The sequence below is a fragment of the Nonomuraea cypriaca genome (assembly GCF_015645445.1).
In the GTDB taxonomy this organism is placed as follows: domain Bacteria; phylum Actinomycetota; class Actinomycetes; order Streptosporangiales; family Streptosporangiaceae; genus Nonomuraea; species Nonomuraea cypriaca.
The window spans coordinates 1-54,486 of sequence record NZ_JADOGI010000050.1 but is presented as its reverse complement, the minus strand read 5'-3'; the positions used below and the strand labels follow the sequence as shown (position 1 = coordinate 54,486).

The window sequence follows — 54,486 nt, the reverse complement described above, 5'->3', positions numbered from 1 at the left end:
ACCCACCCAACGGGGATCAGCATCGATACCGGGTACCACCAGGCCACGCTCACGCACCACCCGGGAAAGCCAGGAGCAGTGTTGTGGCTGCGCGACGCCAGGCCTGGCGACACGCAGTCACAGATGCGTGTCGCCAGGCCTGGCGACCCAGTGACGACGCGTCCCATGCTGGATACCGGGCACGCGGTCGCGTACCTGAACCTGCCGCTGCACTGGTCGGCCGACGCCACAGTGGAATCCCTGCACCCGCAGATCATCGACACGGTGCGCGCCGCAATGGCCACCGTGGACGGCCCAATGCTGGTCGGTGGGCACAGCTTCAGCGCCACTCTCGCCCTGTATGCCCTCGCCCATGTCCCTGAGCTGCGCGGAGCGATCGTGCACAGCGGCTGCTACAACCGCACCCTCACCCCTACCGGCTGGCAACACGAGAAACGCCACTTGTGGCAAGCCCCAGACATCTACCGAACTTTCAGCGCTCTGGAGTTCGCCCACAAGCTGGACCGGCCGGTGCTGTTGGCCCACGGCACCGACGACACCAACCCCGCCACCCCTCCCGAACAATCCGTCGAACTCTACAAAGCCATCGTCGCCAACGGCGGCACCGCCCGCCTACTTCTCCTCCCCGGCGCGGGCCACGCGTTCTACTACGCCGAACACACCGCGTTTCTCAGCACCGAGCACCGCAACTGGATCGAGCGGTGGACCCGGTGACGCCCAGGCTCACCGTCCGCGACATGTGCGGGGCGGCGGTACACGCCGTACGCATGTCCTGGGCGGCGGACCGGCGCGGTGTCCTCACCGTGGTGGGGCTTCAACTGACCACCGCCGTCGGCCTGGCCGGTGCGTTGCTGTTGTTGCGGGGCATGGTGGGCGACGTGATGCCCCTCGCCCGTGGGGGCGGCGCCGGAGTCGACCTGTCGAGGCTGGTGTCCGGGTTATCGGTGCTGGTCGCCCTCGGCGCGGTGGGTGGCATCCTGCAGTCGCTCAGTGGGATGCGACAGCAGATCCTCACCGATCGGGTCGATCGGCACGTCATCTCACTGGTGTTACGTACCGCCGCCCACACCGAGCTGCTGGAATTCGAAGACCCGGACTTCCACGACCAGTTACAGCGCGCCGTACACGCCTCGCGGCGCGAGCCGGCCAAGGTGGTCATGATGCTGGTCGCGATGCTGCAGGTGGCGCTGACCGTGCTGGCCATAGCGGGCGTGTTCATCACCATGGCCTGGTGGCTGCTCCCCCTGGCGGCCCTCAGCGCGTTGCCGCTGTTCAAGGCCGCCAAGGACCGGCGCAACGCCGTGTACGCGATGCACCACTCCCTGGCCGAGAACCACCGCCGCCGCCAGTACTTGGAGCAGCTGCTCACCCGCCGGGACGAGGCCAAGGAGATCCGGGCCCTGAACCTCGGCGCCACCCTCCACACCCGCTGGGACAGCGAATACGCCCAAGAGTTGACCGGCATGACCCGTCTGATCCGCACTTACGCCTGGCGTGAGATCAGCGCCAAACTCTTGTCCGGCGCCATGATCGTCGGTGTCATCGCCTCCGTCTGGGCGTTGGTGAACGCCGGCATGGTATCCCTGCCCGCCGCCTCCACAGGCCTGGCCGGACTCTGGTTGCTGTCGAGCCGCATGGGAACGGCCAGTCAGATGCTCAACAACATGGGCCAGTCCCTCTACTTCCTCAAAGACCTGCACAACTTCGTAGCAGCAGCCGTCGAGCCACTCCCCGGACCCGCCGCACCTGTACGCCCGTTCAGGACGCTGCGTGCGCGCGACCTCACCTTCACGTATCCAGGCGCCAACCGCCCCACGCTCCACGGTATCGACATCTCACTCCACCAAGGCGAAATCATCGCCCTCGTCGGAGCCAACGGCTCCGGGAAGACCACCCTTGCGAAGCTTCTCGCCGGCCTGTACGCGCCCACCGGCGGGACACTGGTCCGCGACAGCCACCCTGTCACCGACCTGCACCAACTGCGCCACTGCTGCGCCGTGGTGTTCCAGGACTTCGTCCGCTACAAGCTCACCGCCCACGACAACATCGCTTTCGGTCGCGTCGACGACCAACCCCACCACAGCCGCATCAGATACGCCGCCGAATCCGCCGGCGTCGCCACCCATTTGGAGAGCCTCCCCGACGGCTACCAGACCGTCCTCGGTCGCGAATTCACCGATGGCACCGACCTTTCCGGTGGTCAGTGGCAGAAACTCGCCATCGCCCGCGCCTTCTACCGCGATGCCCCCTTCGTCATCCTCGACGAGCCCACCGCCGCCCTGGACCCCCAAGCCGAAGCCGACCTCTTCGCCCGCATCCGTCAGCTCTTCGCCGGCCGCACCGTCCTACTCATCTCTCACCGCTTCTCCAGCGTCCGCAGCGCCGACCGCATCTACGTCCTCGATTCCGGCCGCGTCATCGAGCACGGAACACACACCCAACTCATGCGTACCCAGGGCCGCTATGCCGACCTCTTCCTCACCCAAGCCGCAGGCTATCTCAGCACCACGCCACCCGCGCCGTGACTGGTTCCTGCTCATCAAACAGCGCTCCTACCCACGCCCGGAACGCGCACAAGGGTGCGAAGGCACCGGTCCAGGCAAGCCAGAGGGGGCACGTCGAACGCACCCACGTCTGGCAGAACGCCTTCCACCGCCTCGCCCGCTGTTACGAACGCCGCGCCACCGTCATCGACGCCTTCTTCGACTTCGCCGACACGATCATCCCTTCGTTGCCTGATCCGACAGGCATGGACGACCCAACGTTGGGTTCAACGCCCAAACCGCCGACCATGAGTACACGCTTAACTGCGCGGCCTCAAAAGCGTGACGCGAAGCCTGCAGCGTCGTTAGGGGTCTGCGGCCGTAGGTCTGTCGCTTTAGCATCTTGAGGCGGTTGACGTTGCCCTCGACGGCGCCGGAACTGTGCGGGAACGTCAAGGCGTTGAGGACGGCGGCGTGGTCGTGGCGCAGGCCGCGGGTGAATGAGCGCAGATAGGGCAGGTCATCGGCATCGACTGTGGCCATCCAGTCGGCCAGGCGGTCGCCGTGGCGTCCGACCATCATCTCGGCGAAGCCGTGGACATGATCGGCCAGGGCGTCCAGGTGGTGGCAGTCCGCGCGGGCGTTCTTGAGTGTCACCTGGTCGTCGTCGGCCATGTTGTCGGGGTGCGTCATGATCCAGCTGGCCAGGGTGCGCACCTTGGGCGATTTAGGAGCCGCGGGTGGTGCGCATCCGGTTTCGCGGAACGGGGCCAGGTAGTCGCGGACCGACCCGTAGCTGCCGCGGTAGCCCTGGATGGTGATCTCCCGGTGGAGTTCCAGGACATTGGTGCAGCCCTCGTTCCAGCGTTCGTGCAGGTAAGGCTTGTAGGGGTCGAGTTTGCTGGGTCGTCCGGCCAAGCTGGTTGCCAGGACGTCCTCGATGGCTTGGGCGCGGTAGAACCGGCGGACAGTCTCCTTGGCCAGGCCAAGTTCCCGCATGATCGGTTTGATGCCCAGGCCCGCTGCCTTCAGCGTCTGGACCTGCGTGTACCGCTCGCGTGTGCGCACGACGATCGCGCTGGCTTCGGCGCGAGCCTCGGCTGCGGCGGCGGCTGCGCGCGTCAGATCCCGAGGCGGAGCCTCTGCTTCCACCGGGAGCTCGGGGCGGGGAGCATGCAAGCAGTGGTGGTGGGCGGCGACTGTCTTCTCCACGTATTTGCCCAGGTTGTTCCACAAGTGCCAGCGATCTGCGACCTGGATCGCCTCCGGTGCGCCCTGGCGCGCGCCGTCGGCGTAGGCGCCGGCCCGATCTCGGCAGATGACCTCGACTCCGGGATGGGCACGCAGCCAGGCGGCCAGGGTCTCGGCCTCGCGGTCGGGTAACAGGTCCACCGGTTCATGGGTGTCCATATTGATCAAGATGGTGCCGTAGACATGGCCTTTACGCAGGGCGAAGTCATCCACGCTGAGTACGGTCACCGCGCCGATCTCGGGATCGGGCATGGCTCGGATTCGCCGCAGAAGGGCGTTGCGACTGGTGCGCAGGCCGAGAATCGCGGCCAGGCGGGCACCGGCGCGGCCGGCCAGGGCCAGCGCCACCGCGTCCAGCAGCATGGTCAACAACGGGCTCCGGCGCGCGTAAGCGCTGGTCAGCCCTGGAATCTGTTCCGCGAATGTCTTGGCTGGGCACGAAACGTCGTCGCAGAAGAACCGGCGGCTAGCCACGCGGATCAGGACCCTGCGCCCGCCGAGCGCGGCGTCGTTCAGCACGCGCTCGTCGCGACTGTGGACACGCCGGGAGGCCTTACCGCACGTCGGGCAGAGGGCGAGGCCTGCGTGGGGGTGGACCCGCAGCGTCACCCGAGCGGCGGTCACCTCAACACGGTCCACCACGACTTCAGCGAGATGAGGAAGGAGCACGTCAAGTCCGGGTTGGTCACACCCGAGTAATGATCACAGCGAGCGCCGTCACGCGGAGGGCCATCACGATCACGAAATATGGGCCAGATCCAACTCAGACCGTCAGGTGGAGCCGTTGGAAACCGTCGTAGCCAGAAGGCGATGATGTTCCCAGAAGGCTGATGTCCGGTTTAAAATACGGCCAGCGATGTCAGGGGATTCTCGGGTGCGGTACAGGGTGCTGGGCCCCGTCGAGGTGGACGGTGCAGATCTCGGCCAGCCCAAACAGCGATTGGTCTGGGCCACACTGCTGTGTCGCGCCGGCCGGGTCGTTTCAGACGACCACCTGGTGGATGCATTGTGGGGCGGGGTGCCGCCACGGTCGGCGGTGACGAACCTGCGGGTGTACGTGACCTCACTACGGAAGATCGTCGGCGACGATGTGTTGCAGCGGAAGGACGGCGGCTACGTAGTCGCCCCGAAGCCTGGACAGTTGGACGCCGCCGCCTTCGAGGAACTCCTGACCCAGGCTCGTGCATCGCAGGACCCGAAAGAGAAAAAGGACCAGTACGAGCAAGCGATGGCCCTGTGGCGGGGCTCAGCCTTCGGCAGCGTGGCCGACCACCCGTCCATCACGCACGCCGCGCAAGCTCTGGAAGAGTTGCGGCTGGCCGCAGTAGAAGAGCTCGCCGAGGTACGGCTGGCGCTGGGCGAGCACGCCGCCCTCGCCGCCGAGTTGGGTGGGTGGGTGGCCTCGCACCCGCTGCGGGAAGGACTCCACGCCCGGCTGATGCTCGCGCTGTACCGATCCGATCGCCAAGCGGAGGCGCTGGAGGCCTACCAGAGGGCCCGGCAACTCCTGGCCGACGAACTCGGACTCGAACCTGGCCCCGCACTCCAGGATCTGCAGCAGGCCATCCTGCGGTCCGACCCCGCCCACCCTGGAGCCGCCCTCGAGTCGCCTGCGGACCGCCGCATGGCCGTCCCGGCCGAGCTCCCGGCCGATCTGGCCGGCTTCACCGGCCGCACCACCGAACTCCTGCAGCTACACGAACGGCTGCTCGACAAGCAGCGGCCGGTGGCGATCTCGGCGATCAGCGGGGCTGGAGGAGTCGGCAAGTCCGCCCTGGCGATCCACCTCGGCCATCAGCTCATCGACCAGTTCCCCGACGGTCAGCTTTATGTGAATCTGCAGGGTTCCACCCCGGAGGCCAAACCTCTCGATCCCATCGACGCGCTGGGGCGGTTGCTGCGCTCGCTCGGCGTTGCCCCCGAGGCGGTCCCGACCGACGTCGATGAGGCAGCAGCACTGTTGCGGACCCGTACTCACGGCCGGCGACTGCTCATCATCCTCGACAACGCCCGCGACACTCCCCAGATCCGCCCTCTGCTGCCGGGCAGCGAGACCTGCGCGGTGGTCATCACCAGCCGCCGCGCCCTATCGCTCGACGCTGTGCATCACCTCGCCCTCGATCTCCTCACCCCGGATGAGGCAAGGGCTCTGCTTAGCGCACTCACCGGGATGCGGCGTACCGGAGCTGAACCAGAGGCGACCAAGGACATAGTGCGTCTCTGCGGCTACCTGCCGCTGGCGATCAGCATCGCCGCCGCCCGTCTCAACTCCCGGATAACCTGGAACCTCGCCAAGCTAGCCGACCGGCTCATGGTGGAAGAACGGCGGCTTTCGGAGCTTGAACAGGGCGACAGGGCGGTCAGGGCGAGTCTGGAGGTCAGTTACAGTCATCTGGACTATCCGCATGCCCGCGCGTTCCGGCTCTGTGCGCTGCCTGGCGGTCCCGACCTAGACAGCGACGCGGCCGCCGCACTCCTCGACCTGGCAGAGCCGGACGCCGAAGACCTCCTCGACGACCTCGTCGACCTCGGGCTCCTCCAAAACCCCACTCCCGGCACCTACCGCTACCACGACCTCCTCCGGCTGTTAGCCCACGAGCAAGCCGCCAACCACGAGCCGGAGTACGTACGCAACCAGGCGCTCCACCGCCTCCTTGCCCACTACTCCTCGTCCACCAAGACGGCCATCGACGCATCCGCCCCCACCTGGGATTGGCCGCAAACGCTCCTGGCACCTGAGCGTCAGGGACGAGGCTTCTCCAGCCCCGAAGCCGCACGGGAATGGCTCCTCAACCACGTGCCCCATCTGGTCGCCGCTGCCGAATGCGGCGCACACCGGCCCGAGTCTCTTGGCCTCTCCGCTGACCAGGCCTATGGTCTGGGCTGGTTCATTTTCAGCGGGGTTTCGTGGACGCAGATCGCGGGGTGCCTCGCGACTGTCGTTGAGGCCGCTGCTCTGGCCGGGGATCAACGCAGTGAAGCCCTCGGTCTTACGGAGCTTGGCCGTATATCCAACTGCCGCTACCTTCCCGCGGACGCCGCCGCTCAGTTCGAACGCGCGACAAGACTTGCTCTTGCTGTCGGTGACCAGGTGCTCCTCTGGCAGACATGGGAAAACCGCGGGCTTGTCTACCGCAACCAACAGCGTCCGATGGATGCCATCCATGCACTGCAAGAGGCCGCGACGCTCACCCGGCGATTGGGACGCCTTTCCAATGAAGCGACCGTCCTGGCCAGCCTGGCGCGTGCCCACATCGATGCTGGACAAAGAGACGAGGCGTTCGCCGTACTCGATCAGGCGCTCCATCTGGCACGCGACAGTGGCGAGCCCGAGGCCCTCGCGGCAGTGAGATATGCACGTGGCGTCGCCTTCCGCGACGCAGGACGGTTTCAGGAAGCCGTCGGCGAACTCGCTGATGCGCGACAGGTGTTCCGCAAGCTGGCTCAACAGACCGTCGAGGGCTACGTCCTCTACCACCTGGCCGAGACATACCGCCGATGTGACCGGCACGCCGAAGCCATCCACGCGGCTCAGGAGTGCCTGAGGGTCAGCCGCGAGATCAGCGATGATCACAACGTCGGCCGAACGCTCGCCGTACTCGGGCAGGCCCAAGTCGCGCTGGGCGACCGCGAGATCGGTCGCGCCAACCTCCAGCAGGCCTGCCGCATCTTCGCCCGCCTCGAGGCCGCCGAGGCGGGCGACATCCGGAAGCTCCTCGAGGAACTCACCTAGCCTAAGGTGCTCGAATACTAGACTCACGTGGTGACCTGCAGCTTTTGGCAAGCGGGCGGATCTTGAGCGCTTGTAGGACTCTGCTGGTTAACTGGGATTGGTAGCTCCGGCTCATGATCTTATGGTGCCTGCTCTGATCATGAACGGTGTGGCAGCAGTCGTCGGTGTCTTCGTCCTGGCTGCCGGGGTGGATGGAGGCAGCGATGTCGATGCAGCCGATGCCGTGGCCGTGGCCGGAGCCGGCGCCCGAGGTCGCCGCGGCGATCCGGGCCATCACCGAGGCAAGCGGCAAGTGCCGTTACCCGTGCGGGTGTTGCGCGACGTTCGTTGTGTCCATGACGACGTCATCGATGCTGGGGTTGATGGACATGCGAAGGCCTCGCCCCCATGAGTGTGAGGCGAGGCCGTCAGGGACACGCTGTCGCGGTGGTGCTCACTCGGTAGAGATCACCTCGGTGACTGCGGAGCGTGCTGCGCTTTCATCGACGATGGCCTTGCCCGCGGCGAAGGTGGCCAGCAAGGACTGAATGGCCAGGTCCGTCGACGAGCACGACCCAGGGACGGACATGGCCGGGATCACGGGCTTCGGCATGATCGAAGACGTTGGCGATCAGCGCGGCGGGGCCGGTGATGATCGAGCCGCACAGCCACTTGCGGATCGCGGCCGGTCTGGCGCGCGGCGGGCGCTGCACGGCCCGGCCGCCGGGGACGGCGATCACATCGTGCGGCCGGCGGGGCGCGGGCTCGGCGTCGTAGACCACCCCGAGGGTGGCCATCCGTTTGCGGGCCGGTTTCTCACCCGCCGTCAGCCGGGTCCGGAAGGTGGCCCGGGCGCGGGCGGCGGCCTTGGCGGTCGCGGGCCGGTGAGGTCGACCCGGAGCGCGGTACTGGCCTCACGACCAGCCCGTTTCTCCGGGTCGCCTCCCGAACCCGGCGTGCACCGCTAAGCGCACCGGGCTCTCCACAAGTCCCGCAGGGTTGGTGTTCACCTCATGCTGTGCTCGGCCACGGTGTCGGGATGCGTGTTCCCCGGTAGTAGTAGCGCTTGGCGCTCACCCGTGCCGGGTCGAACAGCTCCCTTCCGCCCGCGGCGGGCCAGATGCCGTAGCGTCGGCGTAGTACCTTCCAAGGAACACGCCGGTGCTTGCGCTCCTGCCATCTGACGATCTCCTTCCAGAGGTAGGCCCTCAGATAGCTGAAAGTCGCGTTCGAGCATCCGTACTTGAAGTACGCGGTCCAGCCCCGCAGCATCCGGTTGAGCTGACGCAGCAGGTCTTCGAGCGGCAGGTTCGTGCTCCGCCGGCAGATCGCCTTCACCTTGGCCATGACGGTCACCAGGGACTTCTTGGCCGGATAGACGTAGACGTACTGTTTGCCGGTGCCTGCGCCACCGCACAGATCACGTGGGCCCACAACCGCTCGGGAGCCGCCCTTCGAAGACTCGGACGGCTCGGCGAAGCCGCGGAGTCGTCCGCCCGGTCGGCGCAGATGTTCAAAGCCGTCGGCGACATCGACGCCTACAGTCAAAGCCTCAGCGGCCTCGGCGACTGCCGCTACGACCAGGGCCGCCACGAGGAGGCGCTGGAGCATTACCTCGACCTGTGGGCCCTGCTGGTCGACGACGAGTCGGGGATGGCGCCGAGCGTCGTGGACGTCGGCCGGGCGCACACGCAGTTCCGCCTCGGCATGTGCCAGCGGTCGCTCGGCCGCCGAGCCGAAGCGATCACTGCGCTCACCGAGGCGGTGGTTCTCATGGAGCGGCTCCAGTCGTCCGACTACGTCCAGGCCCTCGCCCTGGAGAATCTCGCGGCCAAGAGGAAGGCCGGACCGAGGAGAGCCGCCGAGCCTACACGCGTGCGGCCGAGGTGTTCGAGGCGATCGGTGACGTCGAGGCGAGCAGCCGCTGCCACGACCTGGCGACCGCCGCACCCTGATACTCACAAGACCGGAATCAGACGATTATGCTCCCTGCTGCGCTGGCATCGGCGTCTGGTCGCGCGTCAATGGACCTACCCGAACCGGAGGATGGGACGGCCTGCGACCGATCCGGCGGTCGTGGTGTTGATCCAGAAGCTGGCACGGGGGAATCCTCGCTGGGGTTACGAGCGTATCCGTGGCGAACTGCGCCATATGGGCCATCGAGTGAGCAGCGCGACGATCCGCCGGATCCTGAAACGAGCGCGGCTTGGTCCCGGGCCGCGACGGGCCGACGACCGCTGGCGTGATTTCCTCCGCGCCCACACTACGAGCACGCTGGCTTGTGACTTCTTCACGGTGGACACCGTCACGCTGCGCCGGTTGTACGTCTTGTTCGTGGTGGAGGTCGGCACTCGGTTCGTGCACGTGCTCGGCGTGACCGCCCGCCCTGATAGTGCATGGGTTGCCCAGCAAGCCCGTAACCTTCTCGCCGATCTGAAGGACCGGGCCGGCGCGTTCCGGTTTCTGATTCGCGATCGGGACGCGAAGTTCACCAGCAGCTTTGATGAGGTCTTCGCAGGCGACGACATTCACGTGCTGAAGATCCCACCGCGATCGCCTCGCGCGAACGCGTTCGCCGAGCGATGGGTACGCACCGCACGCACGGAGTGCACCGACCGACTGCTGATCTTCAACGAACAGCACCTTCGCACCGTGCTGGACGAATATGCCGATCACTACAATCGACACAGACCACACCGCTCCCTCGGCCTTCGAGCTCCCACCGATGATGACTCCGACGTGATCCCGCTGCCGGTGGGCCGGATCGAGCGCCGCCACGTCCTCGGCGGGCTCATCAGCGAATACCAGCGAGCCGGCTGACCAACGAGGCTTTGGTCATGAACCGCAGGCCAGCACCTGAAACCGAGTTTTGACACCCTTCACGCTGGAACAGCCTCGACTCCACTTCCGAGATTACGAAGCGATGTGATCACGGCCTAGCGGCCGTCTGTGCGACGAAGTCTTCGTCGTCAGGACTGAGCAGGCGGGGACGGCCTCCCGCCCACTGAGGGTCCAGGCAGGCCAGCGCGATCTCGTTGAAGCGGTGGATCACATCGCGCACGGTGTCCTCATCGGCCTGCACCAGCCGGGCGATGACGGGGACCGTGTTGCCGCCGGCCGAGGCCAGCAGGATCATCGCCCGCCGGTAGCGGACCGTGCTGGTCGTGCCGCGCCGCACGATCCGCTGCAGCTTCTGCCCTTCCTGGTCCGTGACCCTGCGGACCTTGACCGGTTGCGTCACGCTGCCTCCCAAAGGTTGATCTAACGTGATCAACCCATCGAACCGGCAGGATCGTCCCGCACACCAACCCGGTGATCGTTTCCGGTCACGGCACTAGCAACATCTGGACGATTTCGTCTCAGTTGGTCAACCGTCGATGTCCCTTGAGGCGTCCCATCGGTCATCGTGTGCATTCCCCGCTCAGGCATACCAGCCTCTGCGATCTCACCGCCAGGCGCTCCCTGATTGCCGGGCAACACGACTCCGTAAAGTCTGGACCAATTAGTCCGGTTTGGCTGGACCGTACATGCCGTGCAGGCAAAGACTGGCCGGATGAAGGCGATTGTGGTGACGGATCAGGCTGCGGGAACGGCCGGGATGACGCTGGCCGAGCGTCCCGAGCCGGAGGCTGCGGGCAACGACGTCCTCATCGAGGTTCACGCGTCGGGATTCACCCCGGGTGAGCTGTCGTGGCCATCGAACTGGACGGATCGCCTCGGCCGTGACCGGACGCCGTCGATCCCCGGGCACGAGCTGGCCGGTGTGGTCACCGCCCTCAGCTATGGGACGACGGGGTTGTCGGTGGGCCAGCGGGTGTTCGGCCTCACGGACTGGACTCGCGACGGCACCCTCGCGGAGTACGTGGCCGTCGAGGCGCGTAACGTCGCGCCGCTGCCGGGCGACGTTGACTTCACGGCGGGCGCGAGCCTTGCGATGCCGGGCCTGACCGCGTGGCAGGGGCTGTTCGAGCACGGCCGCCTCCGGGCGGGGCAGAGCGTCCTCGTGCACGGTGCGGCCGGCGCAGTCGGTTCGATGGCAACCCAGCTCGCCCGCGAGGCCGGCGCCTACGTCATCGGCACCGGGCGCGCTGCCGGCCGTCAGACGGCGCTCGACTTCGGCGCGCAGGAGTTCGTCGACCTCGAGAACGACGCCCTGGAAGACGTCGGCGGAGTCGATCTGGTTTTCGATGTCTTCGGCGGCGACATCGGGAGGCGGTCCGCGGGTCTGGTTCGAGCCGGAGGAACGCTGGTGACGATCGCCGGCCCGCCGGAGGCGCGGCCCGCGGACGGCCTGGCGATCGACTTCGTCGTCGTGCCCGATCGCCCCCAACTGAGTGAGATCGTCCAGCGGGTGCGGGACGGACGGCTGCGGACGAACATCGGCAACGTCGCGACCCTCGACGACGCCCGCGTTCGCCCGTAAGGACTTGGCACACCTCAGCACGAGAATGACCCCGCAGAGCGAGAAGTACGTCGATGGCTCGGCCTTCACCTCCGTCGACGACATGCGGCGGGGCGAGTACGACTACCGCCACGGCCCGAGAGCGATCTGATGACCATCAACGAAGGGACACCACCATGATGGGTTCGGAGATGTTCTCCAGGGGCAAAGCTTTGTTGTCCAGGGGCCGAGCTTTGCTGCCCAGGGGCATACGTTTGGACTCCTTCAACTCTGCTCTCGTGGGCGTGGCCGTGACCAGCGGCTCCGATCACCGGCTGATCTATATGAACTACGCCTACCGGAAGATCGCCGGCGAGCCCCGGCTCGGGCTACCTATTCGGGAGGCGTTTCGCGACCTTCGCCCTGAAGAATATTTCGCGCAGCTCGACCGGGTCCTGGAAACGGGCGAGGCCGTAAGCCTTGAGAAACTCCCATTCGAACTCGGCGAGCGAGACCCGTCGGGACGCGAGCGTTTCGCCTCGGTCGGCATATCGAAACTCTCGCTCGGGGACGGCGAGGCAGGCCTGCTGATTATGACCATGGATGTCACCGACCAGGTCGAGACCGCCCGGGTGATCGAATCCGTCAGCGAGGAGCGGCGCAGGTTCCTGCACCGCTATCAGAGTCTGGTCCGGCTCGAGACACAGGCGGTATGGGTGAGTGACCCCCTGGGCAAGGCGAACGAGCCGAGCCATGGCTGGGAGCGGTACACCGGGCAGAGTTGGGAGGAGTGCCGCGGTCACGGCTGGCTGAACGCCGTACACCCCGACGACCGCGAGCCCGCTCTGGCGAAGTGGCTCAAGGCGCTGGAGCAGCTGAGTCTCTGGGACCACGTCTACCGTTTGAAGGCGTCAGACGGCACCTACCGGCATGTCCGCGCGCGCGGCGTGCCCATCGTTGAGGGCGGCCAGGTGGTCGAGTGGGTCGGCACCATCGCCGACGTCGAGCAGGAGTGGCAGCAGGAACGCCGCAGGAAGCTACTCGAGCGGGCCGCCGCCGTGACCGCCGACCTCGCCGACCTGGACGAGGTGCTGCGCGCCCTCGCTGAGGTGATCGTGCCGGCCGTGGCCGATGGGTGCGCCATCTATCTCCTGCCGGAGATGGAGGATGAATCGCTTGGATCGCCCTTCTTCGGCGAGCGGGTGGCGAGCACGGTGGGGGAGGACGGGGCAGGCGACTGCCGTTGTGTGCCGAGCGGTTCGAGCCGGACAGCGACTTCGCCGCGGTGATCAGGACCAGGAAGCCGATCCGCAGGGCGTTTCCTCCGGGTGCGCCGCCGCCTGGCGCCGCGCCGCCGAGGGCGGAGGAGTATTTCGTCGCGGAGGGGGTCAACAGTATGGCTCTGGTGCCGGTAATGGTGGACGGCGTGGTGGCGGCGGTGGTGTGCGCCGGCACAGTCGCCGGGGGCCGCGAACCGCTCAGCGCCGCGGACGTCGGCCTGCTGGAGCGGATGCTGGATCACGCGCATTCCCATCTGAGTAACGCGATGCGGTTCCAGCACACCCAACGCGTGGCCCGGGCGCTGCAGAACTACCTGCTCCCCGATCCACCGCAGGTGCCGGGGCTGGAGATCACCGTTCGTTACCGAGCGTGTGCGACCGCCGTGGAGATCGGCGGCGACTGGTACGACTCCTTCGTCCTGCCGGACGGCTCCACGGTCCTGAGCATCGGGGACGTGGCCGGTCACGACCTGGCGGCAGCGGTCACGATGAGCCAGTTGCGCAACATGCTCAGAGGACTGGCGATGGACCGACGCGAGCCCCCCGGCGACATCCTGCGCCGCCTGAACATCGCCACCGAGTCGCTCTGCCCCGAAAGCACGGCGACCTGCATCCTCGCCCGTCTGGAAGGGCCGGACGACGGTGACTGGCGGCTGCACTACTCGGTGGCCGGGCATCCACCGCCCCTGCTGGTGACCTACGAGCTCCGGGCTCGCTACCTGGAAGGCGACGCCGACCCCATCCTGGGCGTGGCCCACGACCTGCCGCGCACCAGCGCCGTCGCGGCGCTGCCGGCGCGCAGCACGCTGCTGTTCTACACCGACGGCCTGGTGGAAGTGCCCGGTGAGCACCTCGACATAGGGCTGGAACGACTGCGCCGCAGCGGCGCTCGTCTGGCCCGCGAGCCCCTCGAGGCCTTCTGCGACAAGCTGCTCACCCTGCCACCCATGCCGTGCAAGGACGACATCGCCATGATCGCCGTGCGACTGCCCGGCATCTGAGCCCCACGGCTCCGGAAGCGGGATGTCGGTAACGCTCGTGCCGCCGCTCCTTGAACTTGCCCAGCGACGCCGCCTTCGCCACGTCCTTCAGCCGGTCGAACTCGGGGTCCCGGTAGCAACGGGGGAAAATCCAACGGATATCGCTTCGCCAGCGTCGACGTGGAGCACCCCGGCGAGGTCAGCGGCATCCTCGGCCCAGCCCGCCGCGCGGTGATATCGCTCTACCCGCCCGACTTCGACAACGCCGACCCGCTCAACGAGGAGTGGGAAACCACCCCGCGCGACTCCAAGGACGCCCTCACAGCGCACTCGCTCGTGGAGTGCATCCTCTTCGCAGTCACCCAGCCCCGCGACTGCTTCATCAAGGCGTTCCACTTCGAACAGGTCTGAGCGGCGATGCCTCCCACACCCGCACGACCGCTGATGCCAAATCAGGAGACGCGCCACGGCGCTCCGGACCGCAGGTCCTGCACGACGACGGCCTGTACCGACACCTGAAGTTCAGCAACCCGGATGGCCGCTGGGCCTACTTGTTCGAGATCGTCACCTGGCCAAGGATGCTGTCGATCACCGGCGACGCGGACGGCTACGGTGGCGGCCTGCACTTGCCTGCCGAGCCTCGCCACGCTCACCCGTGAACAGTTCCCGCAGGTGCGGGAACCGTTCACGATTCTTGATCACGGCACGGCGTGCGGCGTGAAGTCCTCGCTACGGCGTACCTGCCGCCCTCAAATGACGTACCGGAGGACTCGAGGCGCCTCGCGCCGCCCTCAGGCGTACCGCACGCCAGGCCGTGGTCCACGCCCGAACATCGTTGTCGTTGCCGCCGCAGGCCCTGATGAAGGCCTTCACCACGCGGAGCGTCGGCAGGCGTTTGGTGTTCGCCTCGCTGAGCGTCTCGCACAGCGTGCTCGTCGCGAACGCGCCCCGCGAGCGCCGGGCCAGCTCGGCCAGCGGATCCTCGCCCGCCCAGATGCGGAAGACCCTCATGGCCTCCAGGAACTCCGCCACCGTGGTGGCGGCCAAGGGGTCCGGCTTGAGGTCCTCGAAGCCCTCCACATCGTCCACGACGGCGAACGAGGGGAACATGCTTCCAGCGTCGGCCGCGGCGGCCTGCGCCGCCGCAACTCGCCGGCCACGCTGGGTGGCCGGCGGCTTTTGGGGTTGCAGCGCCGGGGCCGCGGTCACCTGTACGCCGGTAGCCGCTGGCTTCTCGGGTTGCCGCGCCGACGCCAGCGCTCTCACGTGTGAGCCGATGCGGACGGGCTCGACCGGCGGTCCGCTGAAATAGAACAGGCCACGCCTGACGTACACGTCGGCGGCTTCATGCCAGAGGTCGGCCAGTTGGCGGTATCTGGCCTCGCCGACGCGAAGCCGCGCCGTCAGATCAGCGAAGGGACCCAAGAGCGGGAAGGTCTGGGCCGCAGGATTGGAGAGTGCGTCCACGACCTGCCGCCACTGCCCAGGGTCCGAGCAGTTGGCGGGGAAGCCACGCTCTTCCAGCGTGGCCATCGCCAGGACCGCGAAGTCCTTGTGCGGCTGGACGTGCGGAGTGTTGTGCAGAGGCACGACGTAGCGTCCCTCCCTCTGCGCAGCGGTGAGGTCTATCGGCCCTGTCTGGAGATCGGGTGGATAGATGGTGTTCGTCGCGCCCACCTACTGGGCCTCCTTGCCGTCCCGAGGGCCGGGGCCGCGCACGAAGCGTGCGATGCCCGCGACCGAGGCGGTGATGGCGCCGAGCAGGACCGCCATGCTCTCCACGTCGGTCCCCGACGTGAGCAGGAGCCAGGCGGCGGCGGTCAGGACGACCACGATGATGACGATCGACGTGCGCGCCCCGGGGGCGGGGACCGAAATGCAATTGTCCACTTTGTGCCTTTTCTGTGGGGAATGGATGCGGGTGAGTCGGTAAAGCGCACCTTTTCCCGCTCTGGGAGTGCCTGATCGGTGCGGGATGTTGAACATGATGGCGCATCACTCCCATGAACACCGCATGAAACGTCTGGTGTGGGCAAAGCACCGATCTCTGGATATGCCTGCCGTGTCGTACGGAACCGTTCGCGAGCGCCAGGGCGCGCTTCGCCATCCTGTCGCCGCAGGTCGGCGGCATGCGGACGTGTTCGCCGACGTTCGGCAGCGTTCGCCGCCATCCGGATTAGGCCGGAGAGGCGAGCAAAACATTCCACACCAGCATTACGACGTTGAACGTGGGCACAATGGTAAGCACTTGTCAGCAAACACAAGTGCTTACAGTCCCCCGGTTGCCTTACGGATGCGGGTGAGCTAAGGGATCGATAAGGGGAGGGCCCGGTGCCTGTGTCCTCCTCGCATGAGTGCGCGCGCCTTCCGAGATCTCGAAGGCGCGCGCACTCATGCAGCCGAAGAGCGCCCACTGTAGTCACGCAGATGCGTCGAGTAGATGTCTCTGGCTTCTGGCCGATGAAAGCAGGAAACGAGCCCCGGCGCCACGAAGGGGCAGGGCCCCGTTGTCCTTCAGGGTGTCGACCGCTACCGTTCGACGACGTCCTTGTCCAGGTCGAATACCGCGGCAAAGGGCCTCACGAAGCTGCGCGAGGAGGGCGTCGCCTACTCGGTGCACGCCCTGACCTGGACAACTTGGACCGGCTCGGCCTGACCCACCTGATCGAGACGGTGGTCACCGCCCGCGGCATAGCCCGTAAACCAGCCCCTGACGTGTACCTGGCCGCGCTCGCCCGACTGCAGGTGGACCCCTGCGCTGTCGTCGCGATCGAGGACAGCCCGCACGGCATCGCCGCGGCGAAGACGGCCGGGTTGCGTGTGGTGGCTGTACCGAACTTGGTCACGACCCATCTCGATCTCGCTGGCGCTGACCGGCTCGTTCGCTACCCCGCTAACGTCGTCCTCGACCTCGCCGTTGACCTTGCCGCTCACCGGTGAGCATATGCTGCGTGCCACTAACCCGCCCGGCCGTGCGACGGCGAGCGGCCATGACCCGGGGAACGGAAGCCAAGTGCCACGGACCTATGGTGGTAGGGAGCGCCATCAAGCCGAATCGGTGTCGCGGGGGAGGCTGCGATGAGGGAGCACTTCGTCTGGGTGACGACGCGCCGCATCAAGCCGGGTGCGTTGGAGGAGTTCGAACGGGCATGGCGCCCGGACCCGTATCCGGAGGGCCTGCACCACGCCTATGCGTACTGGTCCGAGGACGGGCAGGAAATCACCGGGGTGTCGTTCTGGGACACCAAGGAGGCGTGCGACTCCTGGCGGGCTTCCAAGGCCGAGACATCTCGGCGTGCGACCATGGCCCCTTACGTCCTGGAGGAGCGGGAAGGCTTCTACCTCGGCCGCGAACTCGGCATTCCCGTACGGTAAGTCACGCTCGCACGGCGGTAGCCCCAAACAGGTCAACGACCGACTGGCTCGCCTTCGCCTGACGCAGGTCAGACGAGAGGCAGGTCTTTGCGTGCCTGTTCCAGGTCGGTGGCCCAGATCCACAGTCGCTGGGCGGGTGGGACCTGGTGGTAGCCGAACAGGCCGACCTCGGTCAGGGTCCGCAGGTCCACGCACACCCGCTGGTAGGCACCTGCGATGGCGTCCGCGGGGTCGTCCAGGTCGCGGCGCCGAGTTTGATGCAGGCGCGGTACTCATAGCCCAGCAGCAGGTCGGAGCCGAACTGTGCCCAGGCTCCGCGCTGTTCCTGCCAGGCGGCCTCGGCTTCGGCCAGGAGCAGGTTCAGGTCGGCGGGGCGTGGGATGGAGGGGTAGATGATGAAGGTGGCGGCCCAGCCGAGCGCGACCATGTCGAGGTTGAAGGTGCGCCGGTCGGGGTGCTCGCGCGGCGGCAGCGGGTCGGAGGCGGTGCCGGAGAACCACGGCGCGGTGTAGGCCAGCAGCCGGCCGTTGCCCTCCACGAGCTCGCCGGTGGCGATCACCGCCAGCTTGCGCTGTGAGCCGTCGGGCCGGCTCAGCCGGGTGTTCACCATGCTCTTGTGTGCTTCGGCGGCCAGCTTGCCGGCGCTCAGGTGCCGCTGCGCGGCATCGGGGGTGATGTGCGCGATGAGGTAGTCGCGCAGGTCCTGCGGCAGGGCGTTGTAGGTGCCGTCTTGCAGGCGGGCCTTGGCCCGCTCGAGCGTGGCCTGGGCGGTGGGCGGGCTGCCGCCGAACTCGCTTTCCGGGGTGTCGATCGACACCATGCGGATGGACATCTCGATCTTCGGGGTGTCGCCGTCGGTTACCGGGCGCTGCTCGCGTGGCCCTCTCTTCCAGACTGCTGTGACAAATGGGACGTACGATCCCTTTTGATACGAAGTAGGGCGAGACGGGACGACTGAGACGGTGACGATGACCCTCGCCGACCAGAGCGCCATGACGGGGCAGGATGGCAGGGCTCCGGCGTAGTGGAGTTATGTCCTGTTTCTCGATCATGCGAGGTCCAGGGCGGTGAGAGTGCGGGTGGCGTCGCGGGAGATGTGGCAGCCTGCCGGTCACGGTGGCAGGGCCATGAAGGGCCTCTACATCGACGGCGCCTGGGTGGCCCCGCACGGCACGGAAGCGCTCGACGTCCTCGACCCCACCACGGAGCAGGCCATCGGAGCCATCCGCCTGGGTGACGCCGAGGACGTCGACCGGGCCGTCCGTGCGGCGGCGCGCGCCTTCCCCCGCTGGTCGCGCACCCCCGAGCGGGAGCGGCTCGGATACGTCCGCGAGATCGGCCGGCTCGTCGCCGCCCACGCCGACGAGCTGACCGAGCTCATCGTGGCCGACCTCGGCATGCCGCGGGCGATGGCCCGCGAGGCGCAGGTGAGCGCCCCCGCCGAGATCTTCATGATGGCCGCGGAACTGGCCGAGGGCCTCTCCGTCCCCTCCCACCCGCCGGGCGCGGCGGCGAACACACTGGTCGTACGCGAGCCGGCAGGCGTCGTCGGCGCCATCACACCCTGGAACTTCCCGCTTCAGGAGATCGCCGCCAAGACCGCCCCCGCGCTGGCCGTGGGCTGCACGGTGGTGGTCAAACCGAGCGAGGTCGTCCCCTTGGCGGCGCTCCGCCTGGCGGAGCAGGGGTCCGTGGCCCAAGCCGGCGGGCATCGCGAAAGGGGAGATCGCCGCCCGCTTCGCCGACGGCTGGGAGGTGGAGACCGAGGAGGACAGGGAGCGCGGGCACGCGGGCTTCTACCGGCTCCAGCGCGTCCCTGGCGAGAAGCCGCATGGTGCGGCCCATGCGGTCGTGACCGGCTTTGCGCGGTGCTCCCGATCCACAGCCTCAGGATCGGGTGGCTGATGGCCAGGATCGCCGGCCGGTTCGGCCGCGTTGTACGAAAGAGCGGCGGAGGCGGCAGCCGCAGAACGCTGCGTCCTGCGGCTGCGTGGTTGTCAGTCCGGAAGGGTCAGTCGGCGGTGGTGTCCCAGCCGTAGTCGGGCAGGCCGAAGAAGTCGTCACCGTCCAGAGTGTCGACGCTGCCGGTGGCCAGTCCGGTCATCAGTGACTCGATCCCGGTTCGTACCGAGTTGACGAACATGCCCTTCTGCTTCTGGCCCAGATCGTCCTGCTGGCCGCGCACTTCGAACAGGACTGTGCCGGTGCCGTTCAGGGCGAACGCCGATCGGCCTTGGCCGGCGTACTCGCGTGTGTCCGGGTGGAAGTAGCGGCCGACGGCTGCGAGCGGCGACTGCGCGCCGTACTTTTCGATCAGCCCGTTGTAGACCGAAAGCGCGTAACGGCGTGACTTGTCCTGATCCAGTGCCGGCCATTCCGCCTTGTAGGCGGCGCCGTCCTGGACGCCGAGGGGCGGGTAGTCCAGTGAGAAGGTGATGAGGTCGCCGTCCTGGGATCCGCCGGTCAGGCGATCGCACGGTCCCATGTGGTGCAGGTCGATGTAGGCGTCTACGGCGCCCTTTTCCTGGCGCAGGTCGACGTACACATCGCGGATCGCGCGCGACTCCGGAGCCAGGAAGAATCCGGCGTCGGTGTCCTCGCCGGGCAGATCCGCAGCCTGCGGCACGTAGTCGAGATCGGGGTTGAAGTCCCGGTTGAGGTCGTAGCCCGGGAGGTCGATCCCGTCGCCGCGCACGCTGTGATACCAGGCCTCGGGAGCGCCTTGCAGTTGCGGGAACGCGGCCACCGTGTCGGCCCACGACAGCACGTTGATGCGCCGGTTCAGCTCGCCGCCGTCGGGGTTGACCATCGGCATCGCGACGAGCGTGATGTCCTCGAGCATCTGCCTGGTCTGCGCGTCGCCGCCGCTGCCGAGGTCCTTGAGGATGGCCAGCAGCGCCTCGGTCCCGGTGCGCTCGTTGCCGTGGATCGCCGACGTCACCATCAGGACACGGTCACCGGTCCCGACGCGGGCCGCCCACAGTGGCCGGCCTTGTGAGGAGTGGCCCACGACCTCCACGTCGACGCGTCCACCGCTGGTTTGCTCTATCTGCGCCAGCGCTTCGCCGACCTGCTCGTGGTTGGACCAGCCAGACCAGGAGGGGTCGTCCTGGGTCTTGCAGTTTCCCGGTCCTTCCTCGTCCAGCGCACTCGCGGGCGGGATGGCGACGATCGACGCGGCCAAAGTCATCGCGACGGTGGCGACCACCGTGCTCATCCGGCCACTGAAGAGTCTCGGTAACGGGCTTTCCACGTTTCCTCCGGCTTTTCCTGGGAACCGCCTGCGCAGATGCACGTACTGCTCCTCGCATAACTCAGCCATGGCCCACCACGGGATGCCTACGTCCCTGGAGGGAAATTCACCAGCGACGTTTTCACGGTGATCTGCCCAGAACAAGACTGGAATGCTGTGGGTTTCGTGTGAATCCGTGGTCTCGGCGGGCTGTGGTGCGCCGGCACTGGTCGGCGATTAAGGCATGTCCGAAATAATATTTGTTACGACCGTTATTGCCACACGCGGCGCCCCCGAGCCGAGCGGCGTTGGGGCATCGGCCAGGGTCGATCATGGCCCGGACGTGCTGTTTAATCTGTGCGTACGCCCGGCGGCACGCCTCCGAGTCGTCCCGAAGGTGGCGGTATGGCACGATTTGGACACAGAACGTGACACTTGTCATGCTCGTTTGGGTTTGTTACAAGAGTCATGGCGACCCGTGCCGGTCGTGTTGTAGCGAGCATGAGGAAAGGACGATTTATTCGGCGTCGCATTGCCGGGGTGACCCCGATGCCCACGGTCCATATCCATTCAGCGGCCATCGGCGGCACCGGCGCGAGGAGCAGGCAGTGTTCGTTCATTAGCCCCTTCCCCTCACTCCCTGAGGGAGATTTCTAGTCGGCGTGTCCATCATCCCGCACCGGGATCGGGGTTTCTCATGCGCCGAAATCTTGTGACTTCAAGTGGTGAAGTGCGCCCTGAAGCCGTTTTCGCCTCCACAGACATACAGCGAAAAAGGAGATTGTCTTTGTTCGCAAACCGACGAGCAGCAGTTGTTCTGGCCGCCGTCCTGGGCCTCACCCTCTCGGGGACGGCCACGGCGTCCGCCGATCCCACGACGCCGGGGGGTCCATGGGTCCAGGACTCGCAGCAGGTCTCACTCCAGCGCCTGCACACCTACGACGAGCTCACCACCGCGCTGCACCGCCTGGAGAAGCGCTCCAAGGGCGCGGTCGACGTGGAGTCGATCGGGCGGACGCACGAGGGCCGTGACATCTGGGCCGCGACGGTCGGCACCGGCCCGGCCAAGGTGCTCTACATCACGCAGCAGCACGGCAACGAGCCGCTGGGCACGGAAGCGGCCCTGCAACTCCTGCAACGCATCGGCACCTCACAGGCCACGTGGGCCGGCGACGTGCTCGACGACGTGACGCTTCGGGTGGTCGTACGCGCGAATCCCGACGGCACCGAGCGGTTCCAGCGGCAGAACGTGGACCCCGACTGCTCCGGCGCCTTCTGCCGTACCGGAGTGGGATTCGACATCAACCGCTACCACGACCCGGCGATGTCCCCCGAGGCCAACCCCGTGCCGGAGTCGGCCGCGATCCAGCGGATGGTGCGCTCGTGGCAGCCGGACATCACCGTCGACTACCACCACCAGGGCAGCTACCGCCAGCCTGACGGTTCCCTGGCGACCGCCTCGATCCTGTGGCCCACCAACTCCGGGGTGACGCCGCAGGTCCTCGCCGACAGCAAGCGGGTCGCGGGCCTGGTGTACGCCTCACTGGAGGATTACGGCTTCGCCAACGTCAGCCTCTACCCCGGCGACTCACTCGCGGGCATCGCGCGCAACTCCTTCGGCCTGCAGGGCAGCGCGAGCCTGCTGATCGAGCTGCGCGGCGACGTCGGGCAGAAGTCCGGCGGCTACCTCATCCGCACGGCCTACGCCTCCATGACCGCGCTGCTCCAGGCCGCCGCCGACGGCAGCCTCGCCACCGTCGACCCGGCGACGGCTGACACCATCCCGGACCGCGGCGAACCGATCGACCAGGACGACGAGGAGTGACGAACGCCATGACGAAGAAGAATCGAACCACGTACGGCGCCATGGCGCCGAAGCTGGCCGGAGTTGGCCTGGCAGTGGCGGCCCTGGTAGGCGTGAGCCTGCCGTTAGCGTCGCCCGCCACCGCCCAGCCCGCGAACGCGCACTGCGGTACCTCCACCGGGGACACCGGCGCATCCGCATGGACGAGCCACGCCGAGCTGCGCCAAGAGCTCCAGCGGCTCCAGTCGCAGCGCTCGGACGTCCTTGACGTGACACAGATCGGCACGTCGAACCGCGGACGTGAGATCTGGGCCGCGCGGACCGGCACCGGCCCCAAGGTCGTGCTGATCACCAGCGAGATCCACGGCAACGAGAAGACCGGCACCGACGCCGTGCTCTCCCTGCTGCGTGGCATGACGGCCGGCACACCGGAGGCCGAGCGCCTGCGCTCGCAGGTCACGCTGGTCGCCGTACCCAAGATGAACCCCGACGCCGCGGAACTCGACCGGCGTGGCAACGACCGCACCTGGGCCGAGGTCGTCGCGGACTTCCCGCAGCTGGCTGGGGCGCAGCCGGCGTGGAACTACTACACCCAGCCGCGGTCGGGAGACGACTACGCGACGCGCCCGGGCTTCGACGTCAACCGGGACTATCACCCGGACCTGAACTACGTGCCGCGAGCCGAAGACTTCCCCGGCTCCTCATCCGAGGCGGGCTGGTACATCCATCCTGAGTCGCAGGCCATCAGGGACCTGTACAAGTCGCTGAAGACGGAGTTCGGCGCCGTCGACACTTACGTCGACCTGCACCACCAGGGCCCCTGCGACCTCGACGAGAGCGGTGAGAACCAGGTGACCATGTCGGTGTCGGGCAAGTTCGTCGACGTGGAGAACCACCAGGAGTACAACCGCGGCTACCGGCTCGACTACTCCAAGCAGCTGACCCTGGCGGCGTACGACGCCCTGTCGGTCCGCGGCCAGTCCCCGTTCGGATCGTTGACCCTCTACCCGCAGGACATCGACCTGCCCGGTACCGGGCTCGGCTCGTTCGCGCTCAACGGCTCCGGCACCGTGCTGTTCGAGGTGCGAGGACAGACCCAGACCTGGGGTGCCAAGCAGCGCGGGCAACTGGTTCAGACGGTCGCGAACGGACTCGACGGCATCATCGAGGCCGTGGGCACCGGTGCGGTGAACCAGATCAACCCCGTCCGGTACGACGACATACCCGAGACCCAGGACTAGGCGTGTAGAGAAGGGCGCCACGCCAACCACCTGAACAAGGTCACGGCACCCCCGTTGACGGATGGACGGCGGGGTTTCCGACAGCCGGTTCCTGACCAGGAAGAATCGCCCTGTCGGAGACCTCGCCGTCCCCGCCCGCCTACTGCCAGGACGATCCGGCGCTGGAATCCCACGCGGCCAGCACCTGCTGCTCCTTCTCGCCGGCGAGGCCGAGTGGCGGGGTGCCGGGCGCGGTCTGGAACGCCGCCTGACTGCAACCACTCCCAGGTGTCCCGGACAGAGTCGCCGAACGGGCGGGTGCGCAGTCCTGCCGCTTTCGCCGATGCGCCGGACACGGCCCGGAAACCGGCGGTGTCCGGCACGTCCGGGATCCACAGTGGAAGCTCGGCCCACGGCTGTACCCCTTGAGAGAACAGGAAACCCTCGTCCATCCACACCGGAGCGGCGTCCGAACCGGTTGCCTCCACGCAGTCGCCGACCAGCCGGCCCATCGTGGTTTCCAAGTGATCCGCCCGCCGTGCACCCCCTCCTCCTCGATATCGAAGGAGATGCCGGCCTGCCTCTCACTCAGCTTGGTAACCGTCACGGTGCCGCTGTGGAGGGTCGTCTTCACTCCCTCGAAGGTTCCGCCGTCGGCGCTGGTCGCACCGTGAGAGTCAACCAGTTCGAGAAAGCCCGGATTGATTCCGTTGACCAGATCCTTGTCCCAGACGATCCCGGCGAAGTTCCGCCCGTAGGCCCATTCTCCCAGCGTCGGTGGCGACTTCCAGGTGTACTTGCCCGTATCGCGCCCGGGCGGCCCGCCGGGGTGCCGGACGTGGCCCGCCGTAGTGCTCATCGCGGATGGCGGCCTCGCCGGGAGCGAGAACGCACGTAGTTCTGCGAGTAGAACTCCCGGCCTATGGTGATCTCCCGGGACCGCCCCGTCGCGGCCATCTCCGGCCGTGCCGCTGCGCGCGGAGTACGCCCTCACCGACCTGGGGCGCAGGTCGTCGTACTGCGCGCGCGTTGGAGGAGCACCTCGACGAGATCGGCGTCAGAGACTGGTGCCGGTCACGCTCGGTCCCCCTAGAGTTCGAGGCTGCCGGCTTCCTCAAGGCGGGGAAGCGCGGCTTCCGCGGCGTGCTCGACGTGCTGACGGCACAACTCCTCGGTGCGGGTGGCGTCACCGGACACCGCCGCCTCACAGATCGCCTGCACCTCCGCCAGCGACTCCTGCGGCCGGCCAGGCTTGGACAGCGAGACCATGCGGACCAGCGTCACCCTGCGGTTGATGGAGTCGAGAATCTGCTCCAACTCGGTGTTCTTCGCCCCGCTCACGAGGACCTTGTAGAGCTCGGTCTTCGCGATGGCCAACTGACGGTTGTCCTCCAAGGACTCCTCGAGCCGGATCAGCGCCGCCCGCAGTGCCCGCCGTTCGGCCTCGGTGGCCCGGATGGCGAAGAGCCGGCCAGCCATGCCCTCCAGTGCGGAGCGTACCTCGTAGATCTGCCGGGCGTCCTCGACCGAGAGGGTGGCCACCACAGTGCCGCGGCCGTTGGTCGAGTGGACGAGGCCCTCTGACTCGAGCTGGCGTAGCGCCTCACGCACGGTCGCCCGGCTCGCCGTCGTGGCCTCGCACAGCTCCCGCTCGATAAGCACTTGGCCGGGCATGAGCCGCAGGTCAGTGATCGCCTCACGGATCTGCGCGGCGACCTGATCGCGGATCAGGGCAGGCGGACGGGCGACAGCAGTACCGGAGAAACGCACAGCGCAATATTGCCACACATCTGACAGACAGGGGGGGCTGCTCTCTACTGTCTGCTGCATGACAGGTCATATGATCCGGGCGACCCGGCCGGCCTGCGCGGACGGTACGGGCATTAGCGGAGCGGAACCCAGGAGGGGCTATGAGCGAGGTCACGGCACAGGTGACAGAGATGTCGGCAACTGAGACTGAGGCGGAGTTGAGAGAGGAGCTCGCCGCCGTCTATCGGCTCGTCGCCCACTTCGGGATGACCGACCTGATTTTCACGCATATCTCCGCCCGCTTGCCGGGGTCCGTACCGCGTTTCCTCATCAACCCGTACGGGCTGTTGTTCGAGGAGATCACCGCCTCCTCGCTGGTGGTTGTGGACCTGGAGGGCCGGATCGTCGAGCCGACGCCGTACGCCGTCAACCCGGCGGGCTTCGTTATCCACTCGGCCATCCACGCGGCCCGTCCGGACGCGCACGCAGTGCTGCACACCCACACACGCGCCGGATGCGCAGTGGCGGCGACGGAGGAGGGGCTGCTCCCGGTCAACCAGATGAGCATGGAGTTCTACAACCGGGTCGGCTACCACGACTACGAGGGCATCGCGCTCAACAAGGACGAGCAGCGGCGACTGGTCGCCAACCTCCGCGACCATCCTGTCATGATCCTTCGCAACCATGGCCTGCTGACGGTCGGCGAGACCCCGCGACAGGCCTTCACCCGCATGTTCTATCTGAACCGCGCCTGCGAGATCCAGGTGAGCGCGACGAGCGCCGGCACCCTCCGCCTGCCCTCCCCAGAGGTGGCGGACTACACCGCACGCCAGTTCTCGGGCGAGGCGCAGGTCGACTACCCCGACGAGATTGGCAACGACTTGCTCTGGTCGGCGTTGCTGCGACTGCTCGACCGCGTCGCACCCGACTACCGCAACTGACCGTCCCGGCCGGACGTGAACGCGAGCGGCGAATCGCCACCCGCGCGAAGCGCCCTCCCGCGGAGGTGACGCCGCCGACGGGCGTCACTCCGCGTGGCGATCCCTCGGATGCGGGCCATGTCTGGCACCTGCTGTCAGTCTTAGGTGTCGCTTTTTCGCGCGCCCTAAATGCGCCCGGATCGTCCGAAAACCACCCTGTGCGACCGGAGAGTCGGCCCGCACTGTCTCCGGATAAGGCTCGCCCCCAAGCGGCGGCCACAACCCGCGGCACGCCGTCCTCATCCACAGCATCACCCGCGAACCCGCAGCTTGAACTGCCCTGGCCGGCCACTGTCCGCCAGTCGGGGCCGGTCAGGCTCGGCTGCCGCCTGCTCGACTACCGCACTTTTCGGACTAACGCGTAACAAGCTGATGTCTTCCTGGAAGTCGGCTATTGACCTGTCAGATAGCTAACGACAGACTGGTTCCCCTTGACTTGGTCATGTGGTCGAGGACTCGGCCAGCCGGTGACCCCAAGTGCTCGGCCGCTGACCCGGCCGGGCGACTGACTCGACCTCATCGAGAAGTAGGGACTCCTCCAATGAACGCGTGCATTTGTTGGCACGAGAACCGACGTCGGGGATGCGTCCGGTGACCACGCTGCATGCCGTCGTGGACGGCCCGCCGGATGCGGTAACGCCGACGATGCTGATCCACGGCGTCGGCTCCGACCTGACGCGATGGGACCCGGTCGTCGCGCCGCTGGCCGCGAACGGCACCGTCGTCCGCTACGACCTGCGCGGCCATGGCGCCTCGATGAAGCCGCCCGGCCCGTACGACATCGCGGACTTCGTCGCCGACCACATGCGGCTGATGTCCGAGCTGGGCATCGAGCGGGCAAACGTCGTCGGCTTCTCGCTCGGCGGGCTGATCGCGCAGGCCGTCGCGCTGCGTCACCCCGACGTGGTTGAGAAGCTCGTCATCCTCAGCGCTGTGGCCGGCCGGACCGAGGAGCAGCGCGCGGCGGCGCTCGAACGCCTGCGCGCCGTCGAGGACGGCGGGCCTGCGCTCGTCGCCGACGGTGGGGCGCGGTGGTACACCGACGACTTCCGGGCCAGGCATCCCGAGGTGGTCCGGGCGCATCTGGAGAGGTTCGTCCGCAACGACCCGGCCGCTTACACCGCGGCCTTCCGGGTGCTGGCCACCACCGACCTCATCGACGAACTGCACCGCATCACCGCCCCGACGCTGGTCATGACCGGCAGCCTGGACGTCGGCTCGCCGCCCGCGATGGCCGAGGCGATGCACGACCGGATTCCCGGCTCGCGCCTGATGATCGTCGAGGGCGTCAAGCACGCCATCCTCGAAGAGGCTCCTGATGTCGTCGCGACCACCATCCGCGACTTTCTCCATCCGCAGGGGGACTCCCCGGTTCCGCCGTCCCGCCCCGCGACCACGAGCGGCGATTGACACAGATCGCCGCAGCACGTCCAACTCACACGCATGTTCGTCGAAAGGTGAAGTCCAGTGGAACGTCAGAACGGGGGTCGGCAGGCACCGATGTTGGAGAACGCGATGAGCCGGCGAGTCCTGCTGCAGGCCGGTGGCGTCTCCGCGCTGGGTCTGCTGATAGCCGCATGCGGCGGTGGCACCGGCACCGCGACCGGTGGAAATCTGGGTACGAGCCCGGGCGGCGCGACCGGTACGCCGACCTCCGGTGGGAACCTCGTCTTCGCGACGAGCATGGACATCACGACGCTCGACCCCGCGTTCTCACAGAACGTCAGCGAGCGGTTCGCCTACTACGCGATGTACAACACCCTGGTCGGGTACGACAAGGACTTCAACATCGTCCCGGAGCTCGCCGAGAAGTGGGAGACCAGCAAGGACGGCAAGGTCCTGACCCTGCATCTCCGTAAGGGCGTGAAGTTCCACGACGGCACGCCGTTCGGCGCCGACGCCGTCAAGTGGAACCTCGACCGCATCCTCGACAAGAAGACCAACTCCCCCTTGCGCGGCACGCTGACCCCGCCCCTCAACGCGGTCAAGGTGGTCGATGACGCGACCGTCGAGTTGCAGTTGGACACAGCCTGGCGGCCGCTGCTCGCCGCGCTGGGCGAGCGCCCCGGCTTCATGGTGTCGCCGACGGCCGTCGAGAAGTACGGCCAGGACTACGGCGTCCACCCCGTCGGAACCGGCCCGTTCCAGTTCGTCAGCTTCACCCAGGACAGCGAGTTGAAGCTGCAGCGGTTCAAGGACTACTGGGCTCCCGACAAGGTCCACCTCGACTCGATTACCTTCAGGCACACGCCGGAGCAGCAGGTCCAGCTGACGATGCTGCGCACCGGTGAGGCCCACATCACCGATGCGATCACGCCGCAGCTCGCCGTCACGATCCAGAGCGACCCCTCTGTGACGATTAAGCAGGCGCCCAGCGGTAGCTGGTACGCGCTGCAGATGGACTGCGACAAGCCGCCGTTCGACAAGCCAGAGCTACGGCAGGCCATCGCCTACGCCACCAACCGCGAGGGCGTGAAGGGTGCGATCTTCCAGGGCAAGGCCCGCGTCGCCACCGGCCCCACCGGCATCGGCTGGGCCTATTCGACGAGCGACACCACACCGCTCTACAGCTATGACCTGAACAAGGCCAAGCAGCTCGTCCAGCAGGCGGGCGCCCAGGGTATGACGGTGAACTACGTCAACAGCAGCGACTCCGACTACCAGACGATCGTTCAGCTGCTCCAGGGCGACTATTCCAAGATCGGCCTCAACGTGAAGGTCGGCACGGTGCCCGGCAGCGACTACTACAACGAGGTGGTCGAGGACAAGCTCAACTGGTCGCTGACGAAGTGGACGCAGCGCGCCGATCCGGACGGTCTGCTGCGGATCCTCTTCCACAGCAAAGGCAGCCAGAACACCACGGGATACAGCAATCCCGAGGTCGATCGCCTGCTGGACCAGGCCGCCGGCATCTCGGACACGGCGGAGGCCGCCAAGATCTACCAGCAGATCCAGAAGCTTGTCGAGAAGGACGCGCCGTACGTGTGGGTCGTCTGGCCCGACGACATCGTCCCCTTCGGCAACAAGGTCGGGGGCGTGACGCTGTACCCCGACGCGATCTACCGCCTGCGGGAACTGTGGATCAGCCAGTGACCGCCGGACGGTCAGAGGACACTGCGGAAGGCCGGAGGAGCAGTCGGTTGTGACCTGGTACGTAGCCAAGCGGGTGGGAGCGGCGCTCCTGGTGATGGTGGTAGTCAGCCTGCTGATCTTCATCGTCACCCGGGTGCTGTTCCCCGACCCCGTACAGACGATCATGGGGGGTCAGAGCTCTTCGGCGACGCCCGAGCAGCTGCGGCAGATGACCCACGAACTCGGCCTGGACCAGCCACTGGTGGTCCAGTACTTCGACTGGCTTGGCAAGCTGGTGCAGGGCGACCTCGGCCGGTCGTTCCGTACCCCGATCGGTGTCGGTGAGGCGATCGCGCAGCGGATCCCGGTCACGCTCGAGCTGATGGTGCTCTCGCTGGTCATCGCACTGGTGCTGGGCACGCTGCTCGGGGTCGTGGCCGCGCTGGTGCGCGGCCGGTGGGTCGACACGGTCGCCTCCGGCATCTCGGTGCTGGCCCTGTCGCTGCCCAACTTCTTCCTGGGAATCCTGCTGGTCTACTTCTTCGCGCTGAAGCTGCGGCTGCTGCCGAGCAGCGGGTACGTGCCGTTCTCGCAGGATCCGCTCGGCAACCTGAAGCTCATGGCGCTGCCGGCGTTGACACTCTCCATGGCCTACATCGGGACCTTCGCCCGCTACGCCAGGGCGCTGATGCTCAGCGTGCTTTCGGAGGACTACGTCCTGCGGGCGCACGCGAGCGGGCTCGACCCGGGCCGGGTCGTGGTGCGCCACGCCATGAAGAACACGATGATCCCCATGGTCACCGTCGTCGGGCTCAACGCCGCGGGGCTGGTCGGTGGCGCGGTCGTCACCGAGAGCATCTTCTCGCTGCCGGGCGTGGGCACCCTGCTGACCAACTCGATTCTTGGCAAGGACTTCCCGATGCTGCAGGGCCTGATCCTCGTCATCACCGTGGGCGTGGTCGTGGTCAATCTGCTGGTCGACCTGGTCTACGGAGCTCTCGACCCAAGGATCAAGGTGAGCTGACATGACCACAACCACTTCCCCGGCCGCCATCCGGCCGGAGGCCACGGGGGGCCGTCGCGTCTGGACGATGCTGGTCGGCTACCCGCGGCTGACGTTCGGCCTGGTCCTCCTCGGTGTCCTGATCGTGTTGGTGCTGGGCGCACCGCTGTTCGCCGGTTTCGGACCGCTCGACCAGCACCTGCAGGACGTGCTCAAGCCGCCCGGCGGCGGCTACCTCTTCGGCACCGACCAGCTGGGCCGCGATGTGCTCAGCCGTAGCCTGTACGGCGGCCGCCTGGTGCTCGCCGTGGCCGTGATCTCGGTGCTGATCGCCATGGTCATCGGTGTCCTGCTCGGCCTGCTGTCGGGTTACACCGGGGGATGGGTGGACGCGGTCAGCATGCGCGTCATGGACGGTGTGATCGTCTTCCCGGAGCTGGTGTTGGCCCTCGCGATCACGTACGCGCTCGGGCCGAGCTTCTGGACCGTGGCCACCGCGATCGCCGTGGTGAACGTGCCCAAGTTCGCCCGAGTCGTCCGAGGCCAGGTGCTGAGCCTGCGAGAGCGGGACTTCATCGCCTCGGTGAAGGTGTCCGGGGCCTCGACCCGGCGCGTGCTGCTGCGGCACCTGCTGCCGAACGTGCTCGAAGTGACCGTGGTGCAGGCGGCGTTGACCGGCGGCATGGCGATCTTCACCGGGGCCAGCCTGAGCTTTCTCGGGCTGGGTCTGCCCGCCCCCGAGCCCGATTGGGGCGGCATGCTCCGCGACGGCTATCCCTTCCTGGGCAACCTGCCGCTGATGTCGGTGATCCCGGGCTGCTTCATCTTCGTCGCGATGCTGAGCTTCAACCTGATCGGCGACGGCCTGCGCGACCTGTTCGATCCGAAGGCGGCGCGTCGCACCCGGATCCGGCCCACGCGTACGCCGGTCACCGCCCCGGCGGCGGCGCCGGACTATTGCGCACCCGTTCCCGGCCCGGCCGTGGTGACCGCGCGTGCGGACTCGGCACCTGATCCGAGCATGAACGTCGTCAGCAAGAGTGGAGGAACCGGCGATGGGAACTGACGTCGAGGCGCCTCTGCTGGAGGTGTGCGACCTCCAGGCTGTCTATGACTCGCCCCGCGGGCCGGTCCACGCACTCAACGGCGTCTCGTTCTCCGTACGGGCCGGCGAGGTGCTGGCCCTTGTCGGGGAGTCCGGCAGCGGCAAGAGCGCCACCGCCTTCGCGATCATGGGGCTGCTGCCGCGGACCAACGGCCGGATCATCGCCGGACAAGTCCTGTTCGAGCAGCGCGACCTGCTGCGGCTGTCGGAGCGCCAGTTGCGCGCGCTTCGCGGCGACGAGATCGCGCTGGTCTTCCAGAACCCCATGACCACGCTCAACCCGACCCTCACCATCGGCGCGCAACTGCGCGAGGTGATCCGGCAGCACACCGGAGTGTCACGCCGCGCCGCGGACGCGCGTGCCGTCGAGCTGCTCGGCCTGGTCGAGATCCCCGATCCGGCCGCGCGGCTCAAGAGCTACCCGCACCAGCTCTCCGGCGGGCTTCGCCAGCGAGTCATGATCGCGCTGGCCCTGAGCTGCGACCCGAAGCTGCTCATCGCCGACGAGGCGACGACCGCGCTCGACGTGACGACGCAGGCGCAGGTCCTGCGCCTGCTCAAGCGGGTCACGGCCAAGCTGGGCACGGCCATGGTGGTGATCACGCACAGCATGGGCGTGGTGGCCGGCCTCGCCGACCGGGTGGCGGTGATGTACGCCGGCCGGATCGTCGAGATCGGCGACGTGGAGGAGATCTTCTACACAGCCCGGCATCCCTACACGGTCGGCCTGCTCGGCGCGATCCCGCGAATGGACACCCCCCGATCTCAGGAGCTGGTCTCGATCGAGGGCAGGCCTCCGTCGCTGCTGGCGCTGCCCGCCGGCTGCCCGTTCGCCGATCGCTGCCGGCACGTGATGGACCGCTGTACGACCGAGGCGCCGGCGCCCGTCTCACCGGCGCGCCACACCGCGGCGTGCTGGGCGGACCCCGAGGACGTACGCGCCGGGATGGCTGAGCCGGTATCGGTCGCCGCCGACGCCGAAGGAAGTGAGGCCCGATGACCGCGACGCCGGCCCCCCTGCTGGAGGTCAAAGACCTCCAGGTGCACTACAAGTCCCGCTCCCGCGCCCACCGCAAGCTCGGGTACGACGTCCGGGCGGTGGACGGCGTGTCCTTCACCGTCGCGCCGGGGGAGACCCTCGGCCTGGTGGGCGAGTCCGGCTGCGGCAAGAGCACCACGGGACGGGCCGTCCTGCAACTGGTCAAGCCGACCGGCGGATCGGTCTGGTTCGACGGCACGGACGTGACCGAGGCCGGCCGGCGCCGGCTCATCCCGCTCCGTCGGGGGATGCAGGCGGTCTTCCAGGATCCGTACGACAGCCTCAACCCGCGGATGACGATCGGTGACACCGTCGGGGAGCCGCTGATCATCCACCGCCTGGCGAAGGGGGAGGAGCGGCGCAAGCGCGTGGGCGACCTGCTCGAACTGGTCGGGCTCAACCGTGAGCTGATGTCCCGCCGGCCCTCTGAGCTGTCCGGTGGCCAGCGGCAGCGCGTCTGCATCGCCAAGGCGCTGGCGGTCAACCCCAGGTTCATCGTCTGCGACGAGGCGGTCTCCGCGCTCGACGTGAGCGTGCAGGCCCAGGTGCTGAACCTGCTGCGCCGGCTCCAGCGGGAACTCGATCTGTCCTACCTCTTCATCGGCCACGACCTGAGCGTGGTGCGGCACATCTCCGACCGGGTCGCCGTGATGTACTCTGGCCTGCTGGTGGAGTCGGCGGACAGCGAGCGGCTCTACGAACGTCCCTACCACCCTTATACGGTGAGCCTGCTCGCGTCATCGCCGGTGGCCGATCCGCGGGTCGAGCGCAGCCGGCCGGTCGCCGCAGTGACCGGCGAGCCGCCGAGCCCGATGAACGTCCCGACCGGCTGCCGGTTCACACCCAGATGCCCGCTTGCCAGGGAGAAGTGCAGGGCCGAGGCGCCGGCGTACACGGAGGTGGAGCCCGGCCGGATGGTGGCCTGCCACTTCTGGCAGGAGGTCAAGGAGACGCCGGCCGTGCTCGGCGCGGGGGCCACCACGTGAGCCGACCGCCGCTTCCTGCAACGCCCGACGGCGCGCTCGCCACCGTCTGGCAGGACCTCACCGAGGAGGAGCAGGCGGTCTACGCGCGCGCCGGCTATCACCGCGCCTTCGGGCTCGGCACGGCACCCGCCCTGCTCATCGTCGACGTGGAGTACAACTTCACCGGCGACATTCCCGAGCCCATCCTCCACTCGATCGCGAAATATCCCGACAGTTGCGGTGCGGCGGCCTGGCGCTCCGTTCCTGCCATCGTCCGGCTCCTGGCCGCCGCCCGCGCCGCGCGGATCCCCGTGGTCTACAGCCACGGGACGCCCAAGGGCGACCGGCCGGGCACGCCTCGGCGCGGCACCGACATCATCGACGAGATCGCCCCGCGCGCGGACGAGTACGTCGTGGCGAAGTCGGCCGCCAGCGCCTTTCACGACACCGGTTTGGCCGGCCACCTGGCCGCCCAAGGCGTCGACACCGTCATCCACGCGGGCTGCACGACCAGCGGCTGCGTGCGCGCGAGCGTCGTGGACGCGGCGGCGTACGGCTTCCGCAACGCCGTCGTGGAGGAGTGCGTCTTCGACCGGGCGTTGCTTCCCCACCAGGTGAACCTGTTCGACATGGACGCCAAGTACGCCGACGTGATCTCACTCGAGGCCGCAGAGACGTACCTGGCGGAAAGGACTGATCGATGACGACGGCGCGAGCCAGCGTCCGCGTTCCGCAATGGGTCTTCGCCGAACTCTCCGAGGAGCTGGGCGAAAAGGTCCGCCGGGCCATACCGCTGATGCGCTCACCCGACGAGGTGATGCGACCGCGGATCCTGCACGGCATGACCGCCAGCAAGCTGAGCTTCGCCCAGACGCTGGTGCGGCACATGGCCAAGCACCAGTGGCGCATCGAGCTGCGCGAATGCGATGTCGCCGAGGACGGGACCGGCTTTCTCGCCTACGATATCCGGGCCGAGGAGCTCCACCTGTCCTTCGGCGTCTTCGTCTACCCGCCGCTGCCGCTTGGACACCAGCGTCTCTTCCGGGACACTCAGGTGGAGTTCCTCGGTGTCCTGCTGGACGGGCCGATCGACAAGGAGCGCTTCCTGCGCGAGCGCGCGGAGTTCGGCGCCCGGCTGTGGCGCGGGCGGACGGACCCCAAGGTGTACGGCTGGACCATCGCCAGCCGCGGCACCCGCACCTTCGAGGAGGTCGTCGACGCGCTGGCGAGTGGCAGGCAGCCGGCCGTCAGCCTCCTCGACGCGAACGGTGGCTACATCCTGCGCAACGGCGGCTACTACGGCAACGGCCGCATGGGCACCCGGGCCTGGCAGAGCTACGCCCGGCACGGCGGGCCACTGTCGATGCCGTACCACATCGACCTGTTCTGCGTGTATCTCTGGCGGCTGGTGAGCCTCGACCTCGTCGACGCGACCGCGCGGGCGCGCAACCCGGAGGCGGTGACGCTCGACCCGCGGATCCGGCGGCACGTCGGCATCGGCAACTCCTCGGGGCTGGGCACCGTCGCCGCACTGGTGCGCTGGCCGGCTCGGCTGTCTGCCTTCGTGCTCACCCGCGAGCTGGGTGTCGCCTATTCCACCGCGCAGCCACCGGACGCTTCACGGATTTGCCGCCTGGCTGTCCTCCTGGAGAACGCCGCGACCGCCTACCGCAACGCCCCCGAGGCCGCGCCCGAGCTGATCGAGCCACGTGAGGAAGTCGCCGCCGCGCTGCTGCGTGCCCGTGACGAGCTTGACGGCCTGCTCGGCATAGGGACTGAGGGAGACGGCGCCGCATCGTGGGCGCCGCTGCTGGCGGCCGCGGCCGGCTTCGGCAGCGTCGAGGCGGTCGAGGTGCTGCGCACGTTGCTGTTGGAGCTCTACCCGGAGACCAGTGAGTTCAGCCGGGTGACGGCGGCCGGGATGACCCGGTCGCAGACGGTGGACCCGACGATGACCGTGGGCGAGCTCCGCGCGGTCCTGGAGGAGCACTTCGGCTGGGCGCTCACGCTGGACCTGCACGGCCCCGGCAGGCGGGAGTTCTTCTGGTACCGCTCGGAGGAGAACGGTGAGAACCGCCGCGGCGAGCGGTCGGTCGATGTGGGCATCGAGCGGGAGACCTTCATCGACGTCGCGGGTGTGGTGCGCCGTCTGCATGACTTCCTCACCTCCGTGCCGGACGAGGTCAGCGTCGGCCGGTTCCTGCTCGAGGAGCCGGAGCATGCGCTGTCGGTGGCGCGGGTGCAGCTGGCGGCGGAGGCCCCGTACAGCGAGCTGCGGGCGAGCGTCTGCGACGCTGACTTCCTGGCCAGCAACGGCATCCGCTGCTTCCTGTCGGTGCTCGGCATCGAGCTGCCGACTCCGCACAGCGGCCGGTGGGTCCGCGGGCTCTTCTTCCGCGGCGCGCCATTGCCGGCGGACCTTGCCGCTGGCCGCGAGGGGGAGTGGGGCATCGGTGCCGCAGCGGCGGCGACGGGTGCGATGGACGACGACGCGGCCGTGAGGGTGTGAACGACGCATGACCAACATCGCTGTTCCGGAGCTGCGGCGCTACGCGCCCGACATGCTCCGCATGGTCGGCATCCCGCTGGGGCAAGCCGACGAGACCGCCGACATGCTGGTCTGGACCGAGGCGGTAACGGGCGGGGCGCTGCGCTTCCTGCAGACCCACCGCGCCCGGCTGAACTGGATCCCGCGCCCCCGGCCGCGGGTGGTCACGGAGAGTCCTGAGAAGGTCGTTGTTGACGTCCGTGGCGGGAGTCTGCTGGAGTTCGGCATCCGCGTCTTCGACTTCGTCTGCGCCGAGACGGTCGCTGCCGGCTCCCGCTGGGTACAGGTACGAAACGTCTACGGCGAGGTGTTCCTGCCCTATCTGATCGCGCGCGCCGCCGAGCGCGGCGTCCACGTCGAGGCTGGCGACGGCCTGGCGATGGCACCCAGCGAGGAGTCCGCCGGGCTCACACTCCAGGCTATGGCCACCGACCCGGCGGGCGCAGTGCTCGCCGACCCGGTTTATCTCGACGCCGTCGACTGCGGCATCGAGATTGCCGACGACGTATTCGACTCCATTATCCAACTCTTCGAGATGCTGCGGGTGCCGACCTCCGAGCGGTCCCGCACGCACGCGGGCTGAAGGTGAAAACGAACTGATGGACTACATACCTCTGGGCGCCACGAACCTGCGAACGTCGCGGATCGCATTCGGCGCGATGGGCATCGGCAGCCCGATCTGGCGATCCTGGGTGCTCGACGAGGGCGCATCGGTGCCGATCATCGAGCGCGCGGTCGAACTCGGCATCACCTTTTTCGACACCTCAAACTTCTACTCCAAGGGCGAGAGCGAACGGGTGCTCGGAGCCACGCTGAAGCGCCTACTCCCACGCGAGGACTACATCCTCGCCACCAAGGTCGGCAATCCCATGGGCACGACGCCGACCACGGGCGGCTACTCGCGCAAGCACATCCTGGCCGCGGTGGACGACTCGCTGCGCCGGCTCGACGTCGACTACATCGACCTGTATCAGACGCACGTATGGCGCGAAGGCACGAACATCGAGGAGACCCTCAGCGCCCTAGACGCTCTTGTCGAGTCGGGCAAGGTACGCTACGTCGGCGCGACCGACATGCCGGTCTGGCAGTTCGCGAAGTTCCTCTACGAGGCCAGGCGGCTGGGCCGGCACGGCTTTGCGACCATGCAGCACCACTACAACCTGGTGTGGCGCGAGCACGAGAGCGAGCTTATCCCGATGTGCCAGGCCGAGGGGATCGGCCTGCTGCCGTACAGCCCGCTGGCGCGCGGGTTTCTCTCGGGTGACCCTCGGGGGCATGACCGCGACACCGAGCGCGGGCGCACCGACGAATACTCCCGCAAGTGGTATGGGCGCGCGAGCGACCAGCGGGTGCTGGAAAGCCTGCGTACCGTCGCGGCGGAGCGCGGCGCCGACCCGGCTGCGGTGTCTGTCGCCTGGGTGCTTGCCAAGTCGCCCACCGGAGCGCCGATCCTCGGCCCGACCTCGGCCGACCAACTCGACGTGGTCGAGCAGGCCCTCTCCATGGACCTCACGCCCGAGGAGATCGCCGTGCTGGAGAGCCCGTACGTGGCCCGCCTGCGCTATGGACACTGACGCAGTTGATTAACAGGTGTTGATGGGCGCAGCACCGGCGCGGCCATGGCACTGACGCGTGGTCCTTGGTCTCGTCCCTGTGGTTCCTTCGGCGGTCACGTCGGTGGGAGCAGGAACTCCACCATGTCGTTGGGGCTGCCCGCGCCGAGGACAGCCCCGATGGCGGTGCCCGCGGCGGTGAAGGCGCCGAGCGCCGACTCTGGGGAGTGCCAGGCCGAATGCGGGGTCAGAATGGTCCTGGGCAGGCGACGTACCGGGTCGTCGGGCGAAGGGGGCTCGCTTTCGAAGACGTCGAGCGCCGCGCCACCGAGTCGGCCCGCCCGCAGCGCGGCGTCGAGGGCCGTGACGTCGACCAGGCCACCGCGGGCACAGTTCACGAGGAAGGATCCGGTGGGCATCAGGGCGAGCGCCTGCGCGTCGAGCAGGTACTGACTCTCCGTCGTGAGAGGCAGGCAGGGCACCACCACGTCGCTGTCGCGAAGCAACGCCGCCAGGCTCGCCGCGACGCGTACTCCTGGCGCATCCGCCGGTGGTGTCCGCGTGTAAACAATGACCTCCATACCCAGGCCGAGCGCGCGATCGGCGACGAAGCGGCCGATCCGCCCGAAACCCACCAGTCCTAGGCGGGTGCCGCGAACCCGCCTGGCCCCGGTACCGCTCGGGGCCCAGGTGCCGTCACGGATCGCGCGGTCGCCGTTCGCCACGCCGCGCAGCAGCGCCAGGGTGAGGGCGATGATGTGGTCGGCCACCTCTTCCGAGCCGTTGCCGACTGCGCGTGCCACAGCGACGCCCCGGCCCCGGGCGGCCTGAAGGTCGACATGGTCGTATCCGGCCGAGGCGGTGCACACCATCCGCAGATCGGGGAGTGCGGCCAGGTCCGCCGCGGTGACGGGAAGGCTCGGGACGATGACCACCGCGTGGACCGAAGGCCCTGCGGGCATCGCGTGCGTCACTGTCACGAGAGGGCGTATGGCCCCCACCGCGGGAGCAACTGCGGCAGTCACGGCGTCGGCCTGCGGCTGCGATGCCCTGGGACCCGCGACGACGATCGTCAGGTCGTCGGTCGCCGCGGGCGGCCTGATGGCACTAGTCATGGGTGCTTACCCGACTGCTGAGCGTGAATGTACGGACGGCTGACGCGAGCGCGCCGGGCAGGCGGCGGGCTCGCGGGAAATTCTGCGGAAAGCGGGTTGGCTTCAGCGCGCTCGCCGCTGTCAAGTCAACTTGGTGAAGACCGACGTGGTCTCCAGGAACAGGTCGAGGCCCTCGGGGCCAAGCTCGCGGCCCCAGCCAGACTCCTTAAAACCACCCGTGGGCATGGTGACGTCGGGCAGGCCGTGCACGTTGATACCAACTCGACCGGCCCTGAGCTGGGACGCGACGCGGTGGGCGGTCTTGACGTCACGGGTCCACACCGACGCGGCCAGGCCGTAAGGGCTGTCGTTGGCGGCCGTGACGGCCTCCTCAATCGTCGTGAAGCGCATGGCCGCAACGACGGGGCCGAAGATCTCCTCGCGCACCGCCCGCATCTCCGGCCGAGCATCGCCAAGCACCGTCGGCTCGACGAAGAAGCCCGGTCCGCCGGAGTGCCCTCCCGCGACCACCGAGGCTCCTTCGGAGATCCCCGACTCGATGTAGCCCATCACCGTCTCACGCTGCCCCTCGGAGATGAGGGGGCCCATCTCCGAGAGCGGGTCGAAGCTGTAGCCCACCTTGAGAGACTCCGCCCGCCGAGCGACGCCCGCAACGACGTCGTCGTACAGGTCTTCGTGGACGAAGAGCCGCGACCCGGCCGTGCACACCTGACCGGCGTTGGAGAAGATCGCAGCGGCCGCCCCGTTCACGGCCTCCTCGACGTCAGCATTGTCGAAGACGAGCACCGGCGACTTGCCGCCGAGTTCGAGGGAGACCTTCTTCAGGTTCCCGGTCGCCGCGTGGACGATTGACCTGCCAACCGACGTCGAGCCGGTGAACGCGACCTTGTCCACCTTGGGGTGCTCGGCCAGGCGCGCGCCAACGACAGCGCCGTCGCCGGTGACGATATTGAGGACCCCGTCGGGCAGGCCGGCCTCCTGCGCGATCTCGCCTAGCATGATGGCGGTGAGCGGCGTCAGCTCCGCTGGCTTAAGCACGCAACTACAGCCGGCCGCCAGCGCGGGCGCGACCTTCCACGTGGCCATGAGCAGGGGCGCGTTCCACGGCGTAATGAGGGCGACGACGCCGACCGGGCTCCGAAGTGTGTACGCGTGCAGGTCCATCCCCGGGCGCTGCAGAGTCAGCGCCCGGCCGGCGACCTTGTCCGCCCAGCCGGCGTAGTAGCGGAAGATCCGGGCGGCCTCGGGCACGGAACCGTTGCGGATGTTTCGGTGCGGACCGCCCTGATTGAGCGCCTCCACCAGGGCTATCTCGTCTGCGCGCGCCTCGAGCAGGTCCGCGATCCGCCACAGGACACGCGCCCGCTCCTCGGGGGGACGGCGGTGCCAGGCCCCGCTGTCGAAGCTCCGCCGGGCCGCATCGACGGCCGCGTCCGTTCGCGCGATCGTGGCCTCGGGGACAACGGCGATGACCTTGCCGGTACCAGGGTCGAGTACTTCGCGTTCTCCATCGGCCTCCACCCACTCGCCATCGATCAACATGCGCCAGTCGCGGCCGGCCCACTCGGGAGAGTGGACCTGGGTGTCGGGGAGTAGTGGCATTCGAGCGTCCCTTCGGGCGAAGTGATGACCGCTGGCCTGACGGCGTGACGGACCGAGCACTAGGCTAGCTATATGTCGGCTGTCTGTCAGCATTTGGGTCCGGGCAATGGCCTCGCCCGAGTGCAACCAGGACTGTCTGCATAGATGCGCTCTGGCGATCATCGGAGCCTAGTGTCGTTGACACCCGAGTGATATGCCCATTAAGTTGCCTGACACCTAGCAGATAGCAGATAGCAGAGTCCCCAATGACATCAGATTTCCCCGGGTTGCCGCCGCTCATCCCCCACCTGCGCCCTCTCACGGCACCGGTCGGCGTCCATTACCGCATCGAAGGGGATCTCACAGCAGGCACCCCGCTGGTCCTTGTCCACGGGGTCGGCAGCGGGCTGGAGTCGTGGGACGAGGTCGTGGCCGACCTGCCGCACGACCGGGCGATCGTCCGCTACGACCTGCGCGGCCACGGCCGCTCACCGGCACCTGACGGTCCATGGAACGTGGACGACTTCGTCAGCGACCATCTGAAACTGCTCGCGCGCCTCGACGTCGCGGCGGCTCACACCGTCGGCTTCTCGCTGGGTGGGCTCATCGTCCAGCGGCTCGCCGCCACCCATCCCGAGGTCGTCAGCAAGCTCGTGGTGATCGGCGCGGTCGCTGGCAGGACCGAGCAGGAGCAGGCCGCCGTGCTGGAACGGTTGGCGATGGTCGAGGCCGAGGGGCCGGGCGGCGCCGCCCGCGAGAGCGTGGAACGCTGGTACAGCAAGGACTACCTCGCGGCGCACCCCGGAGTGGGCGAGGAGATCATCGCTCGGATGGAGCGGCTCGACCGCGCGGCCTACACCCACGCGTACCGGGTGCTGGCCACCACGGATCTGGCGGACGACCTAGGGTGCATCCGCGCGCCGTTGCTGGCGATGACCGGCGAGTTCGACGCGGGGTCGCCGCCGCGCATGTCTCATCTGATGGCCGACCGGACAGACGGTCGGCTGGTGGTGTTGCCACAGGCGCGACACACCGTCCTCCAAGAATGCCCTCAATTGATCGCGAAGGAGATCGCCGCGCATGTCCGCTGAGACGTTGTCCGAGAACAACATGCACGATGAAGGTATGAAGGTGCGCCGGGAGGTGCTCGGTTCCGAATATGTCGACAACGCGACCTCCCATGCCGATGACATGACGGTCGAGTTCCAGCGGTTCATGACGGGCTACTGCTGGGGGGAGATCTGGACTGACGAGCGGCTCGACCGGGCTCAGCACAGCCTCATTGTGCTGGGCATCACCGCCGCCCTCGGGAAGACGCGGGAGTTCGAGGCGCATTCACGTGGCGCGCTGCGTAACGGGCTCACGCCTGACCAGCTCACGGCGGTGATCCGGCAGGTCGCTGTCTACGCGGGTGTGCCGGCCGCCGTGTCGATGCTCCCCAGCGTCCGGGCCGCGATCGCCGCCCACGAGCGTGTCATCAAGGCGGAGGGTAAGGACGTCACACGTACGACACCGCAGAAGACAGAAATTCTGCTTGCCGGCGTCTCGGTGTCTCCTGATGAGCTGAGCCAACTCACCGTCGATACCATCGGGCCGCGAGCCGACCCATCAGATGGACAGCCGGTCGAGAGTGGTCGGCGCATCTCGGATGACGGGCGCACGAGGGTCGGGGTGTGGGAGTGCACCCCCGGGCGTTTTCCAGTCGCACGCGACGGGAGCCACTCGTTCATGTACATACTGTCGGGCAACGCAACGGTGCGGGGCTCGAGGGGAGACATCCACGAGCTCCGCCCTGGGGCCGTGCTGGTCGAGCCCGATGGTTGGAGCGGTGAATGGGAGATCCGCGAGACGATTCGCAAGGTCTACGTGATCACCCGTACGAACCCGTTCTAAACTCGGCCCTTCACTGAGGGCTGTCTTGTCCGTACAAATAGCGCACGATGCCAGGGAGCTGCGATGATCGCCGGCCAGCTGGGCTGCCCAGCTGGCCCTTGAGCGATCGCTCAAATGTGATTGAGCAACTGCTCAAGTATATTAAGCGTCCGCTCAAACGAGAGCGATCGTTCTCCAACCAACACCAGGTCAGGGTGGTGGCGCATTTTTCGGCACCCACAGGCATGAAGGGCACCCCGACCCTCTTCCTCCAAATGGGCGACAGGCAGTGGGCCGAGATCATGTTCAGCCCGGTGTACGCCGAGGAGTTCCCCGGCGCCGAGGCCGTCAGCGCAGAGCTGAAGAAGATCGGGGAAGGGCTCACCTCCACCATGTGATGCCGCATCGGCCACCGGCCGACCTTTGAGCCGGCACCTCGCCGCTCCTGCTTCACCCGCGCCGAGCGCGCAACCCCGCATTGAGGGTCGACCACGACAGGTGATGGCCTCCGGTGGTTCGGGTGGAAGGTGGGATCGGGGGTTCAGAGCCAGGTCCAGAGCTCCTCGCCGTGCGGGTCGTCCACCAGGCTCCATTCGCCGTCGATGCGCATGGTGGCCCGGCGGCCGGTGTCATAGCGGTCCCAGCCGGGCTCGCCGGTCGTGGCGAAGGACACCCAGGCCGCGTGCATCCGGGCGGCCAGGTCCGCCGGCGGCTCGTCCGGTCCGAGCAGGGCCTCGGGACCGCGCAGCCGCTGCAGCCCGGTGACGTCGAAGACGAACGGCAACTCCACAGCGTGGGTAGCGCCTAGCTCGCCGCCCAGGGCGTTCGAGCGCCACGCGAACGAGTAGCGGTAAGTGGCGGCGGTCGTGCGCCCCGCGTGCACGGTGTGTTCCGCGTGTGCGTCGGCCAGCCGCCGGCTGCCTACGCCGAACAGGGCGTCGCCCATGATGGCCGAGCGCAGTTCCCCGAAGGACGCTTGCGGCCTGGCCTTGCGGTAGATCTCGACGAGGCGGGCCGGGTCCGGGTGGGAGCGGGCTGCGGCGGCGTCCACGTCCGACGCCGTCGAGGTGGACAGGTTCCCGAACGGCGCCAGGTAGAGGTTGCCCTCCTCCGTGTTGGTCCCCACGAGCAGGTCCACGCCCGCGCCGCGGCCAGCGGCGACGGCCTCCGCTGGTTGCGTGTCGAGCACGATACTGAAGGAGCTGAGGCCGATGAGCGGGTCGGTGTTTGTCTCGGTTCGCAGGTCGATGCCCGACAGTTCGGACATGACCTCGACGAGCCGCTGGTCGGGGATGCCGGCGAAGGCGTCGGCGTGCGGCTGGACGCCCAGGGCGCGGGCCGCGGCGCGGGTCACGTGGGCGGCTTGTTCGGGTGTGAAGGCGCCCAGGCCGCTGCCGCTTTGCACGATCGCGCGCTGGAACAGTTGCTCGGTCTCGGGCGCGGCCAGCACGCCGCCGACGATCGTGGCGCCCGCGGACTGGCCGAACAACGTGACGCGGGCGAGGTCGCCGCCGAACGCGATGATGTTGGCCCGTACCCAGCGCAGGGCGGCGATGACGTCGAGCAGGCCCCGGTTGTCGGGCGCGCCGGGCAGGTGGAGGAAGCCCGGGATGCCCAGCCGGTAGTTGAGCGTCACGAGGACGACCCCGTCGCGGGCGAAGGCGGCGCCGTCGTAGATCTCGGACCGGGTGGATCCGGCCACGAACCCGCCGCCGTGGACGAACACCATCACGGGCAGCCGCGCGCCGCCGGTTCCCGGCGTCCACACGTTGACGGTCAGGAAGTCCTCGCCGGGGATCCAGCCCGGTCCGAAGTACGGGGTCATGGCCACGCTGCCAAGCCTGCGTTCGGCCTGCGGCGCGGTCGGGCCCGGTGCGGTGGCGTCCCGTACGCCGTCCCAAGGGGCGTGCGGCCGTGGGGCGGCGAATCGGGCGGCGCCCACCGGGGGAGCGGCGTACGGGATGTTCAGGAATACCGTCGTCCCGTCGCGGCGCAGGCCGCGCACGGCGCCCTGCGTGGTGACGACGATGTCGTCCGCATGGTGGTTCATCGGGCGTCCTTCGAGATCTCGGCGTGCGGCGCGAACGGTGAGAGTCGCCGCCCGTCCATCGTGCGCCGCCGCCCCGGGCGAGCGGTATGCGACAGGTGACTGCATCTACCACCCGGCACACGTCGATAGGGTGACAAGACGGTGGCACGGACCTGCGACGACGCTGCGCCACGGCTGACGAGTACAGCTGATTTCTGGATGGAGGGCCCATGGACGAGCGGGCGCCGCGCGACCCGATCATCGGGCGGAACGCCGAGATCGAGCGGCTCTCTACCCTCGTGGCGGACGAGTCCGGCGGCGGCCGCGTCCTGCTCCTGTCTGGAGCCGCAGGGACGGGCAAGAGCACCCTGCTGGACGACGCGGCCCGCTGCGCCGAGGCGGCAGGCAACCGGGTGCTGCGCGCGACCGGCCGCGAGTCTGAGAGGGATCTGGCCTTCGCGGGACTCCACCAGCTCCTGCGGCCGGTGCTGCGCGAGGCGGTCGACCTACCCGACAGGCAGCGCCTGGCCCTGCTGGGGGCCTTCGGCTTCGTGTCCGACGCCCCCGATCCCCTGCTGACAGGTGTCGCGGTCCTGACCCTGCTGTCCCAGGTGGCCGAACGGGCGCCCCTCGTGGTCGTGCTCGACGACGCCCAGTGGATCGACTCCGCCTCCGCCTCCGTACTTGCCTTCGCCGCCCGGCGGCTGGACGCCGACCCGGTCGCCGTGCTGGCCGCCGTACGCGACGGCGATCCCGGCTTCGACCGGGAATTCCCGACGCTCACGCTGGGCCCGCTGGACGACGCGGCGTCCCGACGGCTGCTTGACCTGCGCTCGCCCGGCCTGGCGGGCAGGATCAGGGAACGCGTGCTCGACCAGGCCGCGGGGAACCCACTGGCCCTGCTCGAACTGGCCCAGGCGGCCCACGCCCATCCCCACGCCGACGATCACGGTCCGCTGCCGGTCGGCGAGCGCCTGGAGGGCATCTACGCCGCCAGGCTGGCGGAACTGCCGGAAGCCGGCCGGCGCGCCCTGCTGCTGCTGGCCGCCGCCGACGTGGAGGATCCCCCGGACGCCGTCCTGGCGCTGCTGCCCGACGCCGACGACAAAGCCTGGCCCGCCGTCGAAGAGTCCCGGCTGGTCCGCCGAGCAGGCCGGCACCTACGGTTCCGCCACCCGCTGATCCGCTCCGCGGTCTACCACGCTGCGCCGTTCGACGCCCGCATCGAGGCCCACCGCGCGCTGGCCGACGCCCTGCGCGACGAACTGGACCGCCGCGCCTGGCATCTCGCCGCCGCGACCCTCTACCCGGACGCCGATGTGTCGGTGGCCCTGGAGCAGACGGCCGGCAGGGCACGCAGGCGAGGCGGTTACGCGGCGGCGACCAAGGCGCTGGCCCGCGCGGCGGAGCTGCGTCCCGGACGCGATGACAGCGCTCGGCTGCTGGCGGACGCGGCCGGTCTGGCCGTCTTCACCGGGGACCTGTCCTGGGTGGAGGAACTGGCCGGCCGGGCCCGCGCCCGTACCGACGACCCCGCCGTGCTGGCCGCCGCCTCACTGCACGTCGGCCGCCTGGCCGCGCTGACCAGGCAGCACGCCACCGTTTTCGCCGACCTGGCCGCGATCGCCGACGACCTGGCCGCCACGCATCCGGCCACCGCGCTGGACGCGCTTGCCGCCGCCGCCGTGCTGCGCTTCTACTCGGGCGAGGAGTTCCAGCGGCGGGAGATCGACCGGATCCTGCCGCGTCTGCCCGCGGGACCGCTGCGAGACTGGGTGCGAATCGTGTCGGACCCGTTCGGCGGCGGCCGCGAGCTCGCGCCCCGGCTGCCGGACCTGATCGCCGCGACCAGGGGCCGCCCCGGACAGATGACCGCACTGGCCATCGCGGCCTGGGTGCTGGACGAGACCCCGCTGGCCGTCCGCACGTTCGACGAGGCCGTACGGTCGTGGCGCACCGCGGGCCCGTTCCCCGACGGGCTGGGCGGCGTCGTCGCGCTGGCCTACTTCGAGTACGGCCACTGGGGGCAGGCCCGGGAGGTCTGCGCCCAACTCGCCGCGCTGCCCGTGGCGGCGAGCCTCGACCACGCCGTCGCGTGCGCCCACGCCATCGACGCGATGGTCGCGGCTTCCCAAGGTGACGCGGCGGGTGCTCGCGCGCTCGCCGACGAGGCGCTGCGCCTGGTGGACCAGTTGGAGAGCCGATCGGTTGCCGTGTACGCGCACCGCGCCCTGGCCGCCGCCGCCATGGTCGGAGGCGACTACGAGGCGGCCTACGAGCACGCGCGGATGGTGTTCGACCCCAACGGCGACCCCGCCCACTACCACGCCTCCTACCCGGCGCTGCCGGAACTCGCCGAGTCCGCCGGGCGCAGCGGCCACCGCGCCGACGCGATCGAGATCGTCGAGCGCTCGGCCCGTACTCTCGCCCGCGGCGGCTCGCTCCGCCTGCGGGCCCTGGTCCACCGCAGCCGCGCGCTGCTGGCCGAACCCGGCCACGCCGAGCCCGGCTTCGTGGCCGCCCTGGCCGACCCCGCGCTGGAACGCTGGCCCTTCGAACGCGCGCAGGCGCTGCTGGAGTACGCGGAATGGCTGCGCCGCCGACGCCGGATCGCCGAGGCGCGGCCGTTCCTCAGCGCGGCGTACGACACCTTCCGCCGCCTGGGCGCCCGGCCGTGGACGGAACGCGCGCAGGCCGAACTGCGGGCGGCCGGTCTGGACGTCGACACGCCCGACCCCGGCGTTTTCGCCGGGCTCTCCCCGCAACAGCAGCAGATCGTCCGGCTCGCCGCCCGCGGGCTGACCAACCGCGAGATCGGCGAGAAGCTCTTCCTCTCCCCACGCACAGTCAGCTCACACCTCTACCGCAGCTTCCCCAAACTAGGCGTCACCGCGCGCTCCCAACTGCGCGACCTCATCGAGGGAACCCGCACAACGGCCCGCCATCGGGAGTGACGGCACGCCCCGTCGGAGAAGCAGTCACCTGACGCATACCGCGCGGCCTCCCGACCCGCCAGTCTGGCCGCAGAAGCGAGGAAGCAGCGACCCTCGCTCTGGGCGTCGTGATCAGGTCAGGGAGAAGGGCGCCCAGTTGGTGAGTTCGAAGCCGGAACCACGCCGGCGCAGCTCGAAGGCGCCGTGGCCGGGCAGGTGGGCCGGCAGCACGAGGGCGTTGTTGTCGGCCGCGTGGGCGAACATCCGCGCACGGCTGGCGCGGGCACTGTCCTCGTCCTCCTCGAAGCAGCTGTTGATGTGCGGCTCGTGAACCTGGATCGCGCCGTGCAGCAGGTCACCGGCGAAGATGGCGCGGTCGCCCGCGGACTCCAGGTGGATGATCGACGCGCCGGGGGTGTGCCCGGGGGTCAGTTCCAGGCGGAGGTTGGAGTCGATGGTGTACGACTCGTCCCAGACCTTCACCAGACCGGCCTCGATGACCGGGTCGATGCTGTCCTCGTAGACGTTCTGGTTGCCCCGCCCGAACACCGTGTTGTGGAGGTTCTCGGGCTTCCAGTACTCGAAGTCGCGCTGCGGCATGAGGTAAGTGGCGTTGGGGAAGGTGGGCACCCAGTCCCTGCCCTCCAGCCGGGTGTTCCAGCCGACGTGGTCGTCGTGGAGATGGGTGTTGATGACGATGTCGACGTCCTTGGGCCGCACGCCGACGGCGGCGAGATTCGCCAGGTAGTCGGTGTTCAGGTAGGACCAGATCGGCTGCAGCGGGCGGTACTTGTCGTTGCCCGCGCCCGTGTCGATAAGGATGATCCGGCCCTCGCTGCGCAGCACCCAGGACTGGGTGGCGACGCGGGTGAGGTCGCTCTCCGGCTCCCAGTGGTGGGGCGCCAGCAGCTCGGTGTGGCGCTGCCACTCCTCGGGGTTGCTGTTGGGGAAGAAGACGTCCGTCGTCATCGGCGTCGTGTCGGAGTACTCCATGACGCGGTGGATCTGCACATCACCGAGCTCGATGGTGCTGACCGTCGGCGTTCCGGCGCCGTCCGGCTGCGCGCTCTGCCTGTTCACGGATTCATGGGAGGAAAGGGTAGACATGGTTCTCCTTCGAAGGTGTCGGACGCTTCCCAGCTTGGAATCGAGCGCGGTCTCGGCGGTATCGGACACCTGACTGCACTTGCCTGCGGGGGCTGTGAGGTGAGGGGCAAGGGGGTCAGCGCGAACCGCGGGTCCGGAGCGTGATCAGCAGGTTAGAGTCGCTCGCCCCGGGTGACGCTCGCCGCTCTGCGCCGGGATCCGCGCGACCAATGGCCCGAAGGGCAGGGCGAAGCAGGAGGAGCAGGAGCCGAGGAGCCACAGAGGCGTGGCGAGGGGGCAGTGACCTGCGGCGCCGGCGGTAGCGGCGCGAGCTGTCGGCAGACGAAGTCGTGCCCCGGGACCGGCCGAGTGTCTCGCCCTGCCAGGGCCCCTTTTCGGGCCACGGCCGCATGCTGGTGAGCTCGCGCGGTCGTGGAGTCGACACAGACCAAAGACCAGTCGACCTGGCCGACGGCCATCCGCGACCAAGGCGTGGAGATCAACCTTGGCCTGCTGGTACGTCTCTCGGCTGCGCGCCCGGAGATCGCGTCTGACTACCTGACCAAGCTGGCGGCGCCCGGCTTGCGGGAGCGGGAGTCAGCAGACGACGATGCCAGGCCGGCAGCGTCGCCGGGATAACCAGCCGATGAGCGCGCAGCACCGCCGGCAGCCCTGGGCTAACGCCGCCGGGACGGCTCGATCGGCCCAGTCCGGCTTCGGGCGTCCGACCTGGCGCCGTAGCACTGCCACTTCGTGACGCAGCACCATGATTTCCACGTTCTTCGACACCTGGCTACGGCCCAGCAACATCAGCCAGCCGAACACCCGCAGCGTGATGAGATGGAGCAGGCGGACAAGCACAAGACGCGATCTTGCCTGCGGGGACGGAGCCCGTCAAGCCGCAGGCCAGCGCCATCGTGGATGCGTTTTGACGCGGTACAGGCACTCCACCGGTCGCGGCACGGTTCACCTGCTGGCGGCCACCCCGCCTGATCGCCGAGCGGGTCAGGGCGCGGCCCGCGGTCGGCGGCGGGCTGGGGCATACCTGTGATCAGCACCGGCTGTTACTCGACCAAGCCGCTGGCGGCTGACCGGCTGCCGGAGGCAGGTGGCTGACTCGGCAAGATCCTGCTGTCGTTCAGCCGGCCTCGCGTTCGGCCGCCTGGCGCCGCCGCCACTTCACTCTGGAAGTTCTGCGTCCCGATGACCCGCAACAAGTCGAGCTTCTCTCGCGCGTCGGTGCCCTCCGTCGGGAAGAACGCGATCACCCTGAGGTCTTCTTCCGGTGTGAGCAGCACTTCGCAGGTCAGGTGCAGCACTCCTGCTTCCGGGTGCAGGAGCCGTTTGCGGTCGAAACGACGGACACCGACCTCGTGCCGTTCCCACGACGCGCGGAACTCCGCGCTGCGTTCGCGCAGCCCCTGCACCAGTTCCACGACGTCGTTGTCACCGGCACGGCGCGAGTACGTCGCTCGCAGATCGTTCACGTGGGCAGCCGAATGCCGCGGCCAGTCCTCTTCCGGGATCCGGGCGCGCGACGCCGGGTCGGTGAACCAGCGCCACGCGAGATTCCGCGCACGGCCGTCGGCGTGGTGGTCCTGACGGCCCAGCACGATGTCGGCGAGGGCGTTCTGCCACAGCACCTCTCCCAGATCGGTGCAGATACCGGCCGGAACGTCGGTGAGCCGGTCGACCAGGCTGATCAGCCCTGGGCGGATGTGTCGGCCGGCCCTGCGGGCAGGGGGCGTCAGCCCCGCCAGGTGGAAGAGGTGGTCGCGCTCGTCCAGGTCGCAGCGGAGCGCCCGCGCCAGAGAGGCCACGATCGGCTCGGAGGGATTCGCGCCACGGCACTGCTCCAGCCGGGCATAGTAGTCACTCGACATCCCGGCCAGCTGCGCCACCTCGTCTCGCCGCAGACCAGGCGTGCGGCGCCGCACACCATCGGGCAGGCCGACATCGGACGGACGCAGCAGCTCCCGGCGGCGACGGAGAAAATCGGCAAGCCCAGCGCGATCGATCATGTCCACCACTATCGACCACGCCACACCGGTTAACCAGGGACGACTTGTCCCTGGTTGAGCTGGGCCCACTGCCAAGCGCCATCGGACGAAGCTGGTGTTGCTCGGCACGGCGGGTGGACCGGCACGGCACGACGGTGGCGGTTCCGCGCTGCCGCCGATGGTCGCGCAGGACAACCCGTCACCGGATACCCAGGAGGTGGTCGACCTGCTGGTGCGGGCTTTCGCCACCGACTTCAACGACCTGAACGGCGCCGCACCGGTCGTTCAGGAACAGTCGTCCCGGATGGCCGGCGCGGCTGGGTGGCCGTTATCGTCACGCTCAGGACCGTGGGGCCGCGGACTACTCCGCCGCAGGCCTCGCCGTCCCGTCGCGCGCAGGATCTGCGCCGTGTACGGGCTGAGTTCGATCGGCTCGTCCTCGCCGACGATCACCGTGCCGCCGATGTGGACCATGTGGCGCGCGAAGGCATAGTTGGGCTCGAAGACGAAGGTCATCCCGGGCTCGAGCTCCAGGTCGGCAAGGAACGTCCGGCCGTCAGGCACGGGCAGGTAGACCTCGGCGCCGGGAAGCCGGCCGATGTCGGTGGAGATGCCGCCCAGCGCGAGGCCCGGGTTGAGCGAATGTACCGCGATGCTGAACACCGAACCGTCGGCCGCCTCGATCGGCTTGTACATCGCGTCGGCGAGCTCACCGAACGTCCGGCCTGGGCGCAACGCTTCCAGGCCGGCGGCGTAGGCCGCGCGAACGACGTCGCCGGCGCGCTGGAAATCCTCGTGCACCTCACCGATCGCCATCGTGACCTGGTGTTGGGTGTGGCGCCCGCCGAAGTTGCAGAACACTTCGGCGTAGATGACGTCGCCGTCCCGCAGGGTGCGGGGAGCCTGGGGGCGGTAGCCCCACTGCGGCATGCCCAAGGCGCGTCAGGACCCGACCAGAAGTGCATCGCTGAGGTAATCGTTCCTCGCCGATACCCCTCGGACATGCCCGCCGCGTACACCTCGCTCTCAGGAACGCCGGGAGCGGCGGTCTCGACCATGGCTCGCACCATGGCGTCGCCGATGCGCGCCGAGTGGCGCGCGATGGCGATCTCGTCCGGACTCAGCCGGCTCACGAGCCGGCCCAGGGCCAGGTCGGCCGACGTGAACTCAGCCTCGGGGAACCGCTCCAGAACTTTGCTCCAGAGCTGGAAGGGCGCGATGCCTTCTGGGTGCCACGGCAGGTGAGGGCCCAGACCGACAACGCCGATCGCGCCCTTCGCCAGCCCGAGCTCGTCGAGCGTCTCGGCGATCGCGCCGGAGTGGCGAAAACCGCGAAGGTTCTGGGGCGGAATCCACATGGTGTCGCCTCGGCGGGAGGACTCCAGGTGATCCATGATGAACATCGGGGCGGGAAACAGCGAGATCGGTTCGCCGGTTCGCGGAAAGATGATCGTCGTCCCTGGCCGGCCGTTGGTGAACCAGGTGTCGTAGGCGACCGGCGCCGGGCCGGCGTCCTCATGCTCACCGAAGACGAGCAGCGCGTCGAGACCTTCGCGCTCCATGAACGCGCACGCCACGTCCCATCGGCGGTCACGCTCAGCCATCGAGAAAGTCGGTACTGCCGTCTCACTCATGTCGTTCTCGTTGGGGCTCAGCCGCGCGGTCACGTGGATGCCGTGGACGTGGACCGAGCGGTCAGCTCCACGCTGTCGTTCCACAGCTCGTCGGCGCGTGCGGTGTCGTAGGACTCCTCCGACGAGGGGATGGCCTCGCGCTGGTGGAAGTACTTGCCCGTGGTGTCGGCCAGCTCGGGAGCGGTCGCGAGCCAGGCGAGCGAGCCGCCTGACACCTCGATGGTGTAGACCTTCTTCGTCACGAACCGGCGCAGCAACGGCTTCGCGCGTGGCAGAACGTGCTTGGCGGCGAATCGGACCGGGGCGGCGTGATTGCGCTGCAGGTTGGTTCCCACGACGATGCCGGGGTCGTAGGCGTTGGCGGTGACACCGGCGGGCAGGCGCCGGGCCAAGGCGTAGGTGAAGTAGACATTGGCCAGCTTCGACGTGGCATAGCGGCGCTGACCGAAGGCGAAGGGCAGGTCGGAGGCGGCGGCGGGTCCGAGTTCGCCGCGGGCCAGAGCGGGCACGCTGTTCCACGCGGGACCCGGCATGGACGGGTGTTCCGCCGGGTCGTGGACGCCACTGGCCACCACGACCACCCGGGCGGGCGCCTTGAGGACCGGCAGCAGCTCTTTGACGAGCAGGAAGTGACCGAGGTGGTTGACGCCGAATGTGGACTCGAAGCCGTCGGCGGTCTTGCTCACGGTGGTCCCGGGCTGCTGTCCCGCGTTGCACACCGCGGCGTACAGCGGGGGGAGTCCGCCCGAGGTCAGCCGGCCGGTCAATTCTGCGGTGAACGTGCGGACCGAGGCGAGGGACGCGAGGTCCAGTGACATCGCCTCGACCCTGTTGGCCGCACTCGCAGCACCGGCCAGCCGGCTGACTGCCTCCTGCGCACGGTCCGCGTCGCGCGAGGTCACGACAACGTGCCACGGCCCGTCGAGCGAACGGAGGATCGCGGCGGCGCATCCGTGACCGATGCCGTTGCTTCCCCCTGTGATGACGATCGTCCGGGCCTTGCCAGTGGGTGGATATGACATTCGGAAGCTCCTGATTCGTCGTGGTCAGATGGCGGAGTCAAAGGACATCGTCAGCGGCTTCTGAACGGTTAGCCAGGCACAGCCTGTCCTCGGCTGAGCTGGTCCGGCTTGAACGCCACCGCTCCGTGACGGCAGCCATGAGAAGCTAATTCCTGGTGGGCGGCCACGGTGTTCCTGATCGCTGCCCTTTCCGATTGAGACCTCCCCGTCCGGTTTGCTGATGTTTGCACGCATGAGCAACCGGCCGGAGAGAAGCGGCGCACGTATCGGCCGTGGATCCCCGAGCCGGGGATGTGGCTGCAGTTCGACTGGGGTGAGGGCCCGCGCATCGGCGGTCGCCGGACGTGGTTGTTCTGCGCGTGGCTGTCGTGGTCGCAGTTTCGGGTGGTGATCCCGGTCTGGGACTGCACTTTAGGCACCCTGGTTGCCTGCCTGGACACCACGCTGCGGCGGATCGGCGGGGCCCCGACGTATGTGCTGAGCGACAACGCCAAAACGGTCACGATCGAGCATGTCGCCGGGATCGCGGTGCGTCATCCGCAGATCGTCGCCGCCGGGCGGCATTACGGCTGCCAGGTGCATTCCTGCGTGCCTTACGATCCCGAATCCAAGGGCGGGGCGGAGGCCACCGTGCGAATCGCCAAGGCCCTCGTGCCGACCGAGGCGAACCTGCGCGAGCAGTACGCCAGCTTCGCCGAGCAGGCCGATGCCTGCCGCCTGTGGTGCGATCACGTCAACACCCGCCGCCACCGCGCGACCGGGCAGATCCCGCAAGATCGCCTCGATATCGAACGCACCACGCTGCATGTCCTGCCCGCCGAGCCGCTGGCGCTCGCGCTGGGCGAGGAACGGGTGGTCCGCGACGACCGCACCATCAGCTTCGGCTCGGTGCGTTACTCAACCCCGCCCGGCTATGTCGGCGCCCGCATCTGGGCCCGGGTGGTCGGTGAGGAACTGTCCATCACCGCGCGCACCGCCTCGGGTGACCTCGCGGAGATTTGGCGGCACCGCCTGTCCACCCCGGGCGACCCACAGATCCTGGCTGAGCACTTGTACCGCGTCAAAACTCGCACATATGGTCTGATCTGGGGTTTTGCCGATCGAGCTAAGCGGCTCGGCGGTACTCGTTAATCGCTCCTCCAAGTATCTCGTGGCGTTCGATCCGGCCTTCCATGGACACCACCACCTGTTGGTCTTGATCAGGTGGTCGTTGGCTGCGCGCCTGGTGCGGTCGGTGGCCGTTGTAGCTGCGCCATGAGGCGCTCTGTTGTATCCCCGGTTCAGCCGGGAGGGACTCGGAGGGAGGTTCCTGGGCCTGATGGCTTACCTGGATCCGAAAGGTGAAGGGGACAAGAGCATGCCAGGAAATCGGCGGTCGTGTTCAGGTGTCAGAAGCGGCGCGTCGAGGGGCCCGTGTGATATGGCGAAAGCTTGATTGCCTGAACCCTAATCTCCAGACGACGAAAGGGCACGTCCGCCGGA

The 54,486-nt window shown here is 68.3% G+C and carries 45 protein-coding genes and 4 pseudogenes; 30 read left to right on the top strand and 19 right to left on the bottom strand.

Going from position 1 to position 54,486, the window contains the following annotated elements; translation table 11 throughout:
• From ITP53_RS18595 to ITP53_RS18585, 3 genes and pseudogenes are all read left to right on the top strand, one after another.
• Positions 1 to 714 (top strand): alpha/beta hydrolase family protein (locus ITP53_RS18595; RefSeq protein ID WP_207756104.1); only part of this gene is annotated, 714 nt, incomplete at its 5' end.
• Positions 702 to 2,525, top strand: a complete 1,824-nt coding sequence (locus tag ITP53_RS60315) for an ABC transporter ATP-binding protein (protein WP_195896666.1) — start codon at positions 702 to 704, stop codon at positions 2,523 to 2,525. The genes ITP53_RS18595 and ITP53_RS60315, both read left to right, overlap by 13 nt.
• A 38-nt stretch (positions 2,526 to 2,563) precedes the next feature.
• Positions 2,564 to 2,795 (top strand): annotated as a pseudogene (locus ITP53_RS18585) (IS5/IS1182 family transposase); the annotation flags it as partial.
• A 51-nt stretch (positions 2,796 to 2,846) separates the two neighbouring features.
• Here the strand turns inward: ITP53_RS18585 and ITP53_RS18580 are convergent.
• A pseudogene (locus tag ITP53_RS18580) lies at positions 2,847 to 4,343 on the bottom strand (ISL3 family transposase); the annotation flags it as partial.
• Positions 4,344 to 4,608: 265 nt separating this feature from the next.
• On the opposite strand from ITP53_RS18580, the gene ITP53_RS18575 reads away from it, so the two are divergent.
• Positions 4,609 to 7,467, top strand: a complete 2,859-nt coding sequence (locus ITP53_RS18575; protein ID WP_195896665.1) for an AfsR/SARP family transcriptional regulator — start codon at positions 4,609 to 4,611, stop codon at positions 7,465 to 7,467.
• Positions 7,468 to 7,946: 479 nt separating this feature from the next.
• Here the strand turns inward: ITP53_RS18575 and ITP53_RS18565 are convergent, their stop codons facing one another.
• Together ITP53_RS18565 and ITP53_RS57640 are read right to left on the bottom strand one after the other, a co-directional pair.
• Positions 7,947 to 8,228: a hypothetical protein gene (locus tag ITP53_RS18565; protein ID WP_195896663.1), complete on the bottom strand. Its 282-nt coding sequence runs from the start codon at positions 8,226 to 8,228 to the stop codon at positions 7,947 to 7,949.
• Positions 8,229 to 8,457: 229 nt separating this feature from the next.
• Entirely contained in the window at positions 8,458 to 8,880 is a 423-nt protein-coding gene (locus ITP53_RS57640; RefSeq protein ID WP_328814959.1) for a group II intron maturase-specific domain-containing protein, read from the bottom strand.
• Between ITP53_RS57640 and ITP53_RS18560 the strand changes: the two genes are divergently transcribed.
• On the top strand, positions 8,821 to 10,266 hold the full coding sequence (locus ITP53_RS18560) for an integrase core domain-containing protein (RefSeq protein ID WP_328814957.1): 1,446 nt from the start codon (positions 8,821 to 8,823) through the stop codon (positions 10,264 to 10,266). The genes ITP53_RS57640 and ITP53_RS18560 overlap by 60 nt on opposite strands.
• Positions 10,267 to 10,387: 121 nt before the next feature.
• On the opposite strand, the pseudogene ITP53_RS57635 reads toward ITP53_RS18560, so the two are convergent.
• Positions 10,388 to 10,687, bottom strand: a pseudogene (locus ITP53_RS57635) (helix-turn-helix domain-containing protein); the annotation flags it as partial.
• A 327-nt stretch (positions 10,688 to 11,014) separates the two neighbouring features.
• On the opposite strand from ITP53_RS57635, the gene ITP53_RS18550 reads away from it, so the two are divergent.
• The 4 genes from ITP53_RS18550 to ITP53_RS18540 all read left to right on the top strand — a co-directional run bounded on the left by ITP53_RS18550 (position 11,015) and on the right by ITP53_RS18540 (position 14,498).
• Complete coding sequence (locus ITP53_RS18550) at positions 11,015 to 11,869, top strand: NADP-dependent oxidoreductase (RefSeq protein WP_328814953.1); 855 nt, start codon at positions 11,015 to 11,017, stop codon at positions 11,867 to 11,869.
• Positions 11,870 to 12,126: 257 nt separating this feature from the next.
• Complete coding sequence (locus ITP53_RS57630) at positions 12,127 to 13,116, top strand: PAS domain-containing protein (RefSeq protein ID WP_328814951.1); 990 nt, start codon at positions 12,127 to 12,129, stop codon at positions 13,114 to 13,116.
• The gene (locus ITP53_RS57625; protein WP_236050947.1) at positions 13,071 to 14,108 is read left to right on the top strand and encodes a PP2C family protein-serine/threonine phosphatase; all 1,038 of its coding nucleotides are present in this window, start codon (positions 13,071 to 13,073) and stop codon (positions 14,106 to 14,108) included. Before ITP53_RS57630 ends, ITP53_RS57625 begins: the two co-directional genes overlap by 46 nt.
• Before the next feature lie 159 nt (positions 14,109 to 14,267).
• The gene (locus ITP53_RS18540) at positions 14,268 to 14,498 is read left to right on the top strand and encodes a hypothetical protein (RefSeq protein ID WP_207756103.1); all 231 of its coding nucleotides are present in this window, start codon (positions 14,268 to 14,270) and stop codon (positions 14,496 to 14,498) included.
• A 318-nt stretch (positions 14,499 to 14,816) separates the two neighbouring features.
• On the opposite strand, the gene ITP53_RS18535 is transcribed toward ITP53_RS18540, so the two are convergent.
• Positions 14,817 to 15,677, bottom strand: a complete 861-nt coding sequence (locus ITP53_RS18535; protein ID WP_195896660.1) for a hypothetical protein — start codon at positions 15,675 to 15,677, stop codon at positions 14,817 to 14,819.
• Between the two features lie 87 nt (positions 15,678 to 15,764).
• Positions 15,765 to 15,977, bottom strand: coding sequence for a hypothetical protein (locus ITP53_RS18530; protein WP_195896659.1), 213 nt, complete (start codon positions 15,975 to 15,977; stop codon positions 15,765 to 15,767).
• A 747-nt stretch (positions 15,978 to 16,724) separates the two neighbouring features.
• Between ITP53_RS18530 and ITP53_RS57620 the strand changes: the two genes are divergently transcribed.
• Together ITP53_RS57620 and ITP53_RS18520 are read left to right on the top strand one after the other, a co-directional pair.
• Entirely contained in the window at positions 16,725 to 17,027 is a 303-nt protein-coding gene (locus tag ITP53_RS57620) for an HAD family hydrolase (RefSeq protein WP_236050946.1), read from the top strand.
• A gap of 138 nt (positions 17,028 to 17,165) precedes the next feature.
• Positions 17,166 to 17,462: a hypothetical protein gene (locus ITP53_RS18520; RefSeq protein WP_195896657.1), complete on the top strand. Its 297-nt coding sequence runs from the start codon at positions 17,166 to 17,168 to the stop codon at positions 17,460 to 17,462.
• A gap of 68 nt (positions 17,463 to 17,530) precedes the next feature.
• On the opposite strand, the gene ITP53_RS59320 is transcribed toward ITP53_RS18520, so the two are convergent.
• Entirely contained in the window at positions 17,531 to 17,653 is a 123-nt protein-coding gene (locus tag ITP53_RS59320) for a hypothetical protein (protein ID WP_268961073.1), read from the bottom strand.
• Positions 17,635 to 18,294, bottom strand: a complete 660-nt coding sequence (locus ITP53_RS18515; RefSeq protein WP_195896656.1) for a hypothetical protein — start codon at positions 18,292 to 18,294, stop codon at positions 17,635 to 17,637. The genes ITP53_RS59320 and ITP53_RS18515 overlap by 19 nt, the downstream gene beginning before the upstream one ends.
• 235 nt (positions 18,295 to 18,529) lie before the next feature.
• Between ITP53_RS18515 and ITP53_RS18510 the strand changes: the two genes are divergently transcribed.
• Positions 18,530 to 19,501, top strand: coding sequence for an aldehyde dehydrogenase family protein (locus ITP53_RS18510; protein WP_195896655.1), 972 nt, complete (start codon positions 18,530 to 18,532; stop codon positions 19,499 to 19,501).
• Here ITP53_RS18510 and ITP53_RS18505 read toward each other — a convergent pair.
• Positions 19,474 to 20,679, bottom strand: a complete 1,206-nt coding sequence (locus ITP53_RS18505) for a M14 family zinc carboxypeptidase (protein WP_195896654.1) — start codon at positions 20,677 to 20,679, stop codon at positions 19,474 to 19,476. The two genes, ITP53_RS18510 and ITP53_RS18505, sit on opposite strands and share 28 nt — an antisense overlap.
• Positions 20,680 to 21,481: 802 nt before the next feature.
• Between ITP53_RS18505 and ITP53_RS18500 the strand changes: the two genes are divergently transcribed.
• Positions 21,482 to 22,519 (top strand): M14 family zinc carboxypeptidase, encoded by a 1,038-nt coding sequence (locus ITP53_RS18500; protein ID WP_195896653.1) that lies wholly within the window; start codon positions 21,482 to 21,484, stop codon positions 22,517 to 22,519.
• Positions 22,520 to 22,527: 8 nt separating this feature from the next.
• Positions 22,528 to 23,739, top strand: coding sequence for a M14 family zinc carboxypeptidase (locus tag ITP53_RS18495; RefSeq protein ID WP_236050945.1), 1,212 nt, complete (start codon positions 22,528 to 22,530; stop codon positions 23,737 to 23,739).
• Between the two features lie 1,068 nt (positions 23,740 to 24,807).
• Here the strand turns inward: ITP53_RS18495 and ITP53_RS18490 are convergent.
• Entirely contained in the window at positions 24,808 to 25,488 is a 681-nt protein-coding gene (locus ITP53_RS18490; protein WP_195896652.1) for a GntR family transcriptional regulator, read from the bottom strand.
• A 140-nt stretch (positions 25,489 to 25,628) separates the two neighbouring features.
• On the opposite strand from ITP53_RS18490, the gene ITP53_RS18485 reads away from it, so the two are divergent.
• From ITP53_RS18485 to ITP53_RS18435, 11 genes are all read left to right on the top strand, one after another.
• Entirely contained in the window at positions 25,629 to 26,408 is a 780-nt protein-coding gene (locus ITP53_RS18485; protein ID WP_195896651.1) for a class II aldolase/adducin family protein, read from the top strand.
• 630 nt (positions 26,409 to 27,038) lie between these two features.
• Positions 27,039 to 27,857 (top strand): alpha/beta fold hydrolase, encoded by an 819-nt coding sequence (locus ITP53_RS18480; RefSeq protein ID WP_195896650.1) that lies wholly within the window; start codon positions 27,039 to 27,041, stop codon positions 27,855 to 27,857.
• Between the two features lie 105 nt (positions 27,858 to 27,962).
• Positions 27,963 to 29,540 (top strand): ABC transporter substrate-binding protein, encoded by a 1,578-nt coding sequence (locus ITP53_RS18475; RefSeq protein ID WP_195896649.1) that lies wholly within the window; start codon positions 27,963 to 27,965, stop codon positions 29,538 to 29,540.
• 49 nt (positions 29,541 to 29,589) lie between these two features.
• Complete coding sequence (locus tag ITP53_RS18470) at positions 29,590 to 30,543, top strand: ABC transporter permease (RefSeq protein ID WP_195896648.1); 954 nt, start codon at positions 29,590 to 29,592, stop codon at positions 30,541 to 30,543.
• Position 30,544: 1 nt separating this feature from the next.
• Positions 30,545 to 31,588 (top strand): ABC transporter permease, encoded by a 1,044-nt coding sequence (locus ITP53_RS18465; RefSeq protein WP_207756102.1) that lies wholly within the window; start codon positions 30,545 to 30,547, stop codon positions 31,586 to 31,588.
• Positions 31,578 to 32,627 (top strand): ABC transporter ATP-binding protein, encoded by a 1,050-nt coding sequence (locus tag ITP53_RS18460; RefSeq protein WP_195896647.1) that lies wholly within the window; start codon positions 31,578 to 31,580, stop codon positions 32,625 to 32,627. The genes ITP53_RS18465 and ITP53_RS18460 overlap by 11 nt, the downstream gene beginning before the upstream one ends.
• On the top strand, positions 32,624 to 33,652 hold the full coding sequence (locus ITP53_RS18455; protein ID WP_195896646.1) for an ABC transporter ATP-binding protein: 1,029 nt from the start codon (positions 32,624 to 32,626) through the stop codon (positions 33,650 to 33,652). Before ITP53_RS18460 ends, ITP53_RS18455 begins: the two co-directional genes overlap by 4 nt.
• Positions 33,649 to 34,335, top strand: coding sequence for an isochorismatase family protein (locus tag ITP53_RS18450; protein WP_195896645.1), 687 nt, complete (start codon positions 33,649 to 33,651; stop codon positions 34,333 to 34,335). Before ITP53_RS18455 ends, ITP53_RS18450 begins: the two co-directional genes overlap by 4 nt.
• Positions 34,332 to 36,140 (top strand): hypothetical protein, encoded by a 1,809-nt coding sequence (locus tag ITP53_RS18445; RefSeq protein ID WP_195896644.1) that lies wholly within the window; start codon positions 34,332 to 34,334, stop codon positions 36,138 to 36,140. The genes ITP53_RS18450 and ITP53_RS18445 overlap by 4 nt, the downstream gene beginning before the upstream one ends.
• A 7-nt stretch (positions 36,141 to 36,147) precedes the next feature.
• Entirely contained in the window at positions 36,148 to 36,762 is a 615-nt protein-coding gene (locus ITP53_RS18440) for a hypothetical protein (RefSeq protein ID WP_195896643.1), read from the top strand.
• Between the two features lie 16 nt (positions 36,763 to 36,778).
• Positions 36,779 to 37,753: an aldo/keto reductase gene (locus ITP53_RS18435; protein WP_195896642.1), complete on the top strand. Its 975-nt coding sequence runs from the start codon at positions 36,779 to 36,781 to the stop codon at positions 37,751 to 37,753.
• 95 nt (positions 37,754 to 37,848) lie between these two features.
• Here ITP53_RS18435 and ITP53_RS18430 read toward each other — a convergent pair whose 3' ends face one another.
• Together ITP53_RS18430 and ITP53_RS18425 are read right to left on the bottom strand one after the other, a co-directional pair.
• Positions 37,849 to 38,847, bottom strand: a complete 999-nt coding sequence (locus tag ITP53_RS18430; RefSeq protein ID WP_195896641.1) for an NAD(P)-dependent oxidoreductase — start codon at positions 38,845 to 38,847, stop codon at positions 37,849 to 37,851.
• A gap of 120 nt (positions 38,848 to 38,967) precedes the next feature.
• Positions 38,968 to 40,542: an aldehyde dehydrogenase family protein gene (locus ITP53_RS18425; protein WP_207756101.1), complete on the bottom strand. Its 1,575-nt coding sequence runs from the start codon at positions 40,540 to 40,542 to the stop codon at positions 38,968 to 38,970.
• A 152-nt stretch (positions 40,543 to 40,694) separates the two neighbouring features.
• Between ITP53_RS18425 and ITP53_RS18420 the strand changes: the two genes are divergently transcribed.
• The 3 genes from ITP53_RS18420 (at position 40,695) to ITP53_RS18410 (ending at position 42,698) form a co-directional block, all read left to right on the top strand.
• Positions 40,695 to 41,519: an alpha/beta fold hydrolase gene (locus ITP53_RS18420; protein WP_195896640.1), complete on the top strand. Its 825-nt coding sequence runs from the start codon at positions 40,695 to 40,697 to the stop codon at positions 41,517 to 41,519.
• Positions 41,509 to 42,321 (top strand): carboxymuconolactone decarboxylase family protein, encoded by an 813-nt coding sequence (locus tag ITP53_RS18415; RefSeq protein WP_195896639.1) that lies wholly within the window; start codon positions 41,509 to 41,511, stop codon positions 42,319 to 42,321. Before ITP53_RS18420 ends, ITP53_RS18415 begins: the two co-directional genes overlap by 11 nt.
• 116 nt (positions 42,322 to 42,437) lie before the next feature.
• Positions 42,438 to 42,698, top strand: coding sequence for a hypothetical protein (locus tag ITP53_RS18410; protein ID WP_195896638.1), 261 nt, complete (start codon positions 42,438 to 42,440; stop codon positions 42,696 to 42,698).
• Positions 42,699 to 42,841: 143 nt separating this feature from the next.
• Here the strand turns inward: ITP53_RS18410 and ITP53_RS18405 are convergent, their stop codons facing one another.
• Positions 42,842 to 44,350: a carboxylesterase/lipase family protein gene (locus ITP53_RS18405; protein WP_195896637.1), complete on the bottom strand. Its 1,509-nt coding sequence runs from the start codon at positions 44,348 to 44,350 to the stop codon at positions 42,842 to 42,844.
• 209 nt (positions 44,351 to 44,559) lie between these two features.
• On the opposite strand from ITP53_RS18405, the gene ITP53_RS18400 reads away from it, so the two are divergent.
• On the top strand, positions 44,560 to 47,283 hold the full coding sequence (locus ITP53_RS18400) for a helix-turn-helix transcriptional regulator (protein WP_195896636.1): 2,724 nt from the start codon (positions 44,560 to 44,562) through the stop codon (positions 47,281 to 47,283).
• A 111-nt stretch (positions 47,284 to 47,394) separates the two neighbouring features.
• On the opposite strand, the gene ITP53_RS18395 is transcribed toward ITP53_RS18400, so the two are convergent.
• From ITP53_RS18395 to ITP53_RS18370, 6 genes and pseudogenes are all read right to left on the bottom strand, one after another.
• Entirely contained in the window at positions 47,395 to 48,342 is a 948-nt protein-coding gene (locus tag ITP53_RS18395; RefSeq protein ID WP_328814937.1) for an MBL fold metallo-hydrolase, read from the bottom strand.
• Positions 48,343 to 48,700: 358 nt separating this feature from the next.
• Positions 48,701 to 48,824, bottom strand: a pseudogene (locus ITP53_RS18390) (IS5/IS1182 family transposase); the annotation flags it as partial.
• Between the two features lie 121 nt (positions 48,825 to 48,945).
• Positions 48,946 to 49,209, bottom strand: coding sequence for a hypothetical protein (locus ITP53_RS18385; protein WP_195896635.1), 264 nt, complete (start codon positions 49,207 to 49,209; stop codon positions 48,946 to 48,948).
• 203 nt (positions 49,210 to 49,412) lie between these two features.
• Positions 49,413 to 50,369: a helix-turn-helix transcriptional regulator gene (locus ITP53_RS18380; RefSeq protein ID WP_195896634.1), complete on the bottom strand. Its 957-nt coding sequence runs from the start codon at positions 50,367 to 50,369 to the stop codon at positions 49,413 to 49,415.
• 264 nt (positions 50,370 to 50,633) lie between these two features.
• On the bottom strand, positions 50,634 to 51,278 hold the full coding sequence (locus tag ITP53_RS18375) for a M24 family metallopeptidase (protein ID WP_236050950.1): 645 nt from the start codon (positions 51,276 to 51,278) through the stop codon (positions 50,634 to 50,636).
• Between the two features lie 733 nt (positions 51,279 to 52,011).
• The gene (locus ITP53_RS18370; protein ID WP_195896632.1) at positions 52,012 to 53,004 is read right to left on the bottom strand and encodes an SDR family NAD(P)-dependent oxidoreductase; all 993 of its coding nucleotides are present in this window, start codon (positions 53,002 to 53,004) and stop codon (positions 52,012 to 52,014) included.
• Between the two features lie 291 nt (positions 53,005 to 53,295).
• On the opposite strand from ITP53_RS18370, the gene ITP53_RS18365 reads away from it, so the two are divergent.
• Positions 53,296 to 54,135 (top strand): Mu transposase domain-containing protein, encoded by an 840-nt coding sequence (locus ITP53_RS18365; protein ID WP_195896631.1) that lies wholly within the window; start codon positions 53,296 to 53,298, stop codon positions 54,133 to 54,135.
• The last annotated feature ends 351 nt before the right edge of the window (positions 54,136 to 54,486 follow it).

Coding starts and splice junctions, on each gene's coding strand:
- ITP53_RS18520 (WP_195896657.1), top strand. CDS start 17,166: ATGAGGGAGCACTTCGTCTGGGTGACGACGCGCCGCATCAAGCCGGGT.
- ITP53_RS18405 (WP_195896637.1), bottom strand. CDS start 44,350: ATGAACCACCATGCGGACGACATCGTCGTCACCACGCAGGGCGCCGTG.
- ITP53_RS18495 (WP_236050945.1), top strand. CDS start 22,528: ATGACGAAGAAGAATCGAACCACGTACGGCGCCATGGCGCCGAAGCTG.
- ITP53_RS18455 (WP_195896646.1), top strand. CDS start 32,624: ATGACCGCGACGCCGGCCCCCCTGCTGGAGGTCAAAGACCTCCAGGTG.
- ITP53_RS18515 (WP_195896656.1), bottom strand. CDS start 18,294: ATGTCCATCCGCATGGTGTCGATCGACACCCCGGAAAGCGAGTTCGGC.
- ITP53_RS18400 (WP_195896636.1), top strand. CDS start 44,560: ATGGACGAGCGGGCGCCGCGCGACCCGATCATCGGGCGGAACGCCGAG.
- ITP53_RS18440 (WP_195896643.1), top strand. CDS start 36,148: ATGACCAACATCGCTGTTCCGGAGCTGCGGCGCTACGCGCCCGACATG.
- ITP53_RS18420 (WP_195896640.1), top strand. CDS start 40,695: ATGACATCAGATTTCCCCGGGTTGCCGCCGCTCATCCCCCACCTGCGC.
- ITP53_RS18465 (WP_207756102.1), top strand. CDS start 30,545: ATGACCACAACCACTTCCCCGGCCGCCATCCGGCCGGAGGCCACGGGG.
- ITP53_RS18505 (WP_195896654.1), bottom strand. CDS start 20,679: ATGAGCACGGTGGTCGCCACCGTCGCGATGACTTTGGCCGCGTCGATC.
- ITP53_RS18435 (WP_195896642.1), top strand. CDS start 36,779: ATGGACTACATACCTCTGGGCGCCACGAACCTGCGAACGTCGCGGATC.
- ITP53_RS18425 (WP_207756101.1), bottom strand. CDS start 40,542: ATGCTGACAGACAGCCGACATATAGCTAGCCTAGTGCTCGGTCCGTCA.
- ITP53_RS18485 (WP_195896651.1), top strand. CDS start 25,629: ATGAGCGAGGTCACGGCACAGGTGACAGAGATGTCGGCAACTGAGACT.
- ITP53_RS18415 (WP_195896639.1), top strand. CDS start 41,509: ATGTCCGCTGAGACGTTGTCCGAGAACAACATGCACGATGAAGGTATG.
- ITP53_RS18380 (WP_195896634.1), bottom strand. CDS start 50,369: ATGATCGATCGCGCTGGGCTTGCCGATTTTCTCCGTCGCCGCCGGGAG.
- ITP53_RS18375 (WP_236050950.1), bottom strand. CDS start 51,278: ATGCCGCAGTGGGGCTACCGCCCCCAGGCTCCCCGCACCCTGCGGGAC.
- ITP53_RS18445 (WP_195896644.1), top strand. CDS start 34,332: ATGACGACGGCGCGAGCCAGCGTCCGCGTTCCGCAATGGGTCTTCGCC.
- ITP53_RS18370 (WP_195896632.1), bottom strand. CDS start 53,004: ATGTCATATCCACCCACTGGCAAGGCCCGGACGATCGTCATCACAGGG.
- ITP53_RS18365 (WP_195896631.1), top strand. CDS start 53,296: ATGTGGCTGCAGTTCGACTGGGGTGAGGGCCCGCGCATCGGCGGTCGC.
- ITP53_RS18460 (WP_195896647.1), top strand. CDS start 31,578: ATGGGAACTGACGTCGAGGCGCCTCTGCTGGAGGTGTGCGACCTCCAG.
- ITP53_RS18475 (WP_195896649.1), top strand. CDS start 27,963: ATGAGCCGGCGAGTCCTGCTGCAGGCCGGTGGCGTCTCCGCGCTGGGT.
- ITP53_RS18430 (WP_195896641.1), bottom strand. CDS start 38,847: ATGACTAGTGCCATCAGGCCGCCCGCGGCGACCGACGACCTGACGATC.